Origin of the sequence: Acinetobacter sp. FDAARGOS_494, from assembly GCF_003812225.1 — a bacterium.
Classification (GTDB): Bacteria; Pseudomonadota; Gammaproteobacteria; order Pseudomonadales; family Moraxellaceae; genus Acinetobacter; species Acinetobacter baumannii.
In genome coordinates this window covers 3,168,204-3,225,874 of the sequence record NZ_CP033866.1, presented here as the reverse complement: position 1 = coordinate 3,225,874, position 57,671 = coordinate 3,168,204, and the positions used below count along the sequence as shown (strand labels likewise).

General features: G+C 40.7%; 49 protein-coding genes (2 of these 49 cut by a window edge). 18 read left to right on the top strand and 31 right to left on the bottom strand.

Going from position 1 to position 57,671, the window contains the following annotated elements; all coding sequences use genetic code 11:
• The 4 genes from EG365_RS15730 to EG365_RS15715 form a co-directional block, all read right to left on the bottom strand.
• Positions 1–761, bottom strand: partial view of a DcaP family trimeric outer membrane transporter gene (locus tag EG365_RS15730; RefSeq protein ID WP_002022633.1) — the 5' portion only. It extends 523 nt beyond the left edge of the window; only the first 761 of its 1,284 coding nucleotides appear in the window; the start codon lies at positions 759–761; the stop codon falls past the left edge of the window.
• Between the two features lie 243 nt (positions 762–1,004).
• Positions 1,005–1,676, bottom strand: a complete 672-nt coding sequence (locus tag EG365_RS15725; protein ID WP_001029909.1) for a class I SAM-dependent methyltransferase — start codon at positions 1,674–1,676, stop codon at positions 1,005–1,007.
• A gap of 70 nt (positions 1,677–1,746) precedes the next feature.
• Positions 1,747–3,441 carry an AMP-binding protein gene (locus EG365_RS15720; protein ID WP_001183739.1) on the bottom strand — a complete coding sequence of 565 codons (1,695 nt, stop codon included), beginning with the start codon at positions 3,439–3,441 and terminating at the stop codon, positions 1,747–1,749.
• A 111-nt stretch (positions 3,442–3,552) separates the two neighbouring features.
• Entirely contained in the window at positions 3,553–4,170 is a 618-nt protein-coding gene (locus EG365_RS15715) for a TetR/AcrR family transcriptional regulator (RefSeq protein ID WP_000120691.1), read from the bottom strand.
• 144 nt (positions 4,171–4,314) lie between these two features.
• On the opposite strand from EG365_RS15715, the gene EG365_RS15710 reads away from it, so the two are divergent.
• From EG365_RS15710 to EG365_RS15690, 5 genes are read left to right on the top strand one after another with little or no spacing between them, the layout of a single operon-like run.
• Positions 4,315–5,487 carry an isovaleryl-CoA dehydrogenase gene (locus tag EG365_RS15710; protein ID WP_001053639.1) on the top strand — a complete coding sequence of 391 codons (1,173 nt, stop codon included), beginning with the start codon at positions 4,315–4,317 and terminating at the stop codon, positions 5,485–5,487.
• Between the two features lie 24 nt (positions 5,488–5,511).
• Entirely contained in the window at positions 5,512–7,113 is a 1,602-nt protein-coding gene (locus EG365_RS15705; RefSeq protein ID WP_001072761.1) for a carboxyl transferase domain-containing protein, read from the top strand.
• 9 nt (positions 7,114–7,122) lie between these two features.
• Positions 7,123–7,926 carry an enoyl-CoA hydratase/isomerase family protein gene (locus tag EG365_RS15700; protein WP_000121720.1) on the top strand — a complete coding sequence of 268 codons (804 nt, stop codon included), beginning with the start codon at positions 7,123–7,125 and terminating at the stop codon, positions 7,924–7,926.
• A gap of 11 nt (positions 7,927–7,937) precedes the next feature.
• Positions 7,938–9,929: an acetyl/propionyl/methylcrotonyl-CoA carboxylase subunit alpha gene (locus EG365_RS15695; protein WP_000461798.1), complete on the top strand. Its 1,992-nt coding sequence runs from the start codon at positions 7,938–7,940 to the stop codon at positions 9,927–9,929.
• Positions 9,926–10,828, top strand: coding sequence for a hydroxymethylglutaryl-CoA lyase (locus EG365_RS15690; protein ID WP_001288905.1), 903 nt, complete (start codon positions 9,926–9,928; stop codon positions 10,826–10,828). Before EG365_RS15695 ends, EG365_RS15690 begins: the two co-directional genes overlap by 4 nt.
• Before the next feature lie 251 nt (positions 10,829–11,079).
• Here EG365_RS15690 and EG365_RS15685 read toward each other — a convergent pair whose 3' ends face one another.
• The gene (locus EG365_RS15685) at positions 11,080–12,021 is read right to left on the bottom strand and encodes a LysR family transcriptional regulator (protein WP_001230726.1); all 942 of its coding nucleotides are present in this window, start codon (positions 12,019–12,021) and stop codon (positions 11,080–11,082) included.
• Between the two features lie 204 nt (positions 12,022–12,225).
• On the opposite strand from EG365_RS15685, the gene EG365_RS15680 reads away from it, so the two are divergent.
• Entirely contained in the window at positions 12,226–15,708 is a 3,483-nt protein-coding gene (locus EG365_RS15680; protein WP_001017546.1) for an indolepyruvate ferredoxin oxidoreductase family protein, read from the top strand.
• Between the two features lie 61 nt (positions 15,709–15,769).
• Here the strand turns inward: EG365_RS15680 and EG365_RS15675 are convergent, their stop codons facing one another.
• Together EG365_RS15675 and EG365_RS15670 are read right to left on the bottom strand one after the other, a co-directional pair.
• A complete protein-coding gene (locus EG365_RS15675; RefSeq protein WP_000995508.1) occupies positions 15,770–16,573 on the bottom strand; it encodes a thioesterase family protein in 804 nt (267 codons plus the stop codon).
• A gap of 196 nt (positions 16,574–16,769) precedes the next feature.
• Positions 16,770–18,572: an acyl-CoA dehydrogenase C-terminal domain-containing protein gene (locus tag EG365_RS15670; protein WP_001131917.1), complete on the bottom strand. Its 1,803-nt coding sequence runs from the start codon at positions 18,570–18,572 to the stop codon at positions 16,770–16,772.
• Positions 18,573–18,876: 304 nt separating this feature from the next.
• Here EG365_RS15670 and EG365_RS15665 point away from each other — a divergent pair, with 304 nt between their 5' ends.
• Positions 18,877–19,326: a PaaI family thioesterase gene (locus EG365_RS15665; RefSeq protein WP_001990030.1), complete on the top strand. Its 450-nt coding sequence runs from the start codon at positions 18,877–18,879 to the stop codon at positions 19,324–19,326.
• 20 nt (positions 19,327–19,346) lie between these two features.
• On the opposite strand, the gene EG365_RS15660 is transcribed toward EG365_RS15665, so the two are convergent.
• The 6 genes from EG365_RS15660 to EG365_RS15635 are packed head-to-tail and all read right to left on the bottom strand — an operon-like array spanning position 19,347 to position 25,801.
• Complete coding sequence (locus EG365_RS15660; RefSeq protein ID WP_000411820.1) at positions 19,347–20,564, bottom strand: MFS transporter; 1,218 nt, start codon at positions 20,562–20,564, stop codon at positions 19,347–19,349.
• A gap of 18 nt (positions 20,565–20,582) precedes the next feature.
• Positions 20,583–21,899: an outer membrane trimeric porin-like protein DcaP gene (gene dcaP, locus EG365_RS15655; protein WP_000733488.1), complete on the bottom strand. Its 1,317-nt coding sequence runs from the start codon at positions 21,897–21,899 to the stop codon at positions 20,583–20,585.
• A 36-nt stretch (positions 21,900–21,935) separates the two neighbouring features.
• Positions 21,936–22,589 (bottom strand): 3-oxoacid CoA-transferase subunit B, encoded by a 654-nt coding sequence (locus tag EG365_RS15650; RefSeq protein ID WP_000116039.1) that lies wholly within the window; start codon positions 22,587–22,589, stop codon positions 21,936–21,938.
• On the bottom strand, positions 22,589–23,257 hold the full coding sequence (locus tag EG365_RS15645) for a 3-oxoacid CoA-transferase subunit A (protein WP_000608703.1): 669 nt from the start codon (positions 23,255–23,257) through the stop codon (positions 22,589–22,591). Before EG365_RS15645 ends, EG365_RS15650 begins: the two co-directional genes overlap by 1 nt.
• Positions 23,258–23,304: 47 nt before the next feature.
• The gene (locus tag EG365_RS15640) at positions 23,305–24,588 is read right to left on the bottom strand and encodes an MFS transporter (protein ID WP_000208930.1); all 1,284 of its coding nucleotides are present in this window, start codon (positions 24,586–24,588) and stop codon (positions 23,305–23,307) included.
• A 58-nt stretch (positions 24,589–24,646) separates the two neighbouring features.
• Positions 24,647–25,801: an acyl-CoA dehydrogenase family protein gene (locus EG365_RS15635; RefSeq protein WP_000617392.1), complete on the bottom strand. Its 1,155-nt coding sequence runs from the start codon at positions 25,799–25,801 to the stop codon at positions 24,647–24,649.
• Positions 25,802–26,112: 311 nt separating this feature from the next.
• Between EG365_RS15635 and EG365_RS15630 the strand changes: the two genes are divergently transcribed.
• The 6 genes from EG365_RS15630 (at position 26,113) to EG365_RS15605 (ending at position 32,685) form a co-directional block, all read left to right on the top strand.
• A complete protein-coding gene (locus EG365_RS15630) occupies positions 26,113–26,901 on the top strand; it encodes an enoyl-CoA hydratase (protein WP_000116913.1) in 789 nt (262 codons plus the stop codon).
• Between the two features lie 29 nt (positions 26,902–26,930).
• On the top strand, positions 26,931–27,692 hold the full coding sequence (locus EG365_RS15625; protein WP_000101935.1) for an SDR family oxidoreductase: 762 nt from the start codon (positions 26,931–26,933) through the stop codon (positions 27,690–27,692).
• 61 nt (positions 27,693–27,753) lie between these two features.
• Positions 27,754–29,277: a 3-hydroxyacyl-CoA dehydrogenase gene (locus EG365_RS15620; RefSeq protein WP_000220487.1), complete on the top strand. Its 1,524-nt coding sequence runs from the start codon at positions 27,754–27,756 to the stop codon at positions 29,275–29,277.
• 14 nt (positions 29,278–29,291) lie between these two features.
• Positions 29,292–30,497 (top strand): 3-oxoadipyl-CoA thiolase, encoded by a 1,206-nt coding sequence (locus EG365_RS15615; protein ID WP_000930800.1) that lies wholly within the window; start codon positions 29,292–29,294, stop codon positions 30,495–30,497.
• 109 nt (positions 30,498–30,606) lie between these two features.
• The gene (locus EG365_RS15610) at positions 30,607–31,449 is read left to right on the top strand and encodes an IclR family transcriptional regulator (RefSeq protein ID WP_000081482.1); all 843 of its coding nucleotides are present in this window, start codon (positions 30,607–30,609) and stop codon (positions 31,447–31,449) included.
• Positions 31,450–31,512: 63 nt separating this feature from the next.
• The gene (locus EG365_RS15605; RefSeq protein ID WP_000977183.1) at positions 31,513–32,685 is read left to right on the top strand and encodes an MFS transporter; all 1,173 of its coding nucleotides are present in this window, start codon (positions 31,513–31,515) and stop codon (positions 32,683–32,685) included.
• Between the two features lie 35 nt (positions 32,686–32,720).
• Here EG365_RS15605 and EG365_RS15600 read toward each other — a convergent pair whose 3' ends face one another.
• Positions 32,721–33,692 (bottom strand): NAD(P)H-dependent flavin oxidoreductase, encoded by a 972-nt coding sequence (locus EG365_RS15600; protein ID WP_000850354.1) that lies wholly within the window; start codon positions 33,690–33,692, stop codon positions 32,721–32,723.
• Positions 33,693–33,913: 221 nt separating this feature from the next.
• Between EG365_RS15600 and EG365_RS15595 the strand changes: the two genes are divergently transcribed.
• On the top strand, positions 33,914–34,723 hold the full coding sequence (locus EG365_RS15595; RefSeq protein ID WP_001186963.1) for an enoyl-CoA hydratase: 810 nt from the start codon (positions 33,914–33,916) through the stop codon (positions 34,721–34,723).
• A gap of 67 nt (positions 34,724–34,790) precedes the next feature.
• Here EG365_RS15595 and EG365_RS15590 read toward each other — a convergent pair whose 3' ends face one another.
• Both EG365_RS15590 and EG365_RS15585 read right to left on the bottom strand, forming a co-directional pair.
• Positions 34,791–35,636 (bottom strand): IclR family transcriptional regulator, encoded by an 846-nt coding sequence (locus tag EG365_RS15590; RefSeq protein ID WP_000996083.1) that lies wholly within the window; start codon positions 35,634–35,636, stop codon positions 34,791–34,793.
• Between the two features lie 186 nt (positions 35,637–35,822).
• Positions 35,823–37,040 (bottom strand): CaiB/BaiF CoA transferase family protein, encoded by a 1,218-nt coding sequence (locus EG365_RS15585; RefSeq protein ID WP_000501101.1) that lies wholly within the window; start codon positions 37,038–37,040, stop codon positions 35,823–35,825.
• A gap of 331 nt (positions 37,041–37,371) precedes the next feature.
• Between EG365_RS15585 and EG365_RS15580 the strand changes: the two genes are divergently transcribed.
• Both EG365_RS15580 and EG365_RS15575 read left to right on the top strand, forming a co-directional pair.
• The gene (locus tag EG365_RS15580; protein WP_000617419.1) at positions 37,372–38,523 is read left to right on the top strand and encodes an acyl-CoA dehydrogenase family protein; all 1,152 of its coding nucleotides are present in this window, start codon (positions 37,372–37,374) and stop codon (positions 38,521–38,523) included.
• A gap of 61 nt (positions 38,524–38,584) precedes the next feature.
• Positions 38,585–39,835, top strand: a complete 1,251-nt coding sequence (locus EG365_RS15575) for an MFS transporter (protein WP_000224800.1) — start codon at positions 38,585–38,587, stop codon at positions 39,833–39,835.
• Positions 39,836–40,049: 214 nt separating this feature from the next.
• Here EG365_RS15575 and phnX read toward each other — a convergent pair whose 3' ends face one another.
• The 8 genes from phnX to pobA form a co-directional block, all read right to left on the bottom strand.
• Positions 40,050–40,865, bottom strand: a complete 816-nt coding sequence (gene phnX, locus EG365_RS15570; RefSeq protein WP_000210526.1) for a phosphonoacetaldehyde hydrolase — start codon at positions 40,863–40,865, stop codon at positions 40,050–40,052.
• Positions 40,866–40,891: 26 nt separating this feature from the next.
• Positions 40,892–42,079, bottom strand: a complete 1,188-nt coding sequence (phnW, locus tag EG365_RS15565) for a 2-aminoethylphosphonate--pyruvate transaminase (RefSeq protein ID WP_000275148.1) — start codon at positions 42,077–42,079, stop codon at positions 40,892–40,894.
• A 26-nt stretch (positions 42,080–42,105) separates the two neighbouring features.
• Positions 42,106–43,260, bottom strand: coding sequence for a TIGR03364 family FAD-dependent oxidoreductase (locus tag EG365_RS15560; RefSeq protein WP_001057858.1), 1,155 nt, complete (start codon positions 43,258–43,260; stop codon positions 42,106–42,108).
• Positions 43,261–43,361: 101 nt separating this feature from the next.
• Positions 43,362–45,071: a putative 2-aminoethylphosphonate ABC transporter permease subunit gene (locus EG365_RS15555; RefSeq protein ID WP_000930947.1), complete on the bottom strand. Its 1,710-nt coding sequence runs from the start codon at positions 45,069–45,071 to the stop codon at positions 43,362–43,364.
• Positions 45,065–46,267, bottom strand: coding sequence for an ABC transporter ATP-binding protein (locus EG365_RS15550; RefSeq protein WP_001166815.1), 1,203 nt, complete (start codon positions 46,265–46,267; stop codon positions 45,065–45,067). Before EG365_RS15550 ends, EG365_RS15555 begins: the two co-directional genes overlap by 7 nt.
• A gap of 22 nt (positions 46,268–46,289) precedes the next feature.
• Complete coding sequence (locus tag EG365_RS15545; protein ID WP_000816400.1) at positions 46,290–47,327, bottom strand: putative 2-aminoethylphosphonate ABC transporter substrate-binding protein; 1,038 nt, start codon at positions 47,325–47,327, stop codon at positions 46,290–46,292.
• 91 nt (positions 47,328–47,418) lie between these two features.
• Positions 47,419–48,141: a UTRA domain-containing protein gene (locus EG365_RS15540; protein WP_000434324.1), complete on the bottom strand. Its 723-nt coding sequence runs from the start codon at positions 48,139–48,141 to the stop codon at positions 47,419–47,421.
• Between the two features lie 175 nt (positions 48,142–48,316).
• The gene (pobA, locus tag EG365_RS15535) at positions 48,317–49,531 is read right to left on the bottom strand and encodes a 4-hydroxybenzoate 3-monooxygenase (RefSeq protein ID WP_000353520.1); all 1,215 of its coding nucleotides are present in this window, start codon (positions 49,529–49,531) and stop codon (positions 48,317–48,319) included.
• A 141-nt stretch (positions 49,532–49,672) separates the two neighbouring features.
• On the opposite strand from pobA, the gene pobR reads away from it, so the two are divergent.
• On the top strand, positions 49,673–50,488 hold the full coding sequence (gene pobR / locus EG365_RS15530; protein WP_001139488.1) for an IclR family transcriptional regulator PobR: 816 nt from the start codon (positions 49,673–49,675) through the stop codon (positions 50,486–50,488).
• A gap of 56 nt (positions 50,489–50,544) precedes the next feature.
• On the opposite strand, the gene EG365_RS15525 is transcribed toward pobR, so the two are convergent.
• Positions 50,545–51,141, bottom strand: coding sequence for an NAD(P)H-dependent oxidoreductase (locus EG365_RS15525; protein ID WP_001062885.1), 597 nt, complete (start codon positions 51,139–51,141; stop codon positions 50,545–50,547).
• Positions 51,142–51,239: 98 nt separating this feature from the next.
• Here EG365_RS15525 and EG365_RS15520 point away from each other — a divergent pair, with 98 nt between their 5' ends.
• A complete protein-coding gene (locus tag EG365_RS15520; protein ID WP_001163441.1) occupies positions 51,240–52,145 on the top strand; it encodes a LysR family transcriptional regulator in 906 nt (301 codons plus the stop codon).
• A gap of 63 nt (positions 52,146–52,208) precedes the next feature.
• Here the strand turns inward: EG365_RS15520 and EG365_RS15515 are convergent, their stop codons facing one another.
• The 6 genes from EG365_RS15515 to tgnC all read right to left on the bottom strand — a co-directional run.
• Positions 52,209–52,592 (bottom strand): carboxymuconolactone decarboxylase family protein, encoded by a 384-nt coding sequence (locus EG365_RS15515; protein ID WP_000064100.1) that lies wholly within the window; start codon positions 52,590–52,592, stop codon positions 52,209–52,211.
• Complete coding sequence (locus EG365_RS15510) at positions 52,589–54,046, bottom strand: NAD-dependent succinate-semialdehyde dehydrogenase (protein ID WP_001176552.1); 1,458 nt, start codon at positions 54,044–54,046, stop codon at positions 52,589–52,591. Before EG365_RS15510 ends, EG365_RS15515 begins: the two co-directional genes overlap by 4 nt.
• Before the next feature lie 138 nt (positions 54,047–54,184).
• The gene (locus tag EG365_RS15505) at positions 54,185–55,354 is read right to left on the bottom strand and encodes a hypothetical protein (RefSeq protein WP_000750376.1); all 1,170 of its coding nucleotides are present in this window, start codon (positions 55,352–55,354) and stop codon (positions 54,185–54,187) included.
• A gap of 25 nt (positions 55,355–55,379) precedes the next feature.
• Positions 55,380–56,786 (bottom strand): purine-cytosine permease family protein, encoded by a 1,407-nt coding sequence (locus EG365_RS15500; RefSeq protein WP_000081163.1) that lies wholly within the window; start codon positions 56,784–56,786, stop codon positions 55,380–55,382.
• Positions 56,787–56,824: 38 nt separating this feature from the next.
• Positions 56,825–56,968 carry a hypothetical protein gene (locus EG365_RS15495; protein ID WP_000934369.1) on the bottom strand — a complete coding sequence of 48 codons (144 nt, stop codon included), beginning with the start codon at positions 56,966–56,968 and terminating at the stop codon, positions 56,825–56,827.
• A gap of 122 nt (positions 56,969–57,090) precedes the next feature.
• Positions 57,091–57,671: the 3' end of a (Z)-2-((N-methylformamido)methylene)-5-hydroxybutyrolactone dehydrogenase gene (gene tgnC, locus EG365_RS15490; protein ID WP_000123058.1), read on the bottom strand. 889 nt of this gene lie beyond the right edge of the window; the window shows 581 of its 1,470 coding nt (coding positions 890–1,470); its start codon lies beyond the right edge, outside the window; it ends in the stop codon at positions 57,091–57,093.

Here is a 57,671-nt window from a genome sequence, read left to right as displayed (position 1 = left end):
CGCCCCACTAAAGCGGGTAAACGCATTTTATTATCTGGATCTGTTGCCGCAGTATATTTCGGGTCTTCAACTGATACTGCAAAACTTGTATTTGCCGTTAAGTTATCGCTATAGCGAACAAGCGGTGATCTTAATAATGCACTACCTACAAATGTACCTGCATCAATCGTTTCTGGGTAATATTCAGGGGCAATAAATGTCGACCATGTTTGACCAATAAGCCATTTATCAAAAGTTAAATAGGCATGACGTATCCGAAACTGATCACGTGTAGCCGCCCCAAAAAAGTCCATTTCTAACTTTCCGCCTACGTCACCAACGGCTGTAGGGGTTTTAAAATTCAATCCAAAGCGTGTCACATACACAGTACTGTGCAACTGGTCTTTCTGGGCAGATTCTTCTGGCGTATTTTCAAGAGGAACGCCGCTAATATTGTTATACATGCTAGATGCACCCTTAATTTGATAAGAAGCATCTGCTCGTATATAACCGTATAAGTTAAATTCCGCACCAGATTTAGTTAATGTTTGCTGTATAGGTGGTGGAGCTTGAGTAACTACAGGAGCAGCTTGTTCTACTCTTCTTTGAGCTAAAGATTTTTGAGCCTCCATATTAATTTGTAGCATAGCTCGTAGTTCTTTTATTTCTTGGCGAAGTTGCTCTATTTCTGGGTTTACTTGGCCTGCAAAAGCAGAAGACATAAGCAGAGTCACAGAAACTGCCAACAAGCTTTTTTGAACCGTTGTATTTAAAATTTTCATCATGAAATTTTCCTTTAGACCTTTAAGTAGTCTTAAAAGTCTCGACATCCTTTTTGTTATGTACCTATCTAAAATAGATCCTTGAAAATTTGCCTTTCTTTCACAAGAAAGACGTTCCCTCATATTTTTTAGATCCACCCTCCCTAGTGCAGCAAAAGCAACTTTTTAATTTTCCATTTTTTATATTCTCTTCCAGATTGAGAATATTCGGTTTTAAACCCTTATTTATATTCCCCAATAGTATTATTTTTTTGCAATAATCCCTTGATAAGTCAAAATTTGCGTATATGGCTGTACGCTTTCAAAGCCTGTCTCTTCCAAAAGTTTTATATATCCTTCAGTCGTTAAACTAAAAAAGTCCTCCGCCATACGCTCCAACATTTTTTGACATTGTTCTTCTGTTAACCCTTGAGCCAAACACAAATAATGTAATGCTTGAAGCTGCTGTGGATTTACACAAGTCATGAGGTCATAGGTAAGTAAAGGCGCCTTTTCTTTTAAGCGCTTATAAATATCCTTAAAGAAGGCTGGTTTTATGTCATCTGCAATAAAATGAGCCACGAGAATAGAAAGTGCAGCATCAAAGCAACTCTCGAGAGGTAAAGCTGAAGTTTCACCGTGAACAAAAGTGACTTGGGTAGATTTACCTAAAATCTCCACCTGCTCCTGAGCTTTTTGCAGCATGGTTAAAGATGGATCAACCGCTGTAAATTGCCAGTTTGGATGTCTTTTAAGTAAATAATCGAGTTCGTAACCCGTACCACAGCCCACAATTAAGATATGAGCATCTGGTGGCAACACCGACTGCAAAATGGCATCCACCTGTTGGTGGATCACTTCATAGCCCGGAATTAATTTACGAATATGCACATCATATCCTTCGACTACTTTAGGGCTATTAAAGTCTTTTGCCATTTTGCGTGTCCTCTATTGAAACCGTATTTCGATTTTCCTTTGCTGCACTTTGACCGAGCTTTTGACTTATTTAGTCAAAGACATTTCCCGTTAAATTAAGTTCAGCTCGCATAATTTCCTGCAATTTAAACTTTTGGGCTTTGCCAGAAGCAGTCATTGGAAACTCATTAAAGAATCGGACATAACGCGGCACTTTGTTGTGTGAAATGTGTTCTTTGCAAAATTGGCGGATGCTGTCTTCATCGACTTGGTGATGCTCATGCAGAATAATGCATGCACAAAGTTCTTCACCATATTTCGCATCTGGCAAGCCAATCACCTGTACATCGCTTACGTCTGGATGAGTATATAAAAAGTCTTCAATCTCTTTTGGAAAGAGGTTTTCCCCACCACGGATCACGACATCTTTAATACGGCCTTTAATTTTAATAAAACCGTCTTGATCCATCTCGGCAATGTCACCCGTATGCATCCAGCCAGCCGCGTCAATCACTTCACGGGTCTTTTCCTCTTCACCCCAATAACCAGCCATCACTGAATAACCACGGACGCATAGCTCCCCTAAAGTCCCTTGCGGAACAATTTGCCCTTCTAGATCAACAATTTTAATTTCAACATGCGGATGAACATGCCCAACTGTGCTTACTCGCTTATCAATCGAATCGTTTACCGAGCTTTGTACACTCACTGGCGAGGTTTCGGTCATGCCATAACAAATGGTGATTTCAGACATATGCATTCGGTCTATAACACGTTGCATAATTTCACGTGGACAAGGACTACCTGCCATAATGCCTGTTCTTAAGCTCGACAGATCAAAATCATTAAACTGTTCATGCTCTAAGGTTGCAATAAACATGGTTGGTACGCCATAAGCTGCCGTACAACGTTCTTGATGAATCGCTTTTAAAGTTTCCAAAGGATTAAATACAGCCGATGGATAGACCATGGTTGCCCCATGCGTCACACACGCCAGATTCCCCATCACCATGCCAAAACAATGGAACAATGGCACAGAAATACAGACTTTATCTTGGGGGGTTAAACGAATGCCTTCACCGACAAAATAACCATTATTTAAAATATTATGATGGGTTAACATGGTCCCTTTCGGGTTACCTGTTGTACCTGAGGTAAATTGGATATTAATAGTTTCATCAAACTGGAGCTGTCTGGCTAATTGTTTTAATTGTTCTAGCTGTTCAGAAGTTGGTGTAGTTAGTAAATCACTAAAACGATAAATACCGGTATGTTGTTGATCATCAATTTTAATGACAAATTTTAAATGTGGCAGTCGTTCTGAACTGAGCACTTTATCTGTACAGGTGGTTAACTCAGGAGCAATTTTTGTGAGTAATTCTTGATAATCCGTCGTTTTAAATTGAGAAGCAATAATCAATCCTTTGCATGAGACCTTATTCAACACATATTCAAGCTCATGACTTTTATAAGCTGTATTTAGATTGACTAAAATAATCCCTGCTTTAAAAGCTGCAAACTGCGTGATGGTCCATTCCACACAGTTAGGTGACCAAATCGCTAATCGGTCTCCTTTTTTTAATCCCAATTTTAATAGGCTACAAGCAAAAGCGTTTACTTCATCCTGTAAAGCTTTATAGGTTAATCGTCTGTTTTGATGAAAACTGACAATCGCTTCCTTTTCAGCATATTGCTGACAGGCCTGATCAAATTGTTCACCAATGGTCATACCCAATAAGGGTTGTGTACTTGGTCCCGAGGCGTAGCTTAACCGTTCTTGTTGCATTGAATCATTCTCCTTGATTCTTTGTAATTCTCTTCTTACCTGATCTAATTGTTGTTACTGCAACTACTTTTCCAAACTACTTATTTTGTGTTGTTTTATCCTTTATATGCCCTATTTTTTCTGCACAGCATCCACACAAAAGTCAGCAATCTGTTTTGAAAAATAGTCTTTATGCGCATGATCAAACTTTGTATTTTGAGCTGGGTCTAGGGGTTCAACCACCACATAAGTCATAGCACCGACTACACAAAGTGCTGCTGTGTTTAAATCATCCAAGATAAACTCACCACTTGCATTTCCATCCGCAAGTATTTTTTTAATACTTTGTTTAATCAATTGCTTCACACGAAAACGCTCATGTTCAACCGTTGAATCGACGGGTTCAAACATGAGTGAATATGCAAGCTGAGGACTATTCAGTGCCCGTTTCACAAAGGTTGCCACCGCCTTGTGTAATTTCTGCTTTGCCGATAAGTCACTTTCGGTAATCGATTCAATCACCAATAGTTCTGTATTAATGGCATCAGACAAAACTTCTATTAGCACTTGGCTTTTATTATCGAAGTAGCGATAAACCAGTCCACTAGATACACCCGCTTGCTCTGCAATTGTTTGTATTTGTGCGTCTTTGAACCCTCCCTCTGAAATTATTTTTCTGGCTGAACTCAAAATCGATTTTCGATTTTGCTCCATCCGCTCTTGCATTAAAGATGATCGTTTATAGCTCATAATTTATTCTCTAACAAATAAAATGAATTGTAAATCATTTTATGAATCTGTATTCACTTTTTCAAAAAATCATTGTATGGTAATTATCAAATACCCACAAAATATTTTATGGACAACAAATATAACCAATAGGATGAAAATATCATGAACCTACGCAGCTTGAATTTCGGTCTAGATGAAACTTTAATTGCGCTTCAAGATTCGGTAGCCGCATTTTGTGCAAAGGAAATTGCACCAATTGCCCAACAAGTTGATCAAGACAACAAATTCCCTGCACATCTCTGGAAAAAATTCGGAGATATGGGCCTTTTAGGTATGACGGTTTCTGAAGAATATGGCGGTGCCAATATGGGTTATTTAGCTCATATTATTGCCATGCAAGAAATTTCCCGTGCTTCGGCAGCCATTGGCCTTTCTTATGGTGCTCATTCTAATTTATGTGTAAACCAAATTAACCGTAACGGTAACGAGCAGCAAAAACAAAAGTATTTACCAAAATTAATTTCCGGTGAATATGTTGGTGCCCTTGCCATGTCTGAGCCAAATGCCGGTTCCGATGTCGTCAGCATGAAATTACGCGCCGAGCAAAAAGGTGATCACTTTGTTTTAAACGGTTCAAAAATGTGGATTACCAACGGCGGCGATGCAGATGTGCTGGTCGTTTACGCTAAAACTGATCCACAAGCTGGCCCGAAAGGCATGACCGCATTCTTGATTGAAAAAGGCATGAAAGGCTTTAGTCACGGCAACCACTTAGACAAACTCGGTATGCGCGGCTCTAACACTTACCCCCTATTCTTTGACAATGTAGAAGTCCCTGCTGAAAACGTACTTGGTGGTGTGGGTAACGGGGTTAAAGTACTCATGAGTGGTTTGGACTATGAACGAGCAGTTTTAAGTGCCGGACCTTTAGGCATTATGGATGCTTGTTTAGATGTCGTTATTCCTTACTTACATCAACGTGAACAGTTTGGTCAGGCTTTAGGTGAATTCCAGCTTATGCAAGGCAAACTTGCCGATATGTATTCAACATGGTTGGCATGTAAAGCTCTCGTTTATGCTGTTGGTGCTGCATGTGACAAAGCGGATCATGACCGCAGCCTACGCAAAGATGCCGCAAGTGCCATTTTATATGCTGCTGAAAAAGCAACATGGATGGCGGGTGAAGCAATTCAAACTTTAGGTGGCAACGGTTATATCAATGAATTCCCTGCTGGCCGTTTATGGCGTGATGCAAAACTTTATGAAATTGGTGCGGGAACTTCTGAAATTCGCCGTATGTTGATTGGCCGCGAACTCTTCAATGAAACCAAATAATAATTATAAATAAGGACGTATCTTATGAACCAATTACAAAGCAAGATTAATGTTCGAAGCGAAGACTTCAAAACAAACCAGCAAGCTATGCAAACATTGGTCACAGATCTCAAACAAGTTGCCCAGCGTATTGCTTTAGGCGGTGGTGAAAATGCCCGTCAAAAACATTTGGCTCGAGGTAAGCTTTTACCCCGTGAACGTATTGATCAACTGATTGATGTCGGCACGGCATTTTTAGAAATTGGTCAGTTGGCAGCGTACAACGTTTATGAAGATGATGTTCCTGCCGCGGGTGTGATTGCTGGTATTGGTCAGGTCAACGGCATCACTTGCATGATTGTTGCCAACGATGCAACGGTTAAAGGTGGAACGTATTATCCCCTAACGGTTAAAAAGCATTTACGCGCACAAGAAATTGCCGAACAAAATCATTTGCCTTGTATTTATTTAGTGGATTCAGGCGGTGCCTATTTACCAATGCAAGATGAGGTTTTCCCAGACCGCGATCACTTCGGGCGTATTTTCTATAATCAGGCACGCATGTCGAGCCTAGGTATTGCTCAAATTGCCGTGGTAATGGGTAGCTGTACCGCAGGTGGTGCTTATGTACCAGCGATGTCTGATGAAACCATTATTGTACGTAATCAAGGTACGATTTTCTTAGGTGGACCTCCTTTGGTAAAAGCTGCAACTGGCGAAGTGGTGAGCAGTGAAGATTTAGGTGGTGGTGATGTTCACACACGTCTTTCAGGTGTGGCTGACCATTTAGCTGAAAATGATGAACATGCAATTGCGATTGCGCGAAACATTGTTGCCAACTTAAATAAAAAGCCAAATGAGTTAAATAAGCAAATTGATGAACCATTATTTGATGCATCGGAACTCTATGGCGTGGTGCCAAGTGATGCGCGTAAACCTTTCGATGTGCGTGAAGTCATTGCACGTATTGTAGACGGCTCTCGTTTTGACGAGTTTAAAGCCCGCTTTGGCTCAACACTTGTAACGGGTTTCGCTTCTCTCTACGGCATGCCAGTCGGCATTATTGCCAATAACGGAATTTTATTTTCCGAGTCTGCTCAAAAAGGCGCGCACTTTATTGAGCTATGCACACAGCGCAATATTCCATTGTTATTTATACAAAACATCACCGGCTTTATGGTTGGTCGCCAGTATGAAAATGAAGGGATTGCCAAACACGGCGCTAAACTGGTGATGGCAGTTGCCACTGCAAATGTACCTAAACTCACCCTGATTATTGGTGGTTCATTTGGTGCAGGTAACTACGGTATGTGTGGCCGTGCTTATTCACCACGCTTTTTATGGACATGGCCGAACTCTCGTATTTCAGTGATGGGCGGCGAACAAGCAGCGAGCGTACTTTCGACTTTAAAACGAGATCAAATTGAGCAAAAAGGTGCCCAGTGGTCAGCGCAAGAAGAAGACGAATTTAAACAACCAATTCGTGAACAATACGAGCGTCAAGGCCATCCATACTATGCTTCTGCCCGCCTTTGGGACGACGGTGTAATTGATCCAGCTCAAACTCGTCAGGTACTTGGTTTAAGCCTTGCTGCGGCCATGAACGCCCCAATCCAGCCAACCAAATTTGGCGTGTTCCGCATGTAAGAGGTGTATATGAGCTATCAATTTTTACAACTCGAACAACAAGGTCAGGTTGCCTATGTTTGGCTGAACCGCCCTGAATTGCACAATGCTTTTAATACGACAGTCATTGAAGAACTACATGCTTGCTTTAAGCAAATTAATACACGTGATGACATTCGTGTTGTGGTTTTAGCTGGTCGCGGTAAAAGCTTTTCGGCAGGTGCCGACCTCAACTGGATGAAACAGGCAGGTCAGGCATCTTCAGCAGAAAATGAAGCAGATGCATTAAAACTTGCGCAAATGCTTGATGCACTTGCAACACTTAAACAACCGACTATTGCCCGCGTGCATGGCATTGCCTTTGGCGGCGGTATGGGCTTAGCGTCGGCATGTGATATTTGCATTTCCAGCACGGATGCCAAGTTTGCAACCTCTGAAGTTCGTTTAGGTCTTGCTCCATCTACCATTAGTCCTTATGTGATTCGTGCGATTGGTGCAAGACAAGCCTCTCGTTACTTCTTAACTGCCGAGCGGATTTCAGCTCGTGAAGCCAAACAAATTGGTTTAGCACACGAAGTAGCAGATGCTGAAGACTTAGATAAAAAAGTTCAAGAAATTGTTGATGCTCTATTACTCGGTGGCCCGCACGCTCAAGCGGCTTCAAAACAACTCATTCAAATGGTGAGCAACCAGACCATGAGCAATGACTTGCTGCAACAGACAGCACATCATATTGCTCAAGTTCGTCAAGGCAGTGAGGCAAAAGAAGGTCTAAGTGCCTTTTTAAATAAACAACAGCCTGCTTGGGTTTCTAACTCGAATAACAACAATTAAGGACGATCATCATGTTTGAAAAGATTTTAATTGCGAACCGTGGCGAGATTGCCTGCCGCGTAATTCGTACAGCTAAAAAATTAGGTATTAGAACGGTTGCCGTTTACTCAGATGCAGACGCAAATGCACAACACGTCAAACTTGCAGATGAAGCGGTTTATATTGGTCAGTCCCCTGCAACACAAAGTTATTTACAGGTTGATCGTATTATTCAAGCTGCCATTGATACAGGCAGCCAAGCGGTTCATCCGGGTTACGGCTTCCTTTCTGAAAATGATCAGTTTGCACTCGCTTGCCAACAACACAACATTTGCTTTATTGGCCCGCCAGTGGATGCCATTTTAGCGATGGGCTTAAAAGCGACCTCGAAAGCTTTAATGGAAAAAGCAGGTGTCCCTTTAACACCGGGCTATCACGGAACCAACCAAGATGCTGACTTTTTAAAGCAACAGGCAGACCGAATTGGCTATCCTGTTTTAATTAAAGCCAGTGCTGGCGGCGGTGGTAAAGGCATGAGTCTGGTTGAACGCAGTGAAGATTTTCTGCATGCTTTAGCCTCTTGTAAACGTGAAGCCAAATCCAGCTTTGGTAATGATGATGTCTTGATTGAGCGTTATGTGATTCAACCGCGCCATATTGAAGTGCAAGTGTTTGGCGATACACATGGCAACTATGTACATTTGTTTGAACGCGACTGTTCTGTACAACGCCGTCACCAAAAAGTGTTAGAAGAAGCCCCTGCTCCACAAATGCCAAGCGAGAAGCTCGATGCAATGCGCCAAGCGGCAATTGATGCTGCACGCGCGGTAAATTATGTGGGCGCAGGTACGGTTGAGTTTATTGTAGAACAAGACGGTACGGCGTATTTCATGGAAATGAATACCCGTCTGCAAGTCGAGCACCCTGTTACTGAAATGATTACAGGTGAAGACTTGGTCGAGTGGCAACTTCGCGTCGCTTATGGCGAACCTTTACCTAAACTACAAAACGAATTAAAAATTCATGGACACGCGCTTGAAGCACGTATTTACGCCGAAGAACCAGAAAAAGGCTTTTTACCCGCAATTGGTAAAATTGACTATCTGCACTACCCAACCCAAAACCAATATGTGCGTGTAGATAGCGGTATTGTTGAAGGCGATGAAATCACGACCTATTACGACCCTATGATTGCCAAATTGATTGTATGGGGTAAAAACCGTGAAGCTGCGCTTATTCAAATGCAAAATGCTTTAAGTCAATTCCATGTCGATGGTTTAGGCAACAATATTGCCTTTCTGGAAAAGATTGTTCGTAGCGAATCGTTTAAACAAGCCAAGCTTGATACCAACCTGATTCAACGTGAACAAAACTTCTTGTTTAGCCCTGAAGAGATCAAACCGGAACTGGTGGTAGCAGCAGCATTTATTGAGTTTTTAAGCAAGCTTAATAACAACAGTTCAAGCCAAAAACAGCTTTGGCAGGCTCAACCGCTTTGGCGTTTAAATATTGCCTATCAGCACAGTATTAAACTGAACTATTTAAACCAAAATATTCAAATTAAATTTGCCTCAAATGAAGATGGCTTCACCGCAGAATATAATGGGCAAAGCTACCCAATTTCAGGTCAATTGCTTGATGCACATACTGCCTCTGTTCAAATTGGTGAGGCTCAGCAAAAGCTACCTTTTAACCAAAGTCAGCAAGGCCTTACCTTGTTCCAAAATGGTCAAAGCTATAAGTTTGCTTATATCCGCCAAGACTTTAATCAGGCAGATAGCCAAGCCGATGAAGGTCATTTAAAAGCCCCAATGCCGGGTGTGGTCACTCAAGTGCTAGTCAGTGCAAATCATAGCGTGAAGAAAGACGATATTTTAATGACGCTTGAAGCCATGAAAATGGAATATACCATCCGCGCCCCTAAAGATGGCGTGATTGTAGACTCCTATTTCCAAGTCGGTGATCAGGTCAAAGCTGGCGATGAGCTTGTGGAATTTCAGCCTGCTCAGGAGGAAGTTGCATGAGTGAGTTTGTCAAAATCGTGGAGGTCGGTCCCAGAGACGGCCTCCAAAATGAAAAGCAGGCTTTAACTGTCGAACAACGCTTAAACTTTATTAACGATCTAATCAGTGCGGGCCTAAAATCCATTGAAGTCGGTTCATGCGTTTCGGCAAAATGGGTACCGCAAATGGCCCAAAGTGACGAGCTATTTAAGTTATTACCCCAAACAACCGATGTGCAATTTAGCCTGCTCACCCCCAATATCAAAGGTTTTGAAACTGCTCAAGCGGTAGGATGCAAAGAGGTTGCGGTGTTTACCGCAGCTTCTGAAAGTTTTACCCGTAAAAATATCAACTGTTCAATCGACGAAAGCTTTGAAAAGTTTAGCGATGTCATGAACGCAGCAAAAGCACATAACATCCGTGTACGCGGTTATGTCTCTTGTATTGTCGATTGTCCCTATGAAGGCGCAATTGCACCTGAGCAAGTGGTGAAAGTGGTTAAACGGCTCTATGACATGGGCTGCTATGAAGTGTCTTTAGGTGAAACCATTGGCACCGCAACACCAGATCGTGTTCAAAAGGTATGGCAAGCCTGCCTTGCTGAACTCGACAGCAAGGTATTAGCTGGGCATTTCCACAACACCTATGGCATGGCAATTGCCAATATTTATCAGTCTTTACAGCAAGGTATTCGTGTTTTTGATTCGTCTCTTGCAGGACTTGGAGGTTGCCCTTATGCCAAAGGCGCCTCTGGCAATGTATCAACCGAAGATTTGTTTTATTTGCTGTCACACATGGGTTTTGAAACTGGCATTAATTTAGAGAAGCTGATGCAAGCCAGCCAAAATATTAGCAATGTATTAAACCGAAAAAGCTTGTCGAATTATGCAAATGCGTATTGGCAAACCAAGTGTGCATAGTCATAAATTAAAATAGTTCAGCATCTGGTATAAAGCTAAATATTAGGCCAAGTACCAGATCATCCTATCTCATCTTTATCTCATTCTGTTCAGGAATTGGGATTCAATCCCTCATGCAATTTTTTTAGAATCTATTATTTATTTCTGTATTAAATGCCTCTTTAAAAAGAAGCATTTTCTACCCTATTTTTATTCTAATCCGTATTATTCTTCATCCTTTTTCAATTGTAATCCTTAAAAAATTTATCTCCTTATTTATAAAAATAAGATGCATCCATTTCAATTTTTGGAGAAATATATTCTTCTACCCAATCCAACCATGCGCGTGTTTTGGCATCAATAAAATGGCGTGAAGGCAATAAGGTATAAACCCCAATATCAGGCGAACGCCACTCAGGCAAGATATGACATAATCTTCCATTTTGAACCGCGTCTAAAGCCGAAAACATTGGCAATAACGCGACCCCCATATCTTGTTGCACCACATCTAACAATAACTCAGGGTTATCTGCAATGAGTTGCCCCCCAATGTCGATTTGATAAGATTCACCATTGGCATTTAACAAATGCCAATCTGGTGTAATAGACGGGTTTACCAAGCGTAAACAGGCATGATTTTTTAAGTCTTCTGGAGACTTAGGAACACCATGTTTTTCTAGATACGCAGGTGAAGCACATAAAACAGAAAAAATAGTGCCAATTCTGCGTGCAACAAAACGAGAGTCTGTTAATGATTCAGTGAGATAAAGACTGACATCCACCCCTTTTGCTAACAGGTCTGGAACGTATTGTGAGGTCGTATATTCCACGGTTAATTCGGGATAATGCTTACAAAACTCGGCCATGACAGGGAAAACATAATGATGCCCAAAGCTTCCCATACTTAATACACGTAAACGACCTTTAGGTTTAGAGGCCGTTCCGGTGACTTCTGCCTCTGCTTCATCCACCATTGAAATAACTTGCCGACAACGCTCTGCATAAGTTGCACCAATATCAGTCAGTGCCTGCTGGCGCGTTGAGCGTTGTATTAATTTTGTACCTAAGCGTGTTTCTAGCTCGCTGATAAGACGTGAAACCTGTGCTGTGGTCAGATCCATCTGCTCAGCTGCTGCTGTGAAACTCCCGCTATCAATCACTTTCAGGAATGCATGCATTGCATGCAAAAGTCCACCATCGAGATTTTTGCGCATAACGTAAATATCTTTTCCTAAATTACGGATTGTTGCACCAGTTTAGATCAACCACAATGACTAAATGTACATACATTGGCACTAATTCTTTTTTAAGAAGAGGAACCGATCTTTTTTATTTCGTATGTCACTTGCTCCAAATATTCAACTGGATGTTGAAAAAAGAAAGTAGTCCGAGCTACTAAAAATTCTAAGGAGATATAAATGAATATAGCTACAAAAGTCACTCCAAATATTATTGCAACAAAGGATGTGTCACTTGAAGATAAATATGTAAGTGATAACGGTACAGCATTTATGACCGGCATTCAGGCACTTGTTCGCTTGCCTCTTGCCCAAACTCGCCGTGACGCGATCAATGGTTATCATACTGCTGGTTTTATTTCTGGTTATCGTGGTTCCCCTATTGGTAACTATGATAATTTCCTTTGGCAAGTTGAAGGATTACTTAAATCCCATAATGTCGTATTTCAACCTGGTGTAAACGAAGACTTGGCTGCTACCGCAATCTGGGGTACACAACAAGCAAATCTTTCAGGTCAAGGCAAATATGATGGAGTGTCTTCATGGTGGTATGGTAAAGGCCCGGGTGTTGACCGTTCAGGCGATGTACTCCGCCATGCTAACTTAGCTGGTACCTCTGAACGTGGTGGTGTCGTTGCTTTATTCGGTGATGACCACTCATGTAAATCTTCTACAGTTCCCCACCAGTCTGAACATGTCATGATTGGTTGTGGTATTCCAATTTTCTACCCAACATCCGTTCAACAAATTTTAGACTTTGGTGTTCACGCCATCGCAGTTTCACGTTTTTCTGGTCTTTGGACTTCCATGAAGCTAGTCAGTGAAATTGTAGAAACTTCCGCTTCAGTTCATGTCGACTTAGACCGTGTCACTCCTGTTATACCAGAAGATGTTAATTTCCCAGAGGGTGGCGTTAACATTCGTTGGCCAGATCATGGCATCCAACAAGAAGAACGTCTTTATAAATATCGCTTACCAGCTGTTTTGGCCTATGCTCGTGCGAATAAAATCAATACCGTAACATGGCCTTGTGAAAATGCCCGTATTGGTATTGCTGCAAGTGGTAAAGGTTATTTAGATACCATTGAAGCCCTACGTATTTTAGGAATTGAAGATGAAACAGCCCAACAGCTTGGGCTACGTGTTTATCAAGTTGGTCTAATCTGGCCTTTAGAACCACAAGGTATTCGTGAATTCGCCAAAGGTTTAGAAGAGTTGATCGTTATTGAAGAAAAACGTCCAATTCTTGAAACACAAATTAAAGATGAGCTTTACTCACTTCCTGATGACCAACGTCCTCGTGTCATTGGTAAAGCAACTGACGGCAAAGGTGAATGGAGTACCTCTATTGAAGAAGCACCACTCATTGGTCACTATGAGTACCAGCCTGAACCGATTGCAAAAATGCTGGCTGCTCGCTTCTTAAAACTAGATATTCCAGAAAGCTTAAAATTACAAATTCAAGGCAGAATCGACTTACTGCTAAAAGCAGAGCAAGAATCAAAACGTGTTATTGACCTTGCTGAACGTAAACCTTATTTCTGCAGTGGTTGCCCACATAACTCATCAACAGTCGTTCCTGAAGGTAGCCGTGCATTAGGTGGTATTGGTTGCCACTATATTGCCGTTTCGCTTGACCGTGGCACGGAAACATTCTCTCAAATGGGTGGTGAAGGTGTAAGCTGGGTCGGTGCATCACCTTTTACCAATGAAAAACACATTTTTGCTAACCTTGGTGATGGGACTTACTTCCACTCAGGTTACTTGGCAATTCGTCAGTCTATTGCCGCAAAAACCAATATCACCTATAAAATCCTCTACAACGACGCAGTCGCTATGACAGGCGGTCAGCATGTAGATGGTCATTTGAGTGTTGCACAATTAACTCGTCAGCTCGATGCCGAAGGTATTAAAAAACAAGTCATTGTGACTGATGAAATCAAACTGTTAAATGAAGAAGACGGTATTGCGCCAGGTGTAGAAATTCGCCACCGTAATGAACTTGACGCAGTTCAACGTGAGCTGCGTGAAATTTCAGGTGTAACTGCTTTAATTTATGTACAAACCTGTGCCAGTGAAAAACGCCGTCGTCGTAAACGTGATGCTTACCCTGACCCAGCTGAACGTTTATTCATTAATACCGATATTTGCGAAGGCTGTGGCGACTGTTCTAAAAAATCAAACTGTTTATCTATTGAGCCAGTAGAAACAGCTTTAGGCACTAAACGTCAAATTAACCAAAGTAGCTGTAATAAGGACTTCACTTGTGCTGAAGGGTTCTGCCCAAGCTTTGTGACTGTTCATACACGTGATATGAAACGTCCTGCTAAATTTGAAGGTATTAGCGCAGGATGGCCAACATCTCCAATCATTCCTCAGTTATATGATGTTCCAAGTCGTATTATGGTCGGCGGTATTGGTGGTACGGGTGTTGTGACTATTGGTGCACTTCTTGGTATGGCAGCTCACCTAGAAGGCAAAGCAACACGTGTTATGGATATGGCAGGTCTTGCGCAAAAAGGTGGTACGGTTTATTCATACGTACAACTTGCAGCAAGTGATGAGCAAATTTCTTCAACCAAAATTCCAGCAGGTCAATGTGAATTACTCATTGGTGCAGATGCGGTAGTTGCTGGCAGTGGTGCAGCCCTTTCACGCTTAAAAGAAGATGCTCTAGTCATTGTGAATGAAGACAGCACTCCTACTTCTGAGTTTATTAAATCTCGTGACTGGTATGCGCCTATTACCGATTTAATTGATCGTCTTCGTGGTCGTGTTCGTCAAGGTCAATTGGTTTCTCTACCAGCGGCTCGCATTGCCACACTACTCTTAGGTGATTCAATTTATACCAACCAGTTATTACTCGGTATGGCATGGCAATCTGGTCGCATTCCGCTATTACGTGAAAGCATTGAAAAAGCAATTCGCCTAAATGGTACGGCTGTTGAAAAGAACATCGAAGCTTTCCGCGTGGGTTGTCATCTTGCAAGTGACCCGACTTTAGCTGCTCGTTTACTTGCAGCAATGCCAAAAACCAAAACTCCGCAAACTTTGGCTGAACTTGTTGAAGACCGTTCTGCTCGTCTAACCGACTACTGGAATGAAGCTTATGCAGCTAAATACCGCACACTTGTAGAATTGGCAGCTAAAAAGTTACCAGAAGAGTTAACAGGTACGATTGCAACTCAGCTTTATAGAGTTATGGCTTATAAAGATGAATATGAAGTTGCACGTCTACTAACAGGTAAAAGCTTCAAAGAATCGATCGAAACCCAATTCGGTAAAGGCTTACGTTTAACGTATCATCTTGCTCCGCCAGCGTTACTTGGTGGCCTGAAAAATGTCCGTAAACGTGCGTTTGGTTACTGGATGCGCTTCCCAATGATGATGCTTGCTCGCTTACAATGGCTTCGTGAAACTTTCCTTGACCCATTTGCACGTCAAGAAGAACGTCAACACGAACAAGCTTGGCGTGACCGTTATATCGCATTTGTTGAAGCACTTGTTGAAGCACCAGACAATCATAACTTGGCAGTTGCTGAACAAATTGCAAAATTACCGGCAGAAGTTCGTGGTTATGGGCATATCAAAATGAAAGCAATGGACGCTGCAAAACAACGTTGGGATGAACTTACCCCAACACTGCTAAAAGTCCGTAACTAAAAATTAAATCTCAAAATAAAAAAGTCATCCTTAGGGATGACTTTTTTATTGGCTCAAAAATTTATTTAGTCATTTTACGTAAAGTCAAAATCTGCTCGCTTCGTCCAAATGGGCCATATACATCATGTAAAACTGCACTGGTTAAACCAATGCCATCCGAACCATATTGCTGAACGGTTTCCAAACCTAGCCATTTCCCTTGCGGATAACGGTGCATGTGGATTTGTAAATCAAGATTTGGGAAGCCCCAAGTAAATTCTCCTTCTTGTCTTGGGACAATGCCGTTTGCCGCATCTACCATGCCAACTAAATGCGCAAAATCTGTGGTCGGCTGCCCTTCAACCATTTCTTTGTCATTGTTTAGCCAAACAATGCCTTTGCCCGCGCGATGCTGATCATTAGTTTTAGTGACTAATGTCTGGATAAAACCACCCGGCCATCTTTTCATGCCCGACCATTCAGTAAAGGTATCGGGATGATGAATTGGTTGATCTTCAAGCCCCGCAATCTCGGAACTGTCTTGAGTACACATGCGCCATGCCCTAGCCACAATACAAGTTTTACCTTGTGCTTGTAGTTCTGCTTCAATCAATTCAATCGTTTTACCGGCACGAATCACATGGGTCTTAATCGTAAATTCACCAAATGCAATTAATCCAAAAATATCAAAACTAATTCGGCCAATTCGCATATCTTGTCGCGGTGAAAACTGTTCTAACTCTACTGCGATGACACCACTTGCAGGCGCCATATGCTGTTCATGAGGGTTCCAAGCACCTTGCGCATGAACAGTTGAGCAATAATGAGCAATCACTTCACCTTGAGGACCAATTGTTCTATTCAGTAATTGATAATAAGCATTCATGATTTTCTTTCCTTAGTCCTTATACAACTTCAATATTTGATGAAAATTCACGTTTTAATGCTTATGTTAACCCTCTATTTCATTGGCTCAACTGGTTTTTCCTACCAAAAACTGATGAGTCTAAAATTACAAATTTAATCACTAGGTAAAATTTCGCATGTCAATTTCACCCAGTGATTCTAGAACTTATCATTCACTAAAATGCAAAAGCATCTTGATCGAGCTCCATCACAGATTCAGCTCCAGACTCAATAGAAGCGGCATGGCTCTGTGTACGATGCAAAAGCTTTTGATAGAAAAACTTAGCTGTCGTTAATTTTGCTTTATAAAAATCTTCCTCTTGTGTACCCGATTCTAATTTTTCATGGGCAACTTGTGCCATTCGAGCCCACAAATACGCGAACACAACGTAACTTGAAAAATAAAGATAATCTACTGAAGCGGCTCCTATTTCTTCAGGGTTGTGCTTGGCTTTCTCTGCAATCGATTTGGTCAGTGACAGCCATTGCTGCTTAAGCTCAGCTAATTTTTCTAGATAAGGTTTCAGCACTTCATTGGATTGGTGCTGGCTAATAAACTGATCAATTAAATCAGTCATGTTCTTTAAAAGTTTACCTTCCGACTTGAGGACTTTACGTGCCAGCAGATCTAGAGACTGGATTTCGGTCGTTCCCTCATACAATGTCGAGATACGTGCATCACGTACAATTTGCTCCATACCATGCTCAACAATAAAGCCGTGGCCGCCAAATACTTGAACGCCATGCTTTGCAGACTCATTACCCGACTCTGTTAAAAAGGCCTTAGCAATGGGTGTTAAAAAAGCCAGTAATTCATCGGAGTGTTTTTGCTGTTCCTGATCGTTTGAACTTTCGACAATATCGACATGCTGAGCCAGAAAATAAGCCAGCGCACGACCACCTTCAGAAAAAGCTTTTTGTGTCATTAACATTGAACGTACAGCGGGATGCACAATAATTGGATCGGCATTTTTGTCAGGATATTTAGGACCAGATAACGAACGCATAGCGAGGCGCTCTTTGGCATAACTTAATGCGCCTTGAAATGAAATTTCAGAAGCAGCAAGCCCTTGTACTGCCGTTCCAATACGTGCGGTATTCATAAAGGTAAACATACAATTAAGCCCGCGATTTTCCGGACCAATTAAGTAACCTTTTGCGCCATCAAAATTAAGTACACAGGTGGCATTGCCATGAATCCCCATTTTATGTTCAATCGCGCTACAGACGACTTTATTACGGTCCAGCACCTGACCGTCGTCACTCACATTAAATTTAGGCACAATAAATAGAGAAATACCTTTAGTCCCTGCAGGTGCTTGAGGTAAACGGGCTAAAACAATATGAATAATATTTTCAGAAAGATCATGCTCACCCGCCGAGATAAAAATCTTTTCGCCTGTAATTGAGTAACTACCGTCCGGATTTGGTTCGGCTTTAGTTCTAATTAATCCAAGATCCGAGCCTGCATGGGATTCGGTTAAACACATCGTTCCGGTCCAAGCCCCACTAATGAGTTTAGTCAAAAACTTTTGTTTTTGTTGCTCGGTCCCATGATGCTCAATTGTTCTCATTGCGCCATGAGACAATCCCGGATACATTGCCCAAGCCCAATTAGAACCACATAACATTTCAGAAATCGCAATCCGCAGCAATGTCGGCAAGCCTTGCCCACCATATTCTGGATCGGCCGTTAGCGAGGTAAAACCTAGCTCGGCATATTTTTGGTAGGCTTCTTTAAACCCTTTCGGGGTTGTGACTACACCTTGATTTAAATGACAGCCTTCCTGATCACCATTTTGGTTAATCGGCGCCAACTCATTTTCACAAAAATCTGCTGCTGCTTCTAAATATTGATCAATTAATTCTCGATTTACGCTTTCCTGATATTTTCTTAAACCTTGATAGTTTTGTTCTGTTTGAAGCATTTCATGCAGTACAAATTGCATATCACGTAATGGAGCTTTGTATAAAGGCATCGTTTTTTCCTTTCACTTCACTGCCTGTGTCATGGGCAGATATCGTTTTTCCTTAAAATGGACTTTTATTGTTTCAATCTCACCAAAATATCAAAAAATTTCTTATAGCAAAATATATTTTCACTAATTTAATAAAATTATCCTAACTTAGTTATAGAGATAAAATATAAACATATGTTTTTAAATACAAATATAAGATAAAAATTAATTAGTCTTGTTTAACTAGAATAAATTTTTATTTTGTATTGCAAAATTTTATTCCGTAAAAAATCAATTTATAGTATGGTGATTAGACTGCTTAATCATGCAAGGACGATTTATGGAAAGCCCGAAATACACAGGTCTTGAGTTTTTAACCGCTTTAAAAAATGGTGAAGTTTCTCCATCACCTATGGCTCACACCATACCGATGGAACTCATTGAAGTTTCCGAAGGTAAAGCAACTTATAAAGTTACTCCTCGCAAAGAACATAGAAATATACAAGGCGGTGTACACGGCGGCTTTTGTGCCACAGCTTTAGATACGGCGACAGGCAGTGCGGCCCATACCCTACTTGAACATGGTGTTGGCTATGGAACCATTGATTTAAATGTAAAAATGATCCGCCCCATGCAGGTTGATACGTCTTACTATGCGACGGCCGAGTTGATCAATGCGGGCCGCAATATTATTAGTACCCAAGGTAAAATCGTAGATGAGAACGGCAAAGTGTATGCTTTTGCTTCGGCAACCTTAATGATTATTCGCAAATAATAAAATATCTAAGCTCCTATTTATGGAGCTTTTTCTTGCTTTGCAATTTTGTTCATTTCATAAAAATCTAAGCGATCAATCAAGAAACTTAACATTGCTAACCCTAGCCCTAAGATTGCACATGCTTCCCATCCCCAGTGTTTCCAAGCATACACCGCAATAAAAGAACCTAAGGCGGCTCCGCCAAAATATAAGGTCATATAAATTGAATTAATACGGGAACGTGCCTCGGCCGAAATTCGATAGACCAAATTTTGGTTAAGCACATGAAATGCTGACAAACCGAAGTACGCCATAATCACACCAACAGCGTAGGCAACCAGAGACTGCTGAGCAAAAAATAGGGGTATCCATGCACTCATTAATAACCCCATGCAAATCACTGCAATTTTATTTTCAAGACCTGCTGCAATTTTCTTACCTGCCCAAGGAGTCGCAAATACGCCAGCCAAGCCCACAATTCCAAATAAACCAATTTGGAAATCGTTAAAGTGATAAGGCTCATTCGCCAAAATAAAAGTCATGGTAGTAAAAATAAGAGCCAAAATACCAAAGCCAATTCCCCCTGCCAAACCACGGCGTAGTAAATGAGGCTGATGAACAGCTAATGAAAATAGTGAACCATAAATCTGTAGAATATTAAGTTGGTGAGACTTACGCGCAACTGGTAACTTTACCCACATTACCCAAGCAAACACCAAAATGACAATTCCGCTAATTAAATAAACCGCATGCCAAGACCAAACTGTAGAAAGTAAGCCTGCAATAGAGCGCGCTAATAATATTCCCAAGAACAAACCACTCATGAGAGTGCCTACAACTTGAGGGCTTTTTTTCGGGCTTGCTAAACCTGCGGCAAAAGGAACCAAAACTTGAGTCGCAATCGAAAAGAATGTCGCTAAAAAGGTAAAGCCATATAAAGCTGGCAAGGTTTGACTTAAGGATAGCCCTACTTGTGCAAACCCCGTACAGCACATGAGCAAGCAAATATAACTGCGCTTTTCAAAAAAGTCGCCTAGGGGAACCAATATAAAAAGACCAACTGCATAGGACAGTTGGCTAATCACAATAGTTAAAGCAACTTGATCGGCATTAACTTTTAATGCTTCAGCAATCGAATAGATTAAGGGCTGGTTATAATAGTTTGAACCCGCACAAATTCCACATGTCATTGCCATGATAAAAATAAAGCTTTTTGACAGTATATTTTCTGCATTGGGCTCAACTATTTTTTCCATTTTTAACTACGCCCTATTTTAAAATTTATACATCGAAACAAAGTTTACACGTGATACATCAGCGGTTCTGCCATCAAACACTTCTCGTTTGCCTTGATGATATTCCATACCAATATCCATTTGCTCAATTGGTGAATAAAAGACGTTAGCTGCGTAGTCCGTTAAACGTTTATTAGCATCTGGGTTGAGTTTGGCATACGCCGTGTCATCATCATAATCAAACATTGAAGCCGATAAGTTTGCACGCCATTGCTCATTAAATTTATATGAATAGCCAATATTGATGCTATTCAACTTATTCATAACCAAATCTGTTTTATCTTCGTTTAAAGAGAAATCACCCGCGGCATTTAAACTTGTTGAATTTGCCAACCCACTTTGGGTGGTATACGGCATAAATTTTTGATCACCGACAATATATTGATAATTTGCTTGTACCGATTGCTGTGGCGTGAGTTGATATTTTAAGCCGCCTCCAGCACCCCAACTTACTTTCTTCACCGTGGCAGTTGCGACATCTGTGGATTTTTCATTAATAAAGCCTTGAGCAAGTGCCGTTAAAGGACCTTGTTTAAAGGTATAGCGACCCGTTAAAGTTGGAAATGCCGATACTCTCGAACCTGTATATTCCAAAGCTACTTTTAAATCATTATTGGCATCAATTTTCCAGTCATAACGAATTTGAGGAGTACGCGTATAAGAGGTTCCCACAAATTGGGTGTAATCAACAGCTTCTGTACGGGTTTCCATGTTGGACATGAGTGACCATGTTTGGCCAAAGGTCCAGTCTTTATAAGTGAAAAAAGCATGACGGATGCGGAATTTACCATCCCCCGTTCCCATGTTAGAACTATCAAAGAAATCGGCCTCGATATTCCCTGTAACCGCTTTATTTGGGCTATTAAAATAAACGCCTAATCGGCTTGCATTAATCATGGCATCAGAGCGTGCATGGTTTGAACGTTTTTCACTTTCAAAAGGTGTTCGGTACAGGCTGCTGGTCGTTCTACCACCCGAATCAGGCGATGATTTAAAATCGACCGCTGCATCAATACGGGCAATACCGTAAACCTTGACGTTATCCGTCCAAGTGACCCATGAAGGAGCAACTGGCTTTTCTGTTACCGTTGCTTTAGTTTTTTCAATGTTCTCTTCGATCTTAACCTGTTTGACCTGTAAATTATTTTGAGTTTGTTTCTGAGCAGCAAGTTCTGCTTTTAATTTTTGCAGCTCAGTTTCTAGCAAATTAATTCTTTGTTCTGTCGTATCTGAAGAATTTGCAAAAATAGTCCCTGAAGCCGCAGCACAAGCTGCAGCTAAAATTAATTTTTTCATCTTTTAATCCTTAAAGAAGCGTTTTTCCGTGTGTATTTAGGCTACACGTGCATCGATTAGTTCACAGTCAGTGACTGCCTGTAATTCATCAAAAGTTAAGCCGTCTACCATTTCCTTGACGTAAGCTTTTTGATCTTTGAGTTCAATAATGCATAAATCGGTATAAATACGGTTTACACACTGCTCACCCGTTATTGGATAGCTCAGTTCTTTTACAATTTTGGGCTCACCTTTTTTAGTGACATGCTCCATATAGACATAAATCGTTTTTGCACCGACTGCCAAATCCATAGCACCGCCAACTGCCGGCACATCATCTGCCTTACCTGTATGCCAGTTTGCCAAGTCTCCATTTACCGCAACTTGGAATGCACCAATCACACAAATGTCCAGATGACCGCCACGCATAATGTCAAATGAGTCGCCATGATGCATAAAGCATCCGCCGTCTAACAAAGTAACAAGTTCTTTTCCGGCATTCACTAAGTCTTGATCTTCCTCACCCGGTTGTGGTGGTGGACCAAAAGCCAAAACCCCATTTTCCGAATGTAAAAAGATTTCTTTGTCTTTTGGCAAAAATTTAGCAACGTTGGTGGGTAAGCCAATGCCTAAATTGACATAAGAACCTTCCGGAATGTCATTGGCAATGAGTTTAGCAATATCTTCACGAGAACGCTTTTGAACTGACATTAGATATCTCCTACTTTTACAACGTGCTGAACAAAAATTCCTGGTGTAATAATGCACTCAGGGTCAAGCGTTCCTAGCTCTACGGTGTCATTCACTTGAACAATCGTGGTCTTGGCAGCTTTTGCCATAATTGGGCCAAAATTACGGGCTGCTTTGCGGTAAGTTAAATTGCCCCAGCGATCGGCTTTATCGGCATAAATCAGTGCAAAATCAGCTTCAAGTGGATATTCAAGCACATAGTTTTTACCGTTAATGGTTCGGGTCTCTTTACCCTCGGCAACTTTAGTGCCATAACCAGTCGGAGTAAAAATAGCCCCGAGACCAGCACCTGCGGCCTGAATACGACAAGCCAAATTACCTTGTGGAACCAGTTCTAACTCAATTTTTCCCGCTCTATATAAGTCTTGAAAAACGGTTGATCCAGCAGATTTCGGAAATGAACAAATCATTTTTTTGACACAGCCAGCAATAATCAGATTTGTTAAACCACGATCACCAGAAGCTGCATTGTTATTTACAATGGTGAGTTCTTTTTTTCCTAAATCGATTAAGGCTTCAATTAATTCAGCAGGTTGCCCCGTCACACCAAACCCGCCTGTCATGATGGTTGCCCCATCAGGAATAGCTTTTAAAATCGGTTCAATGTCACTGGTGATTTTATTTATCATCTCACTTGTCCCTTTTCATCCTTAATTTAAGGTGACAGATTGATCTGTCACTCTGCCTTTTGCGGGTTAAATAATCGGTCTTTAATAAATAACAATGGAATTACCCCGCAGATAAAATAAGCTGCAGCCATCACCAAGAGTCCTAAACCAATAGAACCGTTTTGCGATAGATAACCAATTGTTAATGGAGAGAAAATTGAAAGTACTTTGCCAATGTTATAAGCACCGCCCACTGCCGAGCCTCGAATTGAAGTCGGGAAGCTTTCTGTCATATAGGTGGCATTAATTGCATATGGAATACCGTAAAGGAAACCGAAGAACAGCATCATCCATAAAATGTTGGTTGGTGTATTTAAATAAACAATGACTGGAATAAATAAGGCTGTACCAATGGTTCCGAAAGCAAATACAGCGCGGCGTCCTAATTTATCGGCAACGATCCCTGCGATCACTTTGGCAAACATCATAATTAGGAATGTACCGACCATATACATCGCCATTTCTTTAAACTTGATGCCAAGGTCAGACTCTAAATAAGCAGGTAACCAGTTACTTACCCCGTAATAACCAAACTGCAATGCACCAGTACTAATAATCCAAAGAATAAACATGGTGCCGTGTTTTTTATCTCTTAAAATCTCAAGATATGGATTTTGACGTTTTTTAGGTTGGTTACTTTGAGCGACTTCTAGCGCTTTTAGTTGACGGGCTTTTTTCCATGACTCAGGTTCAGGTACACAAAAGTGCATCAAAACTGACAAAACCACAGGCGTAATTGCAATCCAGTATAGGAAACGCCAGCCATGTTCAGGAATAATATGTCCAGCTAATAAGGTCGCGAGTAAAGAACCTAAGGTGTACCCCGTCATGAGAGTAGCTAAAACAGTCGAGCGATGTTTGGTTGGCACCATCTCAGACATTAAGATATTACAGGCAATATAAAGTGCACCTAAGCCCATGGCGCCTATTGTTCTTAAAACTGCAAATTGCATATAAGAATGTGTAAAGCCGAGTGCACAGGTTAATATCGAAGAAAAAGCAATAAAGAAAACAATAATGCGGACCCGACCAAAACGGTCGCAAGCCCAACCACCAATAAGGCCACCCACGGCCGAACCAAATAGTGTCAAGCTTCCTAATGTTCCGGCTTGCACACCAGTTAAATGAAACTCTGCTTTAAGACTAGTGAGGCTTAATGCCAAAAAACCTAAGTCGGCCCCGTCACATAAAAGTGTAAAAAAAGCGAATATAAAAGCTGTAATCCAAATCTTTTTTGGTGTTTGAATAGCTTCAGTGCTACTCATATTCTCTGTAACAGTCTTTGTTGTCATGTCCATATCCTCAGAAGGAACATGAGGCATCCCATGCCTCATGGCATTTGATTTTTTATTAGGCTGTAGCTTCCCTAATCATGTTTTTGGCAATAATAAGTTGTTGAACTTGCGTGGTTCCTTCATATAAACGGAACAAACGCACATCTCGATAAAAACGCTCGATGGCATATTCACTGATATAGCCCGCACCACCGTGAATCTGTACACAGCGGTCAGCAACACGTCCGCACATTTCAGTCGCAAACATTTTTGCGCAAGATGCTTCTGTACTAATGTTTTCGCCATTATCACGGCGGCGAGCTGCATCTAGGACCATACATTTAGCTGCATAAATCTCGGCTTTTGAGTCGGCAAGCATGGCTTGAATAAGCTGAAAGTTCGCAATAGGCTGACCAAACTGTTTACGCTCAATCGCATAGTGCAATGCGTCGTTTAACATGCGTTCGGCAACACCCACGCTATAGGCACCAATGTGCAAACGCCCTTTATCCAGCACTTTCATGGCCGTTTTAAAACCGACACCTTCTACGCCACCAATGAGTGCAGAAGCAGGTACACGGCAATTTTCAAAAATCACATCACAGGTATGTGAACCCTTTTGCCCCATTTTTTGGTCAATTTTGCCTAATGTAATGCCCGGTGTATTGGCCTCGACTAAAAAAGCTGAAATGCCACCCGACCCTTTAATTTCAGGATTCGTCCGAGCCATTACGGTAAAAGTTGCAGCATGGGGTGCATTGGTAATAAAACGTTTGGTGCCGTTTAATACATAAAAATCGCCATCTTTTACGGCACTGGTTTTTAAAGAGGCAGCATCAGAGCCAGATTCAGGCTCGGTTAAACAAAATGAACCAATAATTTCGCCACTTGCGTAACGTGGTAAATATTTCTGCTTTTGCTCTTCTGTGCCATCAATCAAAATTGCACTTGAGCCAATACCGTTATTAGTACCAATTAAAGAACGAAAAGCCGGTGAAGTTTGTCCAAGTTCAAATGCAACTCTGACTTCCTCTTCCATAGTGATGCCTAAGCCACCATATTCTTCGGGAATTGTAAGACCGAACAAACCAAGCTCACGCATTTGCTGCACAATGTCATCCGGAATTTTGTCTTTCTCTACCACTTCGTTTTCACGAGGGATCAATTCATTTTTTACAAAATCTCGAATTGTTGAAAGTAACTGCTCCAACATCCCTTCATCACGGATCATCTGTGATCTCCCTTTTTATGTATTTCCATCGTACCCATCAGCCATCTCCAGCTTGTCTGGATACCATGTTTTAAATCTTGTTTACTGCGGATGTGTTTCATAGTACGAGAACAAAAATACAAATTTCAAGCTTTTTTGAAAATTAATTTCGTTTAACGAAATTTAAAATTAGACCAATACGTAATATCAATAACTTAGATTTTTTAAAAGATAACAACTACGCTCTTAAAAGAAATAAGACTTGAAATAAATTCCAAAATAAGCATCATAAAAGGAATATAGTTTTGATATGCGAAACAAGGAATTCAAAAATGAGTGTGTCAACAGGGAATAATTTCGTAGAAGTCGACTTTTCTATTCAAAAAATAGCGGTTGTTAAAATTAACCGCCCAGAAGCAAAAAATGCTTTAAACGGTGAAGTTCGTAAACAACTCGCACAAGCTTTTACCGAGTTAAGTTTTAACGATGAGATCAATGCGGTTGTGCTCACAGGCGGTGAAGAAGTCTTTGCTGCAGGTGCAGATCTAAAAGAAATGGCAACCGCAACTTCCACAGAAATGTTATTGCGTCATACAGAACGTTATTGGAACGCGATTGCCCAGTGCCCTAAACCCGTGATTGCTGCCGTAAATGGTTATGCATTAGGGGGTGGCTGCGAACTTGCAATGCACGCTGACATTATTATTGCAGGTAAAGGTGCAACCTTTGGCCAGCCGGAAATTAAAGTTGGTTTAATGCCTGGTGCTGGCGGGACACAACGTTTATTCCGTGCTGTGGGTAAATTCCATGCCATGCGCATGATTATGACAGGCGCCATGGTCAAAGCCGAAGAAGCTTATTTGATTGGTCTTGTTTCACAAGTCACAGAAGATGACCAAACTATTCCAACTGCAATTCAAATGGCACAAAGCCTCGCAAAAATGCCGCCGATTGCCCTGCAACAAATTAAAGAAGTTGCGTTGATGAGCGAGGATGTTCCATTAAATGCAGGCTTAACTCTAGAACGAAAAGCATTCCAGTTGTTGTTTTCTACGGAAGATAAAAATGAAGGCGTTCAAGCTTTTATCGAAAAGCGTAAGCCGTCGTATCAAGGTAAATAATTTAAAACCATAATAACAAAGGAATGAAAATGGCCAGGAAAGTATTAATTAGTGCAGGTGGTTCAGGGATTGGACGATGCATTGCCGAGGTATTTTTAAACAATCAGGATGAAGTTTTTGTTTGTGATATTAATGCTAAAAGCCTAGAACAATTTCAACAAGATTATCCAAAGCTACATATATATACCTGTGATTTGGCTGATCATGAGCAAATTAAACTGATGTTTAGTCAAGCCATTCAGAAACTTGGCGGTATTGATATTTTAGTCAATAACACAGGCATCTCCGGCCCAACCGTTGCAGCAGATGAGCTAAGTTTTGAAGATTGGAACACGGTGATTAATTTAAACCTGAATAGCACTTTTTTAATTACCCAGTTAGCCATTCCCTATTTAAAGCAAGCACAGGCAGGCGTGATTATAAATATGTCATCTATTGCCGGACGCTTAGGCTATCCATATCGATTGGCCTATTCCACTTCAAAATGGGGACTGATTGGTTTTACCAAAACGCTTTCTATGGAACTCGGTGCAGATAATATTCGAGTTAACGCTATTCTTCCGGGTGCAGTCGATGGTGATCGGGTTCAACGCGTATTACAGGCCCGTGCCGATGTAGCGCAGACCTCACTTGAAGAGGTGACTCAAAATGCACTGAAAAATCAGTCGCTCAAATATTTTGTCAATCCAAAGCATATTGCAGATTTATGCCTATTTTTAGCGTCAGACAGTGGTCGCTCAATTTCAGGGCAAATCTTACCCATTGATGGTGATAAACAATGCTTAAGCTAAATCACCTAACCCTATTTTTCCGTTTAATTTCAAATATAGATCAATAATCAGGATGATCGACATGACTTATGATATTAAAAGCATGGCTGTGATTGGTGTAGGTGTCATGGGCAGTGGTATTGCTCAAATTGCTGCACAGTCAGGTCATACCACTTATTTATATGATGCCAAAGCAGGTGCAGCAGAACAGGCTAAAGAAAAACTGGCTGCTACATTTCAAAAGTTAGTCGATAAAAATAAGATTACATCTGAGCAAGCAGCAGCGGCAAATAACCATTTAATTATCGCTCATCAAATTGAAGATTTAAAAAATTGCGACCTCATTGTAGAAGCAATTGTTGAACGTCTTGATATCAAACAAAGCTTGATGCAGCAGCTTGAAGATATTGTTTCGGATAATACTATTTTAGCCTCAAACACCTCTTCTCTTTCTATTACAGCCATTGCTGCAAATTGCAAGAAGCCTGAGCGTGTTGTGGGTTATCACTTTTTTAACCCCGTTCCACTCATGAAAGTGGTCGAAGTCATTCGTGGTTTAAAAACAGACCCACTTATTATTGATGCTTTAAACGATCTGTCTCGTGCATTTGGTCATCGCCCTGTTGTAGCGAAGGACACCCCTGGATTTATTATTAATCACGCGGGCCGAGCTTATGGCACCGAAGCGCTCAAAATCTTAAATGAGAATGCCTGTGATATCAGTGAAATTGATCGAATTTTACGTGACGGCGTAGGATTTAGAATGGGTCCTTTTGAATTACTCGATTTAACAGGCCTTGATGTTTCGCATCCAGTTATGGAGTCGATTTATCATCAGTACTATGAAGAAGCCCGCTACAAACCAAACCCGCTCACCAAACAAATGCTAGATGCTAAACAACTTGGACGTAAAGTTAATCAGGGTTTTTATAACTATGAAACTGGTTCAAAAACAGGTGAACAACCTGCGAAGTTTGTAGAGCGTTTAGCAAAATATCCAAAAGTTTGGGTCGCTGCCGATTTCTTAGACGATAAAAAACAGCTCGAAGATTATTTAACTCAGCAAAATATTACCTTAGACACCAATTCGGAACCACAAACAGATAGCTTATGTTTGCTCGCTTGTTACGGTGAAGACACAACCCAAGCGGCTACTCGCCTTGGGATTAACCCAGAACAAGCCGTTGCTATAGACATGCTTTATGGCATTGCAAAGCACCGTACCTTAATGCCTTCACTTGTTACCAAACCTGAATATCGTCAAGCAGCTCACTCTATTTTCAATCTAGATGGAAATATGGTCAGCATGATTGCTGAAAGTATTGGCTTTGTTGCGCAGCGCGTTTTAGCAATGGTTATTAATTTAGGTTGCGATATTGCCCAGCAAAATATTGCAACGGTAGATGATATTAATGCTGCAGTACGTCTTGGTTTAGGTTATCCATTTGGTCCAATTGAATGGGGCGATCAAGTCGGTAGCGAAAAAATCTTACTTATTCTAAACCGTATAACAGCACTTACGCATGACCCACGTTACCGCCCTAGTCCATGGTTACAGCGTCGAGTCGCACTCCACTTACCTCTTACTTTTACTCATGAGTCTTGAAAAGGAATTTCTCAATGTTAAATGCATATATTTATGATGGTTTACGTAGTCCATTTGGCCGTCATGCAGGTGAACTTGCCTCAATTCGTCCTGATGATTTGGCCGCAACTGTCATTCAAAAACTACTAGAAAAAACTGGTGTACCGGGCGCTGATATTGAAGATGTGATTTTAGGCGACACTAACCAAGCGGGTGAAGATAGCCGTAATGTGGCACGAAATGCATTATTACTTGCAGGTTTACCTGTTACTGTACCGGGCCAGACGGTAAACCGCCTATGTGCTAGTGGTTTAGGTGCCGTGATTGACTCAGCACGTGCTATTACTTGTGGTGAAGGTGAACTGTATATTGCTGGTGGTGTAGAAAGTATGTCACGTGCACCCTTTGTGATGGGTAAAGCAGAAAGCGCTTATAGCCGTGATGCAAAAATTTATGACACCACCATTGGCTCTCGCTTTCCAAATAAAAAAATTATTGCTCAGTACGGCGGACATTCAATGCCTGAAACGGGCGATAACGTTGCAGCCGAGTTTGGGATTAGTCGTGAGCAAGCAGACTTATTTGCAGCCCAATCACAAGCCAAATATCAAAAAGCCAAAGAAGAAGGTTTCTTTGCCGATGAAATTACTCCAATTGAGGTTTTCCAAGGCAAAAAATTGCCCCCTAAATTCGTTTCAGAAGATGAACATCCTCGCCCAAGTTCAACTGTTGAAGCACTCACAAAGTTAAAACCGCTATTTGAAGGTGGCGTGGTTACAGCTGGTAATGCCTCAGGTATTAATGATGGTGCAGCAGCACTTTTGATTGGTTCAGAAGCAGCAGGTCAAAAATATGGCTTAAAACCAATGGCAAAAATCTTATCAGCGGCGGCTGCAGGTATTGAGCCACGCATTATGGGTGCAGGTCCGATCGAAGCCATTAAAAAAGCGGTTGCACGTGCTGGCCTTACTTTAGATGACATGGATATTATTGAAATTAATGAAGCCTTTGCTTCACAAGTTTTATCTTGTTTAAAAGGTTTAAATGTTGATTTTAATGATCCACGTGTGAACCCGAACGGTGGTGCGATTGCTGTTGGTCATCCACTTGGTGCTTCAGGCGCTCGTCTTGCGTTAACAGTAGCGCGCGAGTTAATTCGCCGTAAGAAGAAATATGCCGTGGTGAGCTTATGTATTGGTGTAGGTCAAGGTCTTGCGATGGTGATTGAAAACGTTTCATAACCATTGAACCGGATATCCATTCATCACAACAGCGCAGTGATGAATGGATTTATTTTGCAGAGCGAAATATAATGGCAAAACTATTGCTTTAATTATATTTGAGGATCGAATGTCTCAAAACACGGAAACTGAAAAACCAATAAATTTTGATGAGATACGTTTAGATCCTATTTCGCATATACATCGGGAAAACAACCCGCAATTTATTGCTTCTTTAGCACGCGGTTTAGAACTTTTAAGATGCTTTTCTGCAAATAATCAGGTGCTTGGCAACCAAGAATTAGCAAAAATGACAGGTTTACCTAAACCGACCATTGCACGTATTACCAATACCCTTGTGTCATTAGGTTATTTAAAACAATTGCCTAACTCGACCAAATATACATTAGATATTGGCGTTTTATCTTTAGGATATGCAGCATTATCTAACATCTCGATTCGTAATATTGCTCATCAATATATGGAAGAGATGAGCCAGTATGTTCAAGCGCCTGTAGCGATGGCAACGCGTGATCGCTTAAATATGGTGTATATCGATGTTGTGCAAATTGAAACTGCATTAAACATGCGCCGTCCAATTGGTTCAACTTTACCACTGCATAGCAGTTCAATGGGCCGAGCATGCTTAGCTGCGACCCCTGAACGTGAACGCAACTTTCTACTTGATGCACTAAAACAAAAGAACCCCGAAAACTGGCCAGCCATAAAACGCTCTTTAGAACGAGCTTTCCGTGATTATCAAGATTATGGATATTGTTTGTCGTTAGGTGAGTGGCATAAAGAAGTGAACTCGGTGGCTGTACCTTTGGTTAGTTCTAAACACGGTCTTTATGTTTTTAACTGTGGTGCGCCAAGTTTTCATTTAAATCCAGAAAAACTTGAAGGTGAAATTGGACCACGTTTAATCCACATGGTGCACAATATTCAAGATGCTTTGAATGAAACGCACTAACAATCGTGCTTAGACAGTCATGGTTGTGTTGATTAAGGTTCCACTTTCATTATGACTATAGGCATGATGAAAAACGCACTCTATACCCCAACCATTATTTTAATGGCGATTGCCGCAGGCATTTGTACAGGTGGAAATTATTTTAGTCAGCCACTTATTCACTCAATTAGTGTAAGCCTAAATTTAACCGAAACAACCACAGCGTGGGTGCCCACTCTAGCCCAAATCACCTACGCATGTGGCTTACTCTTTTTAATGCCATTAGGGGACATAATAGAAAAGCGCAAGCTACTATTTATCTTTATGTTATTGGCTTCAAGTGGATTAATTATTAGCGGTTTTTCGCACAATATTTATCTTTTACTGCTTGGCACTATCATTACTGGTTTATTTTCCAGCGCAGCCCAACTGTTGTTACCGCTTGCTGCAAGTCTGGTTCCAATTCAACAAAGTGGCCGTGTCGTAGGCTTTTTACTGAGTGGACTGATGATGGGGGTTTTAATCGCCCGCTCCCTTTCTGGACTGATGTCTACACTTTTTGCATGGAATATTATTTATCTGGTTAGTGGTTTTCTGTTACTTGTGATTGCCTTTATTTTGCATCGTAATATCGGGTTATTTCCACCGACTAAATCTGAAAACTATGCGAAAACCATTCGTTCTTTACCACAGATTTTTATTCAAAATCGACGTTTAAGGACTAGAACTTATATTGGTGGTTTTACATTTGCATGCGTGAGTTTAACCTTTACCACCATGTCGTTGCTTTTGGCTCCGGCGCCCTATTTTTTTAGTGACTTTACCATTGGCCTTTTCGGTTTTGTTGGCGTGTTAGGAACTTTCGTTGCTAATTTTTCAGGCAAATTTATTGACCAAGGCTATATCCATAAAATTTCAATTTATTGCGGCATTGGCCTTATATTAAGTTGGATTCTTTTTTCACTTTTACCCTACCATTTTGCTTTTTATATTATTGCCTTACTCATTCTCTACGCTTCTCTTTCTGCTGTACATGTCACCAATCAAAGTATTGTATTTAAACTTAATCAAGAATTACGTTCACGGTTTAATGCCATTTATATGACAGGTTACTTTGCTGGCGGCGCTTTAGGCACAACAGCGGGAAGTTATGCTTGGAAACACTTTGGATGGACAGGTGTATGTATTTTAGGCTTAATTTTTGCCGTTTTATGTCTTTATTATTGTGTACGTGATGCAAAAAATCAGCACAATTAAAACTTGTGCTGATCTCAAAATAGGCTAATAGTTCGTTATAAAAGCCCTGATAAACGTCCGCGAATAATATCTTCTGCCTCTTTGACAATTCGGTTAACCAGTTCATCGCATGTCGGAATATCATGAATCAAGCTAGCCACCAACCCACATGACCATGCTCCTGCATTAACATCTCCATCAATCATGACTTTTGGATAAACCCCTGCAACTTCTTCAATAATATCTTCAAACTTAATGTTATCACCGAGTGCTTTTTCTTTTGCCACGATTTTTTCTACGGCCGCATTATTCATGACACGTTCAGTATTTCGCAAAGCACGCATAATTAAACGCGTATCTCGTTCGGTTGCATTCAGAATCGCCTGTTTCACATTTGCATGTACGGGAGCTTCCTGAGTCGCAATAAAGCGCGTTCCCATATTAATTCCATCGGCTCCCATCGCTAAAGCAGCCGCGAGTGAGCGCCCATCTGCCATACCACCTGAGGCAACAAACGGGATGTCTAATGCATCGGCTGCTAAGGGCAATAAAATCATATTTGGCACGTCATCTTCACCAGGATGCCCACCACACTCAAAACCATCTACAGAAACCGCATCACATCCAATTTGCTGAGCTTTTAAGCTATGTCGAACCGAAGTACATTTGTGAATTACTTTAATACCAGCAGCCTTTAAATATGGCATCACCTGTTCAGGATTACGCCCTGCTGTTTCTACAATCTTTACGCCACCTTTAATAATTGCCTCTACAAAACCCGGATAATCAGGAGTATTTACGGTAGGTAAAAAGGTTAAATTTACCCCAAAAGGTTTATCGGTCATTTCTCGGCAACGTGCAATTTCTTTTGCCAGATTTTCAGGTGTACGCTGAGTCAGGCCAGTGATAATACCTAACCCGCCCGCGTTCGAAACCGCAGCAGCAAGCTCTGCAAAACCAACATAATGCATACCGCCTTGAATAATTGGATGCTCAATTTCAAATAGTTCTGTAATTTTGGTCTTCATATTCTTTCCACTCACTGTTCTATAGCCAGCCTCTTATTTCCCTAGCAGGGCTAGATGCTTATTTACACATAAATCCTATCAGTATTTAAAGTAATTTAAGTTAAAAATTTCACAATACAAAATTTTATACCACAATATAAAACAAAATAATTGATAACGGAATTATTTTTCGATAGCATCAGTTTAAATTTTAGACGGAAAATTATTTAAAGGAATGAACGATGCAGCAGAACAACAAAACCCAAAGCGAGCTTAAAACAGGCACAATTCATAAGTATTTTGATAGAAATATACTAACGCTCACCATGAGTAATGCCACTAAAAAGAATGCAATTAATTATGAAATGTATGCAGCTTTAAGTCAGGCATTAGATCAAGCTGCAACCAATCAAGACATTCATGTGGTTGTGCTTACTGGTGAAGACTCCGCATTTACCAGCGGCAATGATGTAAACGCATTTGAAAAACGAGATACCACCACTTCAGAACCACCCGCTTCGATTGTTTTCTTAAAAAGCTTAGCAACTTTTCCAAAACCGATTATTGCTAAAGTAAATGGTGTGGCAATTGGCATTGGCAGCACTATGCTTCTACATTGCGACCTTGTATATGCAAGCCAAAACTCTATTTTTCAGTTCCCCTTTGTGAATTTAGGGCTTGTACCTGAAGCGGGTTCAAGTTACATCTTGCCAAGATTATTGGGCTTTGCTCGAGCTTCGGAAATTATTTTACTCGGTGAAAAGTTTTCGGTGGAACAAGCAAAAAATTATGGTCTGGTAAATGAAATATTTGAAGCCAATGAGCTGGATCAAGTGGTTGAAGATGTGGCAATTAAACTTGCTCACAAACCAAGCCAAGCCTTACAGCTCAGTAAAAAGTTACTAAGAGATATGCCAATTGATGATCTACTCAATCGTATTGACCATGAGTCGACTATTTTCTCGCATTGTTTACAAGGTTCCGAGTTTAAAGAAGCATTAAGTGCTTTCAAAGAAAAACGGAAACCGAACTTTCATAAGCAAACAGCCTAAAGCTTACCCAATAAAAAGCCAGCCTTGAAAAAAACAAAGCTGGCTCTTATAAATGGATCAAATAGGTTTAGCTAATCTCGGTACGAATATTATTCACCATATGTAAAAGACGTGGTGCAATATCTTCTTCGAGTTTTTCACGGTTCATAATAAAGCTTGGACCACCACAGTTAAACACCAATAAACCATGTTGTTCATGAATGAGTGGAACCGCAACCGAATTGACATCTTTATGCCATTCGCCAATAGAAAAACAGTATCCAAAATCTTGGTAATCTTTAAAGGCTTTGTCTAAATCACGGTTAATTTTGATCCAGTCTTCTTTGTGCTTGTTACGAATGGCATTAAGTAAGAACTCTCTTTCATCTTCAGGCATTGCAGCTAAACACGCACGTCCCATCGAACTTAAATGAATCGGTAAATAGGTTCCAACTTGACGGCGCATGGTCATATTGCCTTTGCCTTGCACCACATCAAGATAAATCATGTTCAGTCGATCACGTGTTGCCATGGCTACAGCAGCGCCAGCATAGTCTGCCAAATTTTTCATATATGGATGAGCAATAGAGCGAATCGATACGTTAGACAGCATCGAATAACCAAACGCAAGAACTCCAACTGAAAGCTGAAATTTGCTTGAGTTAGGTACTTGTTTGATATAACCCAAACGCGACAAGGTATGTGTGAGGCGAGTAATGGTTGGTTTTGGCAAACCTGTCATCTGAGCAAGCTCTTGATTGCCCAAATGCTGATGTTTAGGCGTAAAACAACGTAATAGCTCTAAACCACGTGCTAATGCAGTAATAAATTGACGATCATTTTCATCCTGCATGTCTTCAATCGGATGTAATAATTCATGCCTTAAAGGCGCTAATAATTTTTCTGTCTGTTCTGCATCAACTGCATCATTCATTGTCATACCAATCCATATTTTGTTTCGCACTGCGAAAATTATAATCTATTTTTTCTATAAATAGCAAAAGAGCAAACATCCTAGTCTGCATTTTAAAGATAACTTCATTTAACTTATTAAAGCGAAAGATTAAATATTTTATTTTCTGATTTTAAATATAATTTTAATCTTCCGCTTCTAAGCCACCTACCCAATTACGCCCTTTTCTTTAAGCTCTGCTAGTTTTTCTGAAGAAACTATTCGCCCCAAAACGGCCTGCGTATGCTCACCCAACAGCGGAGGTGCTGTTTTGTACTCAACTGGCGTTCTAGAAAGTTTGATTGGTGACCCAATTACCTTCAGTTTTTCACGTTGAGGATGGTTCATCTCGACTAACATTTCACGGGCAATCACTTGCGGTTCTTGAAAAGCTTGTTCCAAGTTATTGATTACACCTACGGGAACTTTAGCAGCATAAATTGCATCTACCCATTCATCTGCTGTTTTTGTTAAAAAGTGAGTTTGTAAAATTCCGATAATTTCATCGCGATGCTTAATGCGATTTGCATTTCGGGCAAAACGTGCATCGTTTGGTAAATCGGGTAAACCAATACTTCGACAGAGTTGAATAAACTGAGTGTCATTTCCACACGCGATAATAAAATCACGGTCAGAAGCTTTGAACACTTGATAAGGCACAATATTAGCGTGTGCATTGCCATAACGCTTAGGGATATTTCCTGATGACAAATAATTCATTCCCTGATTTGCCATTGTGGCAATTTGAACATCAAGCAAAGCCATATCAATATATTGGCCTAAACCCGTCACATGGCGGTTGAGTAAAGCAGCCTGTATGGCAATCGTAGAATAAAGTCCCGTGGCTAAGTCAGAAAATGCAACGCCTACTTTTTGTGGACCACCACCCGGCAAATCATCACGCTCACCTGTAACTGACATGAGTCCGCCCATGCCCTGAATAATAAAGTCATAACCGGGCTCTTCTGCTCTTGGGCCAGTTTGACCAAAACCAGTAATCGAGCAATACACCAGTTTAGGGTTAATCGCAGATAAAGACTCGTAATCCAAACCGTACTTCTTTAAAGAACCCGCTTTGTAGTTTTCAATCACGACATCGGTATCTTGAATAAGCGCTTTAATCAATTCTTGGCCATCAGGATTGGCAATGTCGATGGCAACCGATAGTTTATTGCGGTTGGTTGACTGATAATAAGCGGCTTCTTGAGTATCTTGGCCTGAGTCATCTTTCATCCAAGGTGGTCCCCAAGAACGGGTATCGTCACCAACTTTCGGCCGTTCAATCTTGATTACTTCTGCGCCTAAATCGGCAAGAATCTGCCCACACCAAGGCCCAGCCAATACCCGACTTAAGTCAAGCACCCGAATTCCATTTAAAGCACCCATCTTTATCCCACTATATTTTGTGACTTATTTCCTATAGGAAAACTTATCCATTTAAAATTTCGCATAGCGATATATATTTTTAATATACACACCTCTTTTGAAAAATCAAACTTTAATTTTCCACTAAAAATAATGATTTTTTACAAGAAAATATAGCTTAAATAAATCAACAAATTAGCCAAATATAAATCAACAACAGAGTATCGCATTGCGAAATTAATTTTCAAAATATATTGTTTTGCGTTCGTCCTTTGATTACTATCACTTCAAATATTGGTGATTTTACGAACATCACATTGATGTTTTCTGCATGTAGTAAAAGGACGAGACTATGATTCGAGATCAGGAAACCTTAAATCAACTTGTTGATATGATTCGACAATTTGTTGAAGGTGTATTAATTCCTCATGAGAATGAAGTCGCTGAAACGGATGAAATTCCTCCAGATATCGTTGAGCAAATGAAAGCTCTCGGTTTATTTGGTTTAACCATTCCTGAAGAATACGAAGGTCTTGGCCTGACGATGGAAGAAGAAGTCTATGTGGCTTTTGAATTGGGTCGTACCTCTCCTGCTTTTCGTTCTCTCATTGGGACCAATAATGGCATTGGCTCAAGTGGCCTGATTATTGATGGGACCGAAGCACAAAAATCCTTTTTCTTACCGCGTTTAGCACGTGGTGAAGTGATCAGCTCTTTTTGCTTAACCGAACCGGATGCAGGTTCTGATGCGGCATCTTTAAAAACCAGTGCAGTAAAAGATGGCGATTTTTATGTGTTAAACGGCACCAAACGTTTTATTACCAATGCACCTCATGCTGGTGTATTTACAGTCATGGCACGCACAAACTTTGACATTAAAGGTGCTGGCGGCATTTCTGCTTTTATCGTCGATAGCCAAACTCCGGGCATTTCTCTTGGCAAACGCGATAAAAAAATGGGGCAAAAAGGCGCACATACCTGTGACGTTATTTTCGAAAATTGTCGCATCCCTGCTTCCGCACTCATTGGTGGTGTTGAAGGTGTTGGTTTTAAAACAGCCATGAAAGTACTCGATAAAGGCCGCTTGCATATTGCGGCTTTGAGCGTCGGTGCAGCAACACGAATGCTAGACGATTCTTTAAATTACGCCATCGAACGCAAGCAATTTGGACAACCGATTGCTGAATTTCAACTCATTCAAGCCATGCTTGCCGACTCAAAAGCTGAAATTTATGCCGCTAAATGTATGGTCTTAGACGCTGCACGCCTACGCGATGCAGGACAAAACGTTAGCACTGAAGCCTCATGCGCAAAAATGTTTGCAACCGAAATGTGTGGCCGCGTTGCTGATCGCTGCGTACAAATTCACGGCGGTGCGGGTTATATCAGTGAATATGCCATTGAACGTTTTTATCGAGATGTTCGTCTGTTCCGTCTCTATGAAGGGACCACTCAAATTCAACAAATGATTATTGCCCGAAACATGATTCGCGCTGCGTCTTAATCAAATTTTAAGCACTTTAAAACGACTTGAAGTGCTTTTTATCAAATGTAGGTAATGGATTATGGCTACAAATTACAAAGACGGTTTTTCTCGTATACAACCTCATACGTGGAAAATAGCATTTATTTTTGCATTTCTAGCACTATTGGTAGATGGAGCAGATTTGATGCTGCTGTCTTATAGCTTAAATAGTATTAAGGCAGATTTTGGATTAAGTTCAGTACAAGCAGGTATGCTTGGCAGTTTTACATTAGCAGGTATGGCTGTTGGTGGAATTTTTGGGGGATGGGCGTGCGATAAATTTGGTCGCGTGCGCATTGTGGTTATTTCTATTTTAACTTTCTCGCTCCTCACCTGTGGCTTAGGTTTCACCCAAAGCTTTCTTCAATTTGGTATTTTAAGATTTTTTGCATCACTGGGTTTGGGTTCACTTTATATCGCCTGTAATACCCTCATGGCCGAATATGTTCCAACCCGTTATCGCACTACAGTACTGGGCACTTTACAAGCTGGCTGGACCGTCGGCTATATTGTTGCGACCTTGCTTGCAGGTTGGATTATTCCTGATCATGGCTGGCGCATGCTGTTTTATGTTGCGATTATTCCTGTTGTTATTGCTGTCCTCATGCATGTGCTTGTACCAGAACCAGAAGCATGGCAAAAGTCTCGACTACAACAACCAGTCATGGCTCAAAACGCATCGAAAACCTCGGCATTTAAGCTTATTTTCCAAGATAAACGAAACCGTAATATGTTTATCTTATGGGCGTTAACGGCAGGCTTTTTACAGTTTGGCTACTATGGTGTAAATAACTGGATGCCTTCATATCTAGAAAGCGAACTGGGTATGAAATTTAAGGAAATGACCGCCTATATGGTAGGTACATATACCGCCATGATTTTAGGTAAAGTCCTTGCGGGCATGATGGCAGATAAATTAGGGCGCCGTTTTACTTATGCTTTTGGTGCAATCGGCACTGCTATTTTCTTACCTCTGATTGTCTTTTATAACTCGCCAAGCAACATTCTATATTTACTGGTGACCTTTGGTTTCCTCTACGGCATCCCGTATGGCGTAAATGCAACCTACATGACCGAAAGCTTTGGGACAGCAATTCGCGGTACAGCTATTGGTGGTGCTTATAACGTCGGACGTTTAGGCGCTGCATTAGCCCCTGCAACGATTGGTTTCTTAGCCTCTGGCGGCTCAATTGGTTTAGGTTTTGTCGTCATGGGCGCTGCCTACCTCATTTGTGGTGTGATACCAGCCCTATTCATTAAAGAAAAAATATACGACCCACAAAAGTCGTAAAAAGATCTATCAAATAGGTCATATGCCTATCTGATTGATAGTGCTAACGATCGAAACATGTTTTTTAAATCGTTAGCCAAAAATAAGGAATTGACGTTTCAAAGTTATTCCTTATTTCCACATATGTAGAGTTTATTACTCTTCATTTTAATTTTTTAGGTAAGCTTAGCTCCCAAGGGAGCTAAGCTTAAAAATATATTGGCCTAAATTATCTTTAAGGTCGTTCACCCTGCTCCAAACGGCGTTCAATATCATCTAGTATGTTTGGTAAGTCAGCGACACTATCAATCACATAGTGAGCGCCTGACGCATTCATTTTTTGGTATGCCTTATCTTTTAGCACAATTTGTTCATCGGCCGATAATGCGCTCCACTCTTCATAGCTTAAACCGACTTCATTGCCACTAATTGCAAGTCCTACTGTCCAACATCCCGCATTTAAACCTTCATCAATACCCACCACGGTATCATCTACTTTTACAACAGTTTTGATGTCCGATACGTCGAGTTGAATTAAGTTCTTCCATAACATTTCAGGATATGGACGGCCATATTTCACGTCGCTAGCAGTAACGATACAGTCCGGTCGGTAACCCTGATCAGCAGCATCTTTAACTAAACGACCAATCATCATGGATGCATAGCCCGTGTTACTGCCAATTTTTGCACCACGCTTTTTAATATTTTCAAAAGTAGCTAATGCCCCCGGAATTAAAGCAGAACATTTCGGAATAGAATTTAACTGGTACGGAATAAAGTCTTTATATAAACGGTCAATATCTGCTTCAGTTGCCGCCTGCCCGTATACTTCCTGCCATGCCGCTGCTACACGCGGCATTTTTAAAACAGCTGCAATATGGTCACGTTTTTCTAACCCCATTGGGGCACGCGCTTCTTCAACCGTAATTTCAACTTTATTGTCTTTAAATAAAGCCATAAAAGCTAAAATTGGTGCGCGTGAGCCAAAATCTACTGTTGTACCAGCCCAGTCAAAAACCACAGCCTGAATTTGTGTGTTGTTGGTTGTCATGATGTATCCCCTTAATTTAATAAAAATTATGCTGTTACAGCTTGGTTTAGGTGGTTTTCGCAGTAGCTCGCAATTGCAGCAAGAAGCCCTTCAATATCTTGAATATAAACTTCGCCAATATTGCCTATACGGAAGCAGTTGAGATCTGTGACTTTGCCCGGATAAATTACATAGCCTGATTTTTTTAGCGTTTCATAGAATGACTGAAAGCTAAATTTCTCGGCTGTTGGGTAAAGAAAAGTGGTAATGATGGGTGATTGTAGGCACTCTTCACCAAGTACCAACTCAAAGCCAAGTTGTTGCATACCTTTAGATAAGGTTTGTTGGTTTTGTAAATAACGTTGATAACGTGCAGCAACACCGCCTTCTGTCTCAAGCTCAAGTAATGCTTGATAAAATGCACGTACCACATGGGTTGGCGAGGTAAAACGCCATTTGCCGTTATGCTGCTCCATGGTATTCCACTGATCATACAAATCGAGGCTAACCGAACGTGCCAAACCTTTACATGCTTCTAGACAATCACGCTTTGCCAAAATAAAGCCAAAGCCCGGAACACCTTGAATACATTTATTTGCACTTGAAATTAGAAAATCAATTTCAAGCTCAGCCATATCCATAGGTACTCCACCAAATGAACTCATGGCATCCACAATCCAGATTTTTCCTGCCGCTTTAACTAAACGGCCTATCTCTTGAATCGGGTTTAAAATACCAGTGGTGGTTTCACAGTGCACACAAGCAACATGACTAATGGTTTTATCTTTTAAAACACGCTCAACTTCTTGTAAATCTGGTGTTTGGGTTTCTAAATAGTTCAGCTCGATCACTTCAATATTTAGGCAACGCGCCATTTGCACCATACGTGCACCATATGCGCCATTATTAATGATCAAGATTTTGCCATCACGTGGAATAGCTGACCCAAGCACAGACTCCACAGCAAAACTTCCACTGCCTTGCATTAACACAGCCGTATATTTTTCAGGTTCGCTGGTTGCCAACTTTACCAGTCGATTACGAATATCTTGTACCAGCGAGTTGTATTCTTGGTCCCAAGTACACCAGTCTTTTTGCATGGCACGGCGTACTGTTGCCGATGTTGATAATGGTCCTGGAGTAAGAAGCAAATACTTGTTCTCTAAATCCATATCGAGTTGGGGTTGCATGTTCATAATGTTACTCATTTCTTTCGCGTTCATTTCAATATACATCAATCTGGTTTAAACCAGATGACAAACTAGTAAATATTTTGTTCTAATATTTCTTTCATAAAGCCAGCCCCTGTAGTCATGCCTTTGCCAGCAATCGCACTCACCAGAAAGATATTTTTTTCAGCTTCAGTGACACAGGCCAACTCATGTTCATGGGTCAGGTAATAACCATTCCAACGTTTTTGAATTGGAGGTAAATTCAGCCCTAGTTTTTCATGGCAGTAAACTTGGATAAATTCATTAATCTCTTCACGCTGCTCGAACTGAGGCGCTTCATTAATCGAATGATATTCATGACTATCGCCTACGATCAGTTCGCCAAATTCGTTTTGTTTAATCAGAATATGAATACCGAATTCTTTAATGAAACCCTGTTGTGACGCTTTAACCAGCTCAGCATGACTTGGGCAAATTTCAAAAGCCGGATAACGTGAAATAGATAAGCCTGAATAAAGAGAAGCATTTAATTTTTGGTGAAACCGTTGAGTCAGGGCCATTTGTAAGCCACAGCGTTTCAGATTCAAGCTTTGTAAGAGATCCGGATATAAAACATCGATGATTTCACCGTGGCAGATCAAAACTTTATTTGCCCGATATGCCTCGCCACTTGCCAAGCGAACCTGACAAATTTCATGTTGATATTGGGTTTGAACGACACAAGCATTGGTATAAATATTTACGCCTTTTCTTTCGGCATATGCCAATAGTCGCTGCCCAACCACATGCGGTTCGACCGAATAATCTTCTTCAAAAACCAAACCGCCTTGAAACTGCTGCGAAGGATTTAAATAAGAAAATTGGGTGACCAATTCCTCATGGCTAAACAAATGAACTGGAATTTGGTAATTATTTGCACGCTCGGCAAACTCATTTAAAACCTGCCATTCAAGTGCCGTGTTTGCCAGATAGACACCTTGGCGTTGAGCAAACGAAATATCGGTTTCAGTTTGAATACGCTGATAAAAAGAACGCGTTTCAAGCGCGTACTTTCGCCACTGTTGCTCTGGATGGGTTAAGGTCGATGTTCCGACCATGCCGAAATTACGGCGAGTTGCGCCCACAGGCTTGGCATTTTTCTCGAAGATGCAAACTTTCAAGCCTTGTTCTTGTGCCTGTATTGCAGCGGACAAACCTAAAATACCGGCTCCGACAACAATTAAATCAAACTGTGCATTATTCATAAGACTTCCAATTTGCGAAATTTAGGATGAATAAACCCTTGCCTTGTTGAACAAAGCATTTCGTTTCAGTCGGTTAAATAAAAATTGTGTTTAGCTAAAACTTAGTGAGCGCTTTCACGCCATTGCTGACTTCTTGCCATAATTTTTCTGGTAAATAACCAATGAATGAGTTTTACAACACATGAGGTGGTTAAAATCAAAATGCTCATCGCAACAGCAGCAACCGTGTCTCCCGCATCATCCATATTTAAAACAGCTACCGCAGCTAAACTGGTGTCTGGTGAATAGAGGAAAATGGCAGCCGATACAGTGGTCATGGCATTCACAAAAATATAGACCGATACATCGCATAGCGCTGGAAAACACATAGGCAAATACACTTTCCAAAAGGTTTTCCACTTCGATGTACCTAAAGTTTGTGCTGCTTGGTCGAGCTGTAGCGGAATTTGTTTAATCGCATTGGTTAAAGTCAGATGTGGCACGGTGTAATAATGCACAATGGTTGAAATCACCAAAATGGTCATGGTTCCATACAGCACGTTTAACGGATTACTCTGCTGGTTAAAAAACAAAATATAAGCAATACCTAGAACCAGCCCCGGCACAGCAAGTGGTAATAAAACCAAAGCTTGCACATAGTTTTTAATAAGTGGATGTGCCTTAAAACGTTCGGTTAATAGTGCCACCATAAAAATCAGTGCTGTTCCAAAAACCGTACTAAAGAGTGCCATGCGAACCGAGTTAAAGTACGCTGCCCAACCGCCACCATCGACATATTCAAAACTGTAATGCGCTAAGGTCAAAGACAAATCATAAGGCCAAGACTGAATGAATGAAGCCAGCACTGCCGTAAAAACAATCAGTAAAATCGAACCTGAAACCAAACCACAAAATATGCTTAGAACAACTTCAAGTTTTTTATTCGATGCTGAAACATAAGGTTTAGTCTGAAAGGCTTGAAACCGTGCATGCCGCTTGCTTTGTATTCGATCAAAAATAAATACAAACACTGCTGGTAGCAACAATAAGATGGAAATCACCGCACCCATGCTCATATTTTGCTGACCAATAATCTGTTTATAGACATCAAGCGCCATCATGTTAAATGAACCGCCAATGACTTTCGGAATTCCGAAATCGGTCAATACATAAATAAAAGCCACTAGACTTGCGCTAATGAGTCCATACCGAATTGCTGGTAGTGTGACGTGGTAATGGGTCTTCCAGATATTTTTGCCGAGCGACAAAGATGCCTCAATTAAACGCTGATCGACACTGCGAAAAGACACCATCATCAACATTAAAATTGCTGGAAATAGCCAAAAGCAGTAACTGATTAAAATACCGATTGGACCATAAATTTGTATATCGCCCAGCAAAGGTTTAAACACACCTTGCTTACCAAATAAATAAACCAATGCCAAAGAAGGCAAAAGTGATGGCGCTAAAATCGGTAAAAAAGCCACCAATTTAAAGAAGCCTTTACCTTTTATATTTACATTGGTGAGAGCAAAAGCATAAATACTGGCAAGAAATACTGTAATGACAGTAGCAGCACAAGCAACCCACACCGAGTTAAATACAGAGCTGAGTAAAGCTGGACTTACAAAATAGTTATAAAAATTTTCAAGACCAACAAAATTTTGATTTTCATCAAAAAATGCAGTTTCAAACAACATCATTAAAGGAGCAATAATCGCTAAAGTTAAAGCGATTGCAACGGCTGCTAAAGCAACATTTGATCTTAATGAATATTCAGTTTTTCGACGCGGCTGTGTTTTTAAAACCGCTGAAGCAGCTTCATTTAACATAGTGCGTACCCTTGTTCGTCAAAGACATGGATGAGCTGATTAGGCACTTTTATAAACATCAGTTCTTGTAAAGATTTGAACTTGATATTTTCAATTTCAATTTGCAAAAGGTGTTTTGCCTGCTCAATTCCATCGATATGAATAGCGCAAAATAAACGACGCTTGGCACCTAAAAATTCAGTGCTTAATACTTTAACTGGCAAATACAACGACTCTTTATCACTACCAAAATCATCAACCAACTCGACAGCTTCGGGTCTAAAACCAATGCTGTAATTTTCCCCTGCTTTAAGTTTTTGTTGCTCCAAATTTAGAGGAATAAAACCTAAAACCTCGAGCTGATTCGGTACAGCGCAAGTGGCTTTTAAAAAATTCATGGTGCCAATAAACTTGGCAACGAATTGGGTTTGTGGCTTGTAGTAAATATTGTGCGGCGTATCAATTTGCTCAATGACACCATGATTCATGACTACCACACGGTCAGAAATGCTTAATGCTTCTTCTTGGTCATGTGTGACCATAATCGTTGGCAAATTAAGCTGTGATTGAATCGAACGAATCTTTTGTCTTAAGTTTAGACGTACCTGAGCATCAAGTGCAGACAATGGTTCATCGAGCAGTAAAATATCAGGCTTCGGTGCAATTGCCCGAGCAAGCGCAACACGTTGTTGCTGACCACCCGACAATTGGTTTGGATATTTTTTAGCAATATCAGGTAACTCAATCAGCTCTAATAATTGCTGAACTCGTTGGCTACGCTGTGCCTTATCGCATTTCTTTTTGTCTAAGCCAAACGCAATATTTTCTTCTACATTTAAGTTTGGAAATAACGCATAGTTCTGAAACACAATGCCACAGTGACGCTTTTCAGCACTTAGCAACGTAATGTCTGCGCCCTTTTTTATGACTTTTCCATAATCAGGTTTTTCTAGACCCGCAATTATGCGTAGCAATGTGGTTTTACCGCATCCAGAAGGTCCCAAAAAGCTCACGAACTCGCCCGCTTTCAGGTCTAAATTAATATGCGTTAGGGCCTGAAAGTGTTGGAACTTTTTTTGAATATCCATCACTTCTAAAACTGAGGGGCCATGTTCAGGATATTTATAGGTCGTTAAGGTCGACAATAAATGCCCTGTTAACTCGGCCTTTTGATTTTGACCTAGCAGCGATGACTGCAATGACGAAGGTATTTGCATAATGAGGCCCTTATCCCAAAGATCACTTTTCAAAACGCTTTGACCATTCAGCCAAAATACGTTCACGCTGCTCGGCCGCCCAATAAAAATCATTTTTTATGAGCATTTGAGGAAGATTTTTCGGGAAGTCCATAGTAGTATTTTCAATGCCTTTATAGGCCACCATTGAAAAGTTATGGGCATAGGCTTCGTTTGCCGCTTTGCTTACCGACCAATTTATAAATTTTTGCGCGCTACTTAATTTCTTGGTTCCTTTCACAATTGCTGAGGCTTCCATTTCCCAGCCTAAACCTTCAGTTGGATAAACCACTTCTAAAGGTGCACCTTCTGCTTTTAACTTAAATGCCGGATAACCAAAAGAAACACCAATTGGAATTTCACCTTGTGCTGCCATCTTGCAAGGTTTTGAACCCGAGTGAGGATATTGTGAAATGTTTTTATCTAAAGCCTGCATATAGTCCCATGCCTGCTTTTCGCCCCAAATCTGCATCCAAGCCGTGACATCTAAATAGCCTGTGCCACTCGAAGCTGGGTTTGGCATCACAATCAAGTTTTTATAAATGGGGTTGGTTAAATCTTTCCAAGTTTTTGGAATCGGTAACTTACGTTTTTCTAATTCGACTTTATTGACACAAATTGCAGATTCCCATGCATCCATACCCGTCCACGTTGGTACAGGTTTTTGACTTACAAATTCTGGTTTTAAATTTTGAATACCTTCAGGTTTAAAAGGCTCAAGCATGTCTTTCTTTTCCATGACCAACAAACTGGTTAAAGCCACACCAAAAACCACGTCCGCTTGTGGGTTTTTCTGCTCTGCCAAAAGTTTGGCGGTGATTACACCAGTTGAATCACGTACCCATTTTACTTTTAGCTCTGGATAAGCTTTGTGTAATTCTTCTTGGTATTGCTTAAGTTGGTCGGCTTCCACTGCCGTATAGACTGTAATTTCTTCTGATTGTTTTGATGTTGCTGATGAACATCCCATTTGAATAGCAACTACTACACCTAAAACTGATGCAGTACCGAGTTTAATTGTCTGTTGAACATACTGTTTCATCTGCAAACCATCGAATGCAATTATTTGATGATGGTATTTCAACAGCTTTATATGACAGTTTAATTAATCTGGTTTAAACCAGATTGCATTTTTATGCTCGCGCTTCGAAATGTAAATCTAAAACATCATGTAGCCAATATTCTTGGTCAACATCAGTAATCACACCTTCTTCATTTCTGTTGCTACGGCAAATATATAAACCAAGCGCGCCAACATTCACATGCAGTGCTTTGGCCTGCTGTTCCGATAAAGCTGTTGGATACAGATTAATATCAGCTCTGGTGATATGGCAGTTATATTGATTTGCCATCAGTAAAGTAATGGATTGCTTGAGATCATGAGTTAAAAACTCGGGAAAAAGCTCGGCATTCACACGTAAATGTTCAACCAAAACAGGTCGACCATTAATACAACGACGTCGCCAAACTGAATAAATCGGATGCCCTTTTTCAACTTTTAAATGTTTGGCATCCCAAGAAGTAGCTGTCGTTAGCTCACTCGAAATCACTTCTGTCGAAGGTTCATAACCTTGTTCAATCACGAACTGATTAAAGTTTTTAGTCGACTGCGGATGATAAATAATACGAGGAGAACGAACATACCAACCACGGCGGTCTAGTCGATAAATCAGACCATCAGTTTCCAAAGCCAGTAAAGCTTCACGTGCAGCCACTCGTGTGGTTTGGAATTGTTCCGAAAGTACTCTTTCCGAAGGGAGTTTTGCGTGGGCTTCTAATACGCCAGATTCAATATCATGGGCAATTGCATCGCGAATAGGAATATATTTAGGTATGCGTGCTTGGTCCTGTTCCATACAAACTTAGAATTTATAAATAAAGAAATTAATAGCAATATACTGAAAAAATATGACAAAAGCTTTTATTAATGCTGATCTTTTAAGCAAAACAATCTCTTAAGCTAGTACGGCCCACTTAAATTTTTCTATAAAAAAAGAGCATTTTCATGCCCTTTTTATTTTTACTTAGTCTTTAGCTGGCGTGCTTAAAACTATCAATTTGCTTAATTTCATAAGGCAACCCGACATAGTTTTCAGCCAAGGTTGTTTTACCCGCAATTGAACCCAGTACATAACTCAACTCGGCTTGTTTAATCTTATGGTCAAACTCACTTTCAGTTTCAAAACGATGCAATAAATGAGTCATCCACCAAGAAAAACGCTCTGCTTTCCATACGCGTTGTAGGCATTTTTCAGAGTATTCATTTATCCCTTGTTCGGAACCTTCGGCGTAATATTCAATGAGTGCGCTTGATAAATAAGCAATATCAGATGCAGCGAGATTTAAGCCTTTTGCTCCTGTTGGTGGAACAATATGCGCAGCATCACCTGCTAAAAATAGTTTTCCAAAACGCATTGGCTCGGTCACAAAGCTACGTAACGGCGCGATACTTTTTTCAATAGAAGGACCTGTCACTAACTTTTCACGGCTTTCAGGATCTAGGCGGTTTTTTAACTCATCCCAGAACTTTTCATCCGACCAGTCTTCGACGTGATCTGTTAAAGGGACTTGTAAATAATAACGGCTACGTGTTTCTGAGCGCATACTACATAAAGCAAATCCACGTTCAGACTGTACATAAATGAGTTCATCGGCTACAGGTGGGACATCGGCCAATAACCCTAACCAGCCAAATGGATAAACTTTTTCAAAGGTTTTAATTTTGTCTTCTGGCACACTGGCACGGCAGACACCGTGGTAGCCATCACACCCTGCTATAAAGTCACACTGAATTTGAAAGGCTTTACCTTGGTACTCAAACTCAACTTTTGGTGCAGTGTAAAAGTCTTTCACTTGTACATTGTGAGCTTCATAATATGAAGTGAGCTGTGCTGCTTCACGCGCAGTCATTAAATCTTTAGTGACTTCGGTCTGACCATATACAGTCACTTGTTTACCACCTGTGAGTGCGGCTAAATCAACCCGATGTAACTCACCATTGGTTAAGATTTCAATGCCCGAATGCGGTAATCCTTTTTCTTTTAAGTTTTGGTCAACGCCGGCTTGTTTCAGTAAGTCGACCGAAACTTGCTCTAAAATTCCTGCACGAATCCGTGAAGCCACATATTCAGCACTACGTTGCTCAACAATAATATGATCGATGCCAGCTTTATATAGAAGTTGCCCAAGCAATAACCCTGCTGGTCCAGAACCAATAATTGCAACCTGTGTCTTTAAAATATCCATAACTTCATCCTTGTTTCATCCTGACTTTTAAATTACTGGCTTTAAGTTTTGTTCACTATGTATCCAAGACGAAAATAACCGTTTATCATTTAGTTTGTCCGAATAGCGGACAGAAACAACCAAAATAACAGGAATGAAAGGATGCCTTCTCTCGATGCTTTTCTAGAGCACCCGAACTCGCATGAGAAAATTCGTCAAGATGACTACATTGCAGGATTAGCAAAAGGCTTGGCTTTATTGGAAGCTTTTGGAACAGATCGCCAGCGGCTTAATGTCACTCAAGTGGCAGAACGAACAGGTATTAGTCGTACAGCGGCAAGGCGTTACCTAAAAACTTTAAAATACTTAGGCTATTTAGAAACTGATGAACATTACTTTTGGCTCACTCATCGCGTGCTGCGCTTTTCGAGTTCTTATCTAAGCTCTGCCCACCTGCCTAAAGTTGCTCAATCATTTTTAAATCTTTTGTGCGCGCAGACGTCGCTGACTTTTTCAATTGTGGTTCTGGACGATAACGAAGTGGTGCCGATTGCCCGTAGTTATTTACCACAGCAAGATAATTTACGTGTCAACCCTTATGGTATGCATTTAGGAAACCGACTCCCTGCCCATGCCACTTCCACAGGTAAAGTATTGCTGGCAGCACTATCCGAAGAAGCACAACATACGTGGGTAAAAACTTACGGTTTAAAGCGCTTAACGCCATTTACCATAGTAGATGAGTCAAAGTTTTTTGAAGTGCTTAAGGGTATTTCATTATCGGATTATTGTCTTTCCAAAGAAGAACATGAGCTTGGTGTGATTGCGATTGCCGTGCCCGTTTTTAATGCACAAGGTCAAGCCATAGCAGCGCTTAACTGCATGTCTCAAACTAACCGCGTACAAGAAGATTATTTGGTTCAGCAAATTTTGCCATTGCTACGCAACACGGCAAATGAACTTAGAAATGTGATTTAAATAAACTTAGAAACTCTTGTTATCTATTAGAGATACAAGAGTTTCAACTCATAATTTTAAATAGCAAATTCTTTAACTTGCTGGCTTGCCAGATCTAATGCCTTGCTGCGATAAGCTTGCATGTCTAAGCCTTCTGCATAGATAAAATCGACGTCATGAATGCCCATTAGACCTAACACTGCCTTGAGATAAGGCGTGACTGCCTCAGTTTCTTGACCGACATGAATACCACCACGACTACTTACCACCACAGCTTTTACCCCTTCAACCAAACCTTGAGGATAAGTTTCGGTGTAACGGAATGTTTGTCTTGCTCGCGCCACCAAATCAAACCAGTTTTTGAGCTGAGTCGGGACATTTAAGTTGTACATCGGTGCACCAATAATGAGTAAATCGGCACTTTTTAATTCAGCAATTAATTCATCAGACAAAGCAACGATCTGCTGAATGTCTTGATTTACATTTTCAGCACCACGAAGCGCCTGAAAGATTTCTAGATCTAATACAGGCAAGTTCATTTCAGCTAAATTGCGTATGGTGATGTCATCTTGCACACCTTGGTCTTTTCGATGTTCAAGCATTACATCAATTAGGCGATTGGTTTGTGAACCCTCACCCATAATGCTGGATTTTAATACCAATATTTTAGCCATGACCATCTCCAATTTTTTGATGAAGTCATATTAACTCCACAATAAATTCAACAGTGGTGATATTATTTCTTATCATTGGTTCCTTTTAGGCAACAATCATGCAACATGAACTCAGTGCAATTTCTATATTTGTGACTGTGGTTGAAGCTGGTAGTTTTGTAAAAGCTGCCGAGCAATTGCATTTAACTCGCTCAGCCATAAGTAAAAATATTGCTCGGCTGGAAGAACAGCTTGGTGTGGCTCTATTTAAAAGAACTACACGTTCACTCAGCATGACTGACGAAGGTACTTTGTTTTATGAGCATAGCCGCCGAACGTTAAGTGAAATACAAAATGCGGCAGCTTTATTAGACCAAAGGAAAATTAACGCAACAGGCCGATTAAGAATGTCTGTGCCAGTGCTGTTCGGGCAACTTTTTGCTGCCCCGCTCATGGTTAAATTTGCTCAGCAACATGCGGACTTACAGTTAGAAATTTCATTTAATGACCGAAATGTAGACTTGATCGAAGAAGGTTTTGATTTATGTATAAGAATCGGGGCATTGCCTGACACCACTCAGCTCGTTGCCAAACCGATTGGTGAGCATCGAATGCTACTTTGTGCCTCACCTGACTATTTAAATAAAAGAGGTCCCGTAGAACATATTGAAGACTTAGACCAGCACGCGACGATTGCCGATCCGCATTTTGGTCAAATGCAGAAATGGCGACTTCAAAAGGAAAATGACGAGCCTTTATTTATTAAACCCAAAGCAAAACTTCTTTTAAATGATCTGCAAGCTATTAAAAATGCAGCACTTGCTGACGCAGGTATTGCTTGGCTGCCCGATTGGCTCATTCAAAATGAATTACAGGATGGTAAGCTAGTACAAGTGTTAGAAACCATGTCGAGCACTGCTTTTCCGATTCATTTGGTATGGCCTACACTGCCTTTTATGCCACTCAAAACCCGTCTTGCAATTGATTATTTGGCGCAGCATTTACCCCCTGAACTGAACAAATAAGCTTAAAAATAAAAAAGCCTCGTCCACTTGAACAAGGCTTTTTTAATTATTCAAAGGCAACGTTTATTGCTCAGATTCAAACTCTTTAATTGCCTCTTTAGCAATTCGAAAGCTATCTACAGCAGCAGGCACGCCACAGTAAATTGCAACCTGCAAAAGCACTTCACGAATTTTCTCTTTAGGTACACCATTTCGAAGTGCACCTTTAACATGTAGTTTTAATTCATGCGGACGATTTAAAGCTGAGATCATTGCCAAGTTAATTAAACTGCGCTCAGGCTTACTTAACTCTTCACGCCCCCAAACAGCTCCCCAGCAATATTCAGTGACTAACTCTTGAAGAGGTAGGTTAAATTCATCGGCATTGTTGATTGAATTATTTACATATTCTTCACCAAGAACTTGTTTACGGATTGCTAAACCCTTTTCAAATTTTTCATTACTCATATATTCAATCCTCCAAACAAGGTGTATTTAATTTCCAGATAATCTTCAATACCGTATTTAGAACCTTCACGCCCCAAACCAGACTGTTTAATGCCACCAAAAGGCGCAACTTCATTTGAAATAAGGCCTTTATTAATTCCGACCATGCCATACTCAAGCTGTTCACTCATTCGCCAAGCACGGCCTAAATCTTTGGTATAACAATATGCGGCTAAACCAAATTCAGTTGCATTTGCCATTTCAACTGCTTGTTGCTCGTTTTCAAATTTAAATACGGCTGCTAGCGGACCAAACGTTTCTTGGGTTGCCACATCCATATCAGCGGTAACATCTGCAATCAGTGTCGGTTCAAAAAACAATTCACCCGCTTTATGCTTTTTACCACCAACCACAAGACGACCATTTTTATCTAATGCATCTTGAATATGAGCTTCAACTTTTTTCACCGCATTGGCATTAATTAATGGCCCAATGTCATGCCCAGCTTCTAATCCATTACCAATATTAAAATTTTGAATTTTTTGGCTTAAGGCAGCAATAAATTTTTCATAAATACCTGCCTGTACTAAGAATCGATTGACGCACACACAGGTTTGCCCTGCATTTCTAAATTTAGCAATGAGCGCTCCCTCAATTGCTGCTTCTAAATCGGCATCATCAAATACAATGAACGGCGCATTGCCACCCAACTCTAAGGAAACTTTTTTTAAGGTTTTTGCTGAACGCTCAAGCAGCATTTTGCCAACTGGTGTTGAACCGGTAAAAGTAAACTTGCGTACGACATCACTTTCAAAAATCGCATCACCAATATGAACTGCATCACCTGTAATCACACTAAAAATTTCAGCAGGCACGCCCGCTTGCACAGCTAAGTCCACTAAAGCCAAAGCAGTAAAAGGCGTTTCTGGTGCTGGTTTTACAATGCAAGGACAACCTGCCGCCAAGGCTGGAGCAACCTTACGCGTAATCATGGCAGCGGGAAAATTCCACGGCGTAATAGCTGCAACGACGCCAATAGGCTGTTTATTTACAACAATACGAGCATCTGGATATGGGCTTGGAATAATATCTCCATACACTCGTTTTGCTTCTTCGGCAAACCATTCAATAAAACTGGCAGCATATAAAATTTCACCCTTGGCTTCAGCTAAGGGCTTTCCTTGCTCACTCGTTAAAATAAAAGCCAATTCATCCGCATTTGAAATGATTAAATCGAACCATTTTTTTAAAATAATTGATCGATCTTTTGCTGTTTTATTTTTCCATAGCGGCCAAGCTTCTTTGGCAGCTTCAATGGCACGCTCGGCTTCAGCCTTGCCCATATTCGGGACAGTACCAATAATCTCTAATGTCGCTGGATTTAAAATTTCGGATGTTTGTTGATGGTCTGCATCGCACCACTTTCCAGCAACAAAAGCTTGCTGACGAAATAAAGCGAGTTCATTAAGCTGCATGATCATTATCCTATTAAGATCTTCTGCATTGATAGTCGAGCGATACATAAATTAAATAGCTCACCATCAACTTTGTATTATGGCATACCAAAAATTAATTTAAAAAAATTTTCGGTATGCCCGAATGTTTAAATGTATTTAGAAATAATAAAAAAGCGTTAAGTTAAGCAACTTATTCCACTGGTTATCGTCTCCTTTTGCCAATGAATCTTGAGTCCCACCAATGAATGGGTCATTTTTACTCATGATGTATTCAGCCACCAAAGATAGCTGTTTATGGTCAATAGACACACCAATAATATTACGAATCGAATCTTTCATACTGTCCTGATCTTTATCGTACTGACTGTACATAAAGTACGGCGTAATTTTCCCGATCTGCTTAACATTTTTAAAAGTGTAGCCCACATCTGCAGTATAGAATGTTCCTTTGTTCGCGACATAATATTCACTGTCGTAAGAACCCATGAGTGACTGATTAGGGTTAAGCTGGTCCTGATTAGTTACGTCATTTTTACCACCAGTAAGGGTCACATTTAAATTGCCATAATTGGCTTTACCAAAAAGTGCCCATGCATGACGGCGCCCATCACTCGAAGCGGCTTTATTTTCAATATCGGATGTCCAATAGGAGCCACCGAGTTGTGTGGTTAAACCATTAATTCCAAGATTTATATCTTGAGTCACTCGGCCTACCCACATATTCTTTTCTTGCAAATCGGTTTTATTCGGAACGTCTGAACTCACATAGTTTGCAGTGTAGCGACCTGAATCTTGGGTAGAGCCTGTGTAACTTCCACCATCTACCGCAAAATACCCCACATCAAACTTGGTTGCTGTCGGCAATTCAAAATGATAATTCAAACCAAGATTATGAACATCTTCTAAACCTGCGGTTGTGCTCATACTTCCATATAGGCTATTACCCCAAAAACGTCCCGGTCCAAATGGAATCGGCTGAACACCTGCCACCACTTGATCTGTTTTATTTAATTTGTACCCTACATAACCATCAACCAACGTAGAAAAATCACATAGACGATCATATTGATAGCACCGATATTCCGCATGACCAAATAACGGCCCATGCTCGTAGTCCAGTTTTAACTGCGCAGCATCAAAACGAATTTTTTGATCAGAAGCAGACTCTCCATAGTGTTTATCTTGATAGTTAGCGCGAACATAGCCGGATACGGTGAGCTTGCCGTATTCATCATCGGTGTTTCCAAAACTTATACCTGCGTAACTCGGATAGATTACAGCCATCAATGCTGTGCTTAGAGCCACTTGTAAATAGCTTTTTTTCATTGTGGGATTCCTTTCACTACAATGCTTATTGAGGTAATTTTGCGTTTAATGCAGGTGCAGAACATTTAATCTTTCCTAGATTAAAGACGTAATACACCACCAGACTCACCACCAATCCAATAACCCATGAAATATCCGCATCCGGAATTACATCGGCCAGTGCACCTGTGAAAAACGCATTTTTTAAGAACGGAATTTGTACCGCAATCCCAATGAAATAAGCCGTAAGCGCTTTTGCATTAAATTTGCCGTAAATACCACCATCACGTGCAAAGATCGATTGAATGTCATAAGACTTTTTATTCACGACATAGAAATCTAATAAATTAATAGACACCCACGGCACCAAAATAAATAACAAGGCAAAAATCACATTCAAGAAGAAACTAATAAAGTTACTTGATGCCCAAAGCGCCGTTAAAGTCGCTAGAACTAATACAATGATTGATAACACGACTCGGATATTTCGGCTTGGCATCCACTGCCCTGCAAAAGTCTGAATAGAGGTAATACAAGAAAGAACCGCACCGTAGAGGTTCATGGCATTATGACCAATGATATTGCATAAGAACAAAATCATAAGGACATAGCCGAACAACCCAGTGCCTGACTTTACCGCTTCCATGGCATCTGTGGTTGAGCCAATACTAACCGCGATCGTACCAAATGCCATCGCAAAAATGGTTCCTAACGATGCGCCTAAATAGGTAAAGATAAATGGCTTATAAATACCAATCGACTTCGGTAAATATCGTGAATAGTCTGAGGTATAAGGCGAGAAACTAATTTGCCATACCGCACACAAACCAAACATGGCAAACCAGCCTTTCATATTGAAAGAGCCTTTGGCAAGTACATCTGCATTAATATGCGGCACCATAATCATGAGGCCGATGAGCAACGAACCACCCATAAACCAAGTTCCAATTTTATTGAACTTATGAATAAAGTGATAACCAATCACGCCTATTGTGGTTGCTGCAATTGCACCAATCACGGTCGCAGTCGGCACAGGAATAGCAGGAACAACGGTATGAAGGGTTTTGCCTGACAAAATAATGTTAGAGATGAAAAAACCTAAATAAATGAGGGTAGTAAACAGTACAACCAGCAATGCCCCATAACGCCCGAACTGCGCACGGCTCTGAATCATTTGAGGAATGCCGACCTGTGGGCCTTGTGCAGAGGTTAAAGCTAAAATCGCTGCACCAAAAAAATGTCCGCAGCAGATCGCAAGCAATGCACTTACAATATTGAGGTTAAACGTTAAAATTGACATTGCACCCGTAATCACGGCAAGCGGTGCAATATTGGTACAAAACCATAATGTGAATAGATCGCGAACTTTCCCATTACGTTCAGAGGGAGCAACATAATCAATAGAATGACTTTCGATAGCGAAAGCATTATTGCTATTTTCGTTTTGGCTCATATCCTTAATCTCTCTTTGAGGAATTCATTTCCTCAACATCAAAAAATCTGCCCAGCCAAAGTCATTTCAATATGACTCGGCTTCATCTTTTTATTTCCTTTTACAAACAGCTCATACTTCTGTTTGTGTTGTTTTAGCCAAGAAAAAGGTAAAGCCAGTCCGATCAATACTTGATTAAGCATCGATACATCTAGTTTTACGTTTTCAACTATTTAAAGCTTTAGGCGATTGCTGAGTTTGACTGATTCATTTTTTCATCCTTGAAATTAAAATCCCGATATATTTTCATGCCTCAAGTCATGATTTATCTCATGACAAATGGGTCATCAATTGGCTCATCTGAGGTACGTAACCAAACTGTTTTGGTGGTGGTGTAATCTAAAACAGCATTTGCGCCACCTTCCCGCCCATGTCCCGAAAGCCCATGTCCACCAAAAGGCGCAAGTGGAGAAACCGCGCGGTAAGTATTTAACCAAACAATTCCCGACCCAATGACTTTGGTCATACGGTGAGCACGGCTTAAATTGGTGGTAAAAACGCCTGCTGCCAGCCCGTAAGGCGTACTATTGGCTTTTTGCACAGCTTCCGCTTCATCTTTGAAACTATCTACCGATAACACCGGACCAAATAATTCCGTGGTAATGCAATCTGCTTGAGGTGCATCGGTGCAATCTAAAATGGTCGGTGGATAGTAATACCCTGCTCGCTCAATGCTTTTACCACCAGTAAGAAGTTTTGCACCTTGCTGGATTGAGCTTGCAATGACTTGCTCAATTTTTTGGCGTTGGCGTAAGGTACAAAGTGGTCCAAACTCGGTTGCCATCTCATGAGGTAAACCAATTTTTATGGTTTGTACACGCTCAACCAAACGCTGAACAAATTCAT

Bases quoted from the DNA above. Each gene is read 5' to 3' on its own strand.
- EG365_RS15690 (WP_001288905.1), top strand. From the start codon at position 9,926: ATGAGTGAGTTTGTCAAAATCGTGGAGGTCGGTCCCAGAGACGGCCTC.
- EG365_RS15635 (WP_000617392.1), bottom strand. From the start codon at position 25,801: ATGATCCGTGATGAAGGGATGTTGGAGCAGTTACTTTCAACAATTCGA.
- EG365_RS15575 (WP_000224800.1), top strand. From the start codon at position 38,585: ATGGCTACAAATTACAAAGACGGTTTTTCTCGTATACAACCTCATACG.
- EG365_RS15525 (WP_001062885.1), bottom strand. From the start codon at position 51,141: ATGGCTAAAATATTGGTATTAAAATCCAGCATTATGGGTGAGGGTTCA.
- EG365_RS15560 (WP_001057858.1), bottom strand. From the start codon at position 43,260: ATGAATAATGCACAGTTTGATTTAATTGTTGTCGGAGCCGGTATTTTA.
- EG365_RS15700 (WP_000121720.1), top strand. From the start codon at position 7,123: ATGAGCTATCAATTTTTACAACTCGAACAACAAGGTCAGGTTGCCTAT.
- EG365_RS15665 (WP_001990030.1), top strand. From the start codon at position 18,877: ATGCAAGGACGATTTATGGAAAGCCCGAAATACACAGGTCTTGAGTTT.
- EG365_RS15685 (WP_001230726.1), bottom strand. From the start codon at position 12,021: ATGCGCAAAAATCTCGATGGTGGACTTTTGCATGCAATGCATGCATTC.
- EG365_RS15725 (WP_001029909.1), bottom strand. From the start codon at position 1,676: ATGGCAAAAGACTTTAATAGCCCTAAAGTAGTCGAAGGATATGATGTG.
- EG365_RS15660 (WP_000411820.1), bottom strand. From the start codon at position 20,564: ATGGAAAAAATAGTTGAGCCCAATGCAGAAAATATACTGTCAAAAAGC.
- EG365_RS15595 (WP_001186963.1), top strand. From the start codon at position 33,914: ATGCAGCAGAACAACAAAACCCAAAGCGAGCTTAAAACAGGCACAATT.
- EG365_RS15620 (WP_000220487.1), top strand. From the start codon at position 27,754: ATGACTTATGATATTAAAAGCATGGCTGTGATTGGTGTAGGTGTCATG.
- EG365_RS15550 (WP_001166815.1), bottom strand. From the start codon at position 46,267: ATGCAAATACCTTCGTCATTGCAGTCATCGCTGCTAGGTCAAAATCAA.
- EG365_RS15670 (WP_001131917.1), bottom strand. From the start codon at position 18,572: ATGCCTTTATACAAAGCTCCATTACGTGATATGCAATTTGTACTGCAT.
- EG365_RS15695 (WP_000461798.1), top strand. From the start codon at position 7,938: ATGTTTGAAAAGATTTTAATTGCGAACCGTGGCGAGATTGCCTGCCGC.
- phnX (WP_000210526.1), bottom strand. From the start codon at position 40,865: ATGACAACCAACAACACACAAATTCAGGCTGTGGTTTTTGACTGGGCT.
- dcaP (WP_000733488.1), bottom strand. From the start codon at position 21,899: ATGAAAAAATTAATTTTAGCTGCAGCTTGTGCTGCGGCTTCAGGGACT.
- EG365_RS15720 (WP_001183739.1), bottom strand. From the start codon at position 3,441: ATGCAACAAGAACGGTTAAGCTACGCCTCGGGACCAAGTACACAACCC.
- EG365_RS15600 (WP_000850354.1), bottom strand. From the start codon at position 33,692: ATGAAGACCAAAATTACAGAACTATTTGAAATTGAGCATCCAATTATT.
- EG365_RS15715 (WP_000120691.1), bottom strand. From the start codon at position 4,170: ATGAGCTATAAACGATCATCTTTAATGCAAGAGCGGATGGAGCAAAAT.
- EG365_RS15540 (WP_000434324.1), bottom strand. From the start codon at position 48,141: ATGGAACAGGACCAAGCACGCATACCTAAATATATTCCTATTCGCGAT.
- EG365_RS15650 (WP_000116039.1), bottom strand. From the start codon at position 22,589: ATGTCAGTTCAAAAGCGTTCTCGTGAAGATATTGCTAAACTCATTGCC.
- EG365_RS15510 (WP_001176552.1), bottom strand. From the start codon at position 54,046: ATGCAGCTTAATGAACTCGCTTTATTTCGTCAGCAAGCTTTTGTTGCT.
- EG365_RS15710 (WP_001053639.1), top strand. From the start codon at position 4,315: ATGAACCTACGCAGCTTGAATTTCGGTCTAGATGAAACTTTAATTGCG.
- EG365_RS15615 (WP_000930800.1), top strand. From the start codon at position 29,292: ATGTTAAATGCATATATTTATGATGGTTTACGTAGTCCATTTGGCCGT.
- EG365_RS15585 (WP_000501101.1), bottom strand. From the start codon at position 37,040: ATGGGTGCTTTAAATGGAATTCGGGTGCTTGACTTAAGTCGGGTATTG.
- EG365_RS15505 (WP_000750376.1), bottom strand. From the start codon at position 55,354: ATGAAAAAAAGCTATTTACAAGTGGCTCTAAGCACAGCATTGATGGCT.
- EG365_RS15675 (WP_000995508.1), bottom strand. From the start codon at position 16,573: ATGAATGCTTATTATCAATTACTGAATAGAACAATTGGTCCTCAAGGT.
- EG365_RS15520 (WP_001163441.1), top strand. From the start codon at position 51,240: ATGCAACATGAACTCAGTGCAATTTCTATATTTGTGACTGTGGTTGAA.
- EG365_RS15605 (WP_000977183.1), top strand. From the start codon at position 31,513: ATGATGAAAAACGCACTCTATACCCCAACCATTATTTTAATGGCGATT.
- EG365_RS15500 (WP_000081163.1), bottom strand. From the start codon at position 56,786: ATGAGCCAAAACGAAAATAGCAATAATGCTTTCGCTATCGAAAGTCAT.
- EG365_RS15705 (WP_001072761.1), top strand. From the start codon at position 5,512: ATGAACCAATTACAAAGCAAGATTAATGTTCGAAGCGAAGACTTCAAA.
- EG365_RS15555 (WP_000930947.1), bottom strand. From the start codon at position 45,071: ATGTTAAATGAAGCTGCTTCAGCGGTTTTAAAAACACAGCCGCGTCGA.
- EG365_RS15590 (WP_000996083.1), bottom strand. From the start codon at position 35,636: ATGAATGATGCAGTTGATGCAGAACAGACAGAAAAATTATTAGCGCCT.
- EG365_RS15580 (WP_000617419.1), top strand. From the start codon at position 37,372: ATGATTCGAGATCAGGAAACCTTAAATCAACTTGTTGATATGATTCGA.
- EG365_RS15630 (WP_000116913.1), top strand. From the start codon at position 26,113: ATGAGTGTGTCAACAGGGAATAATTTCGTAGAAGTCGACTTTTCTATT.
- phnW (WP_000275148.1), bottom strand. From the start codon at position 42,079: ATGTATATTGAAATGAACGCGAAAGAAATGAGTAACATTATGAACATG.
- EG365_RS15680 (WP_001017546.1), top strand. From the start codon at position 12,226: ATGAATATAGCTACAAAAGTCACTCCAAATATTATTGCAACAAAGGAT.
- EG365_RS15640 (WP_000208930.1), bottom strand. From the start codon at position 24,588: ATGACAACAAAGACTGTTACAGAGAATATGAGTAGCACTGAAGCTATT.
- EG365_RS15515 (WP_000064100.1), bottom strand. From the start codon at position 52,592: ATGAGTAATGAAAAATTTGAAAAGGGTTTAGCAATCCGTAAACAAGTT.
- pobA (WP_000353520.1), bottom strand. From the start codon at position 49,531: ATGGATATTTTAAAGACACAGGTTGCAATTATTGGTTCTGGACCAGCA.
- pobR (WP_001139488.1), top strand. From the start codon at position 49,673: ATGCCTTCTCTCGATGCTTTTCTAGAGCACCCGAACTCGCATGAGAAA.
- EG365_RS15625 (WP_000101935.1), top strand. From the start codon at position 26,931: ATGGCCAGGAAAGTATTAATTAGTGCAGGTGGTTCAGGGATTGGACGA.
- EG365_RS15645 (WP_000608703.1), bottom strand. From the start codon at position 23,257: ATGATAAATAAAATCACCAGTGACATTGAACCGATTTTAAAAGCTATT.
- EG365_RS15545 (WP_000816400.1), bottom strand. From the start codon at position 47,327: ATGAAACAGTATGTTCAACAGACAATTAAACTCGGTACTGCATCAGTT.
- EG365_RS15610 (WP_000081482.1), top strand. From the start codon at position 30,607: ATGTCTCAAAACACGGAAACTGAAAAACCAATAAATTTTGATGAGATA.
- EG365_RS15495 (WP_000934369.1), bottom strand. From the start codon at position 56,968: ATGCTTAATCAAGTATTGATCGGACTGGCTTTACCTTTTTCTTGGCTA.